49 protein-coding genes (2 of these 49 running past the window's edge) are annotated in these 57,671 nt (G+C 51.7%); 28 read left to right on the top strand and 21 right to left on the bottom strand.

The genetic code is table 11. The features are described from left to right. On the top strand, window positions 1-1,190 hold the 3' portion of the coding sequence (locus tag JL719_RS05410; protein ID WP_033157238.1) for an MFS transporter. It extends 103 nt beyond the left edge of the window; 1,190 of the gene's 1,293 nt are visible here — the last part of the coding sequence; its start codon lies off the left edge, out of view; the stop codon is at window positions 1,188-1,190. A 115-nt stretch (window positions 1,191-1,305) separates the two neighbouring features. On the opposite strand, the gene nhaD is transcribed toward JL719_RS05410, so the two are convergent. Beyond that, window positions 1,306-2,748 (bottom strand): sodium:proton antiporter NhaD, encoded by a 1,443-nt coding sequence (nhaD, locus tag JL719_RS05415; protein ID WP_051670060.1) that lies wholly within the window; start codon window positions 2,746-2,748, stop codon window positions 1,306-1,308. Between the two features lie 127 nt (window positions 2,749-2,875). Further along, the gene (locus tag JL719_RS05420) at window positions 2,876-3,412 is read right to left on the bottom strand and encodes a MarR family winged helix-turn-helix transcriptional regulator (protein WP_051670058.1); all 537 of its coding nucleotides are present in this window, start codon (window positions 3,410-3,412) and stop codon (window positions 2,876-2,878) included. A 665-nt stretch (window positions 3,413-4,077) separates the two neighbouring features. On the opposite strand from JL719_RS05420, the gene JL719_RS05425 reads away from it, so the two are divergent. The 3 genes from JL719_RS05425 (at window position 4,078) to JL719_RS05435 (ending at window position 8,838) form a co-directional block, all read left to right on the top strand. Further along, window positions 4,078-5,568 (top strand): HAD-IB family phosphatase, encoded by a 1,491-nt coding sequence (locus JL719_RS05425; protein WP_051670056.1) that lies wholly within the window; start codon window positions 4,078-4,080, stop codon window positions 5,566-5,568. Window positions 5,569-6,283: 715 nt separating this feature from the next. Continuing rightward, on the top strand, window positions 6,284-7,612 hold the full coding sequence (clcA, locus tag JL719_RS05430; protein ID WP_051670054.1) for a H(+)/Cl(-) exchange transporter ClcA: 1,329 nt from the start codon (window positions 6,284-6,286) through the stop codon (window positions 7,610-7,612). 62 nt (window positions 7,613-7,674) lie between these two features. Beyond that, a complete protein-coding gene (locus tag JL719_RS05435) occupies window positions 7,675-8,838 on the top strand; it encodes a cation:proton antiporter (RefSeq protein WP_033157039.1) in 1,164 nt (387 codons plus the stop codon). 42 nt (window positions 8,839-8,880) lie between these two features. On the opposite strand, the gene JL719_RS05440 is transcribed toward JL719_RS05435, so the two are convergent. From JL719_RS05440 to JL719_RS05485, 10 genes are all read right to left on the bottom strand, one after another. Next, window positions 8,881-10,224 (bottom strand): glycoside hydrolase family 5 protein, encoded by a 1,344-nt coding sequence (locus JL719_RS05440; RefSeq protein WP_165385921.1) that lies wholly within the window; start codon window positions 10,222-10,224, stop codon window positions 8,881-8,883. Window positions 10,225-10,413: 189 nt separating this feature from the next. Continuing rightward, entirely contained in the window at window positions 10,414-12,369 is a 1,956-nt protein-coding gene (locus tag JL719_RS05445; RefSeq protein WP_033157038.1) for an alpha-amylase family glycosyl hydrolase, read from the bottom strand. 166 nt (window positions 12,370-12,535) lie between these two features. Next, window positions 12,536-13,390: an HAD-IIB family hydrolase gene (locus JL719_RS05450; RefSeq protein ID WP_033157037.1), complete on the bottom strand. Its 855-nt coding sequence runs from the start codon at window positions 13,388-13,390 to the stop codon at window positions 12,536-12,538. Between the two features lie 15 nt (window positions 13,391-13,405). Then, a complete protein-coding gene (locus tag JL719_RS05455) occupies window positions 13,406-15,544 on the bottom strand; it encodes an HAD family hydrolase (protein WP_033157036.1) in 2,139 nt (712 codons plus the stop codon). Between the two features lie 193 nt (window positions 15,545-15,737). Beyond that, a complete protein-coding gene (locus JL719_RS05460; RefSeq protein WP_225893023.1) occupies window positions 15,738-16,820 on the bottom strand; it encodes a cation:proton antiporter in 1,083 nt (360 codons plus the stop codon). Window positions 16,821-16,834: 14 nt separating this feature from the next. Beyond that, window positions 16,835-18,250, bottom strand: a complete 1,416-nt coding sequence (locus tag JL719_RS05465; protein WP_225893025.1) for an OpgC family protein — start codon at window positions 18,248-18,250, stop codon at window positions 16,835-16,837. 241 nt (window positions 18,251-18,491) lie between these two features. Beyond that, a complete protein-coding gene (locus tag JL719_RS05470; RefSeq protein ID WP_033157231.1) occupies window positions 18,492-19,490 on the bottom strand; it encodes an HD-GYP domain-containing protein in 999 nt (332 codons plus the stop codon). 8 nt (window positions 19,491-19,498) lie between these two features. After that, complete coding sequence (locus JL719_RS05475; protein WP_051670050.1) at window positions 19,499-23,236, bottom strand: response regulator; 3,738 nt, start codon at window positions 23,234-23,236, stop codon at window positions 19,499-19,501. A gap of 564 nt (window positions 23,237-23,800) precedes the next feature. After that, the gene (locus tag JL719_RS05480) at window positions 23,801-25,018 is read right to left on the bottom strand and encodes an MFS transporter (RefSeq protein WP_033157035.1); all 1,218 of its coding nucleotides are present in this window, start codon (window positions 25,016-25,018) and stop codon (window positions 23,801-23,803) included. Window positions 25,019-25,106: 88 nt separating this feature from the next. Continuing rightward, window positions 25,107-26,219 (bottom strand): NADH:flavin oxidoreductase/NADH oxidase, encoded by a 1,113-nt coding sequence (locus JL719_RS05485; RefSeq protein WP_033157034.1) that lies wholly within the window; start codon window positions 26,217-26,219, stop codon window positions 25,107-25,109. Window positions 26,220-26,434: 215 nt separating this feature from the next. Here JL719_RS05485 and JL719_RS05490 point away from each other — a divergent pair, with 215 nt between their 5' ends. The 5 genes from JL719_RS05490 to JL719_RS05510 all read left to right on the top strand — a co-directional run bounded on the left by JL719_RS05490 (window position 26,435) and on the right by JL719_RS05510 (window position 30,634). Next, on the top strand, window positions 26,435-27,673 hold the full coding sequence (locus JL719_RS05490) for a glutamate-5-semialdehyde dehydrogenase (protein WP_343221783.1): 1,239 nt from the start codon (window positions 26,435-26,437) through the stop codon (window positions 27,671-27,673). After that, the gene (nadD, locus tag JL719_RS05495; protein ID WP_033157032.1) at window positions 27,673-28,314 is read left to right on the top strand and encodes a nicotinate-nucleotide adenylyltransferase; all 642 of its coding nucleotides are present in this window, start codon (window positions 27,673-27,675) and stop codon (window positions 28,312-28,314) included. The genes JL719_RS05490 and nadD overlap by 1 nt, the downstream gene beginning before the upstream one ends. After that, window positions 28,315-28,656, top strand: a complete 342-nt coding sequence (gene rsfS / locus JL719_RS05500; protein ID WP_033157031.1) for a ribosome silencing factor — start codon at window positions 28,315-28,317, stop codon at window positions 28,654-28,656. A 114-nt stretch (window positions 28,657-28,770) separates the two neighbouring features. Further along, window positions 28,771-29,463 carry a hypothetical protein gene (locus JL719_RS05505; protein WP_033157030.1) on the top strand — a complete coding sequence of 231 codons (693 nt, stop codon included), beginning with the start codon at window positions 28,771-28,773 and terminating at the stop codon, window positions 29,461-29,463. Further along, entirely contained in the window at window positions 29,453-30,634 is a 1,182-nt protein-coding gene (locus tag JL719_RS05510) for a flagella assembly protein FlgT middle domain-containing protein (protein WP_033157029.1), read from the top strand. The genes JL719_RS05505 and JL719_RS05510 overlap by 11 nt, the downstream gene beginning before the upstream one ends. On the opposite strand, the gene JL719_RS05515 is transcribed toward JL719_RS05510, so the two are convergent. After that, complete coding sequence (locus JL719_RS05515; protein WP_033157028.1) at window positions 30,624-31,130, bottom strand: glutathione peroxidase; 507 nt, start codon at window positions 31,128-31,130, stop codon at window positions 30,624-30,626. The two genes, JL719_RS05510 and JL719_RS05515, sit on opposite strands and share 11 nt — an antisense overlap. 294 nt (window positions 31,131-31,424) lie before the next feature. Then, window positions 31,425-32,120 carry a hypothetical protein gene (locus JL719_RS05520; RefSeq protein WP_051670047.1) on the bottom strand — a complete coding sequence of 232 codons (696 nt, stop codon included), beginning with the start codon at window positions 32,118-32,120 and terminating at the stop codon, window positions 31,425-31,427. 769 nt (window positions 32,121-32,889) lie between these two features. Between JL719_RS05520 and JL719_RS05525 the strand changes: the two genes are divergently transcribed. The 3 genes from JL719_RS05525 to JL719_RS05535 all read left to right on the top strand — a co-directional run bounded on the left by JL719_RS05525 (window position 32,890) and on the right by JL719_RS05535 (window position 36,814). Next, window positions 32,890-33,594, top strand: a complete 705-nt coding sequence (locus JL719_RS05525; RefSeq protein ID WP_033157027.1) for a PEP-CTERM sorting domain-containing protein — start codon at window positions 32,890-32,892, stop codon at window positions 33,592-33,594. 239 nt (window positions 33,595-33,833) lie between these two features. Beyond that, the gene (locus JL719_RS05530; RefSeq protein ID WP_225893027.1) at window positions 33,834-35,696 is read left to right on the top strand and encodes a S8 family serine peptidase; all 1,863 of its coding nucleotides are present in this window, start codon (window positions 33,834-33,836) and stop codon (window positions 35,694-35,696) included. A 350-nt stretch (window positions 35,697-36,046) separates the two neighbouring features. Next, window positions 36,047-36,814 (top strand): HAD family hydrolase, encoded by a 768-nt coding sequence (locus JL719_RS05535; RefSeq protein ID WP_033157026.1) that lies wholly within the window; start codon window positions 36,047-36,049, stop codon window positions 36,812-36,814. Between the two features lie 10 nt (window positions 36,815-36,824). On the opposite strand, the gene JL719_RS05540 is transcribed toward JL719_RS05535, so the two are convergent. The 4 genes from JL719_RS05540 to JL719_RS05555 are packed head-to-tail and all read right to left on the bottom strand — an operon-like array spanning window position 36,825 to window position 40,840. Beyond that, the gene (locus tag JL719_RS05540) at window positions 36,825-38,006 is read right to left on the bottom strand and encodes a molybdenum ABC transporter ATP-binding protein (RefSeq protein WP_051670044.1); all 1,182 of its coding nucleotides are present in this window, start codon (window positions 38,004-38,006) and stop codon (window positions 36,825-36,827) included. Between the two features lie 55 nt (window positions 38,007-38,061). Next, complete coding sequence (locus JL719_RS05545) at window positions 38,062-38,490, bottom strand: TOBE domain-containing protein (protein WP_033157025.1); 429 nt, start codon at window positions 38,488-38,490, stop codon at window positions 38,062-38,064. 56 nt (window positions 38,491-38,546) lie between these two features. Next, window positions 38,547-39,317, bottom strand: a complete 771-nt coding sequence (gene modA, locus JL719_RS05550; RefSeq protein WP_033157024.1) for a molybdate ABC transporter substrate-binding protein — start codon at window positions 39,315-39,317, stop codon at window positions 38,547-38,549. Between the two features lie 26 nt (window positions 39,318-39,343). Continuing rightward, window positions 39,344-40,840 (bottom strand): alginate export family protein, encoded by a 1,497-nt coding sequence (locus JL719_RS05555; RefSeq protein ID WP_033157023.1) that lies wholly within the window; start codon window positions 40,838-40,840, stop codon window positions 39,344-39,346. A 218-nt stretch (window positions 40,841-41,058) separates the two neighbouring features. Between JL719_RS05555 and modE the strand changes: the two genes are divergently transcribed. The 4 genes from modE to JL719_RS05575 all read left to right on the top strand — a co-directional run bounded on the left by modE (window position 41,059) and on the right by JL719_RS05575 (window position 43,790). Continuing rightward, on the top strand, window positions 41,059-41,898 hold the full coding sequence (gene modE, locus JL719_RS05560) for a molybdenum-dependent transcriptional regulator ModE (protein WP_033157022.1): 840 nt from the start codon (window positions 41,059-41,061) through the stop codon (window positions 41,896-41,898). 254 nt (window positions 41,899-42,152) lie between these two features. Next, entirely contained in the window at window positions 42,153-42,728 is a 576-nt protein-coding gene (locus tag JL719_RS05565; RefSeq protein ID WP_033157226.1) for a hypothetical protein, read from the top strand. A gap of 35 nt (window positions 42,729-42,763) precedes the next feature. After that, window positions 42,764-43,072 carry a rhodanese-like domain-containing protein gene (locus JL719_RS05570; RefSeq protein ID WP_033157021.1) on the top strand — a complete coding sequence of 103 codons (309 nt, stop codon included), beginning with the start codon at window positions 42,764-42,766 and terminating at the stop codon, window positions 43,070-43,072. A gap of 10 nt (window positions 43,073-43,082) precedes the next feature. After that, complete coding sequence (locus tag JL719_RS05575) at window positions 43,083-43,790, top strand: dinitrogenase iron-molybdenum cofactor biosynthesis protein (RefSeq protein ID WP_033157020.1); 708 nt, start codon at window positions 43,083-43,085, stop codon at window positions 43,788-43,790. A gap of 92 nt (window positions 43,791-43,882) precedes the next feature. Here the strand turns inward: JL719_RS05575 and JL719_RS05580 are convergent, their stop codons facing one another. After that, a complete protein-coding gene (locus tag JL719_RS05580) occupies window positions 43,883-44,530 on the bottom strand; it encodes a DUF2959 domain-containing protein (RefSeq protein WP_033157019.1) in 648 nt (215 codons plus the stop codon). Between the two features lie 373 nt (window positions 44,531-44,903). On the opposite strand from JL719_RS05580, the gene JL719_RS05585 reads away from it, so the two are divergent. After that, a complete protein-coding gene (locus tag JL719_RS05585; protein WP_165385922.1) occupies window positions 44,904-45,065 on the top strand; it encodes a hypothetical protein in 162 nt (53 codons plus the stop codon). A gap of 268 nt (window positions 45,066-45,333) precedes the next feature. Here the strand turns inward: JL719_RS05585 and JL719_RS05590 are convergent, their stop codons facing one another. Together JL719_RS05590 and JL719_RS05595 are read right to left on the bottom strand one after the other, a co-directional pair. After that, a complete protein-coding gene (locus JL719_RS05590; RefSeq protein WP_129871353.1) occupies window positions 45,334-46,431 on the bottom strand; it encodes an IS5 family transposase in 1,098 nt (365 codons plus the stop codon). A 222-nt stretch (window positions 46,432-46,653) separates the two neighbouring features. Next, the gene (locus JL719_RS05595) at window positions 46,654-47,964 is read right to left on the bottom strand and encodes a replication-associated recombination protein A (RefSeq protein WP_033158891.1); all 1,311 of its coding nucleotides are present in this window, start codon (window positions 47,962-47,964) and stop codon (window positions 46,654-46,656) included. An 88-nt stretch (window positions 47,965-48,052) separates the two neighbouring features. Here JL719_RS05595 and accA point away from each other — a divergent pair, with 88 nt between their 5' ends. The 11 genes from accA to ispF all read left to right on the top strand — a co-directional run. Beyond that, window positions 48,053-49,027: an acetyl-CoA carboxylase carboxyl transferase subunit alpha gene (gene accA / locus JL719_RS05600; RefSeq protein WP_033158825.1), complete on the top strand. Its 975-nt coding sequence runs from the start codon at window positions 48,053-48,055 to the stop codon at window positions 49,025-49,027. Window positions 49,028-49,093: 66 nt separating this feature from the next. Then, entirely contained in the window at window positions 49,094-50,422 is a 1,329-nt protein-coding gene (gene tilS / locus JL719_RS05605; RefSeq protein WP_033158826.1) for a tRNA lysidine(34) synthetase TilS, read from the top strand. 31 nt (window positions 50,423-50,453) lie between these two features. Continuing rightward, window positions 50,454-50,648, top strand: a complete 195-nt coding sequence (locus JL719_RS05610; RefSeq protein WP_033158827.1) for a hypothetical protein — start codon at window positions 50,454-50,456, stop codon at window positions 50,646-50,648. 2 nt (window positions 50,649-50,650) lie between these two features. Continuing rightward, a complete protein-coding gene (locus JL719_RS05615) occupies window positions 50,651-50,848 on the top strand; it encodes a hypothetical protein (protein WP_033158828.1) in 198 nt (65 codons plus the stop codon). Window positions 50,849-50,861: 13 nt separating this feature from the next. After that, entirely contained in the window at window positions 50,862-52,334 is a 1,473-nt protein-coding gene (locus tag JL719_RS05620) for a diguanylate cyclase domain-containing protein (protein WP_033158829.1), read from the top strand. Window positions 52,335-52,462: 128 nt separating this feature from the next. Next, complete coding sequence (pyrG, locus tag JL719_RS05625) at window positions 52,463-54,100, top strand: CTP synthase (protein ID WP_033158830.1); 1,638 nt, start codon at window positions 52,463-52,465, stop codon at window positions 54,098-54,100. A 12-nt stretch (window positions 54,101-54,112) separates the two neighbouring features. Next, window positions 54,113-54,946, top strand: coding sequence for a 3-deoxy-8-phosphooctulonate synthase (gene kdsA / locus JL719_RS05630; protein WP_033158831.1), 834 nt, complete (start codon window positions 54,113-54,115; stop codon window positions 54,944-54,946). A 9-nt stretch (window positions 54,947-54,955) separates the two neighbouring features. Next, complete coding sequence (gene eno, locus JL719_RS05635) at window positions 54,956-56,239, top strand: phosphopyruvate hydratase (RefSeq protein ID WP_033158832.1); 1,284 nt, start codon at window positions 54,956-54,958, stop codon at window positions 56,237-56,239. A gap of 157 nt (window positions 56,240-56,396) precedes the next feature. Then, complete coding sequence (locus JL719_RS05640) at window positions 56,397-56,633, top strand: septum formation initiator family protein (RefSeq protein WP_306789996.1); 237 nt, start codon at window positions 56,397-56,399, stop codon at window positions 56,631-56,633. Between the two features lie 3 nt (window positions 56,634-56,636). Then, window positions 56,637-57,332 (top strand): 2-C-methyl-D-erythritol 4-phosphate cytidylyltransferase, encoded by a 696-nt coding sequence (ispD, locus tag JL719_RS05645; RefSeq protein ID WP_033158833.1) that lies wholly within the window; start codon window positions 56,637-56,639, stop codon window positions 57,330-57,332. Continuing rightward, window positions 57,329-57,671, top strand: partial view of a 2-C-methyl-D-erythritol 2,4-cyclodiphosphate synthase gene (gene ispF, locus JL719_RS05650; RefSeq protein ID WP_033158834.1) — the 5' portion only. Its footprint extends 131 nt past the window's final position; only the first 343 of its 474 coding nucleotides appear in the window; it begins with the start codon at window positions 57,329-57,331; its stop codon lies beyond the right edge, outside the window. Before ispD ends, ispF begins: the two co-directional genes overlap by 4 nt.

A 57,671-nucleotide genomic window follows, 5' to 3' on the forward strand; every position in this document is an offset into this window, starting at 1 on the left:
CCGCGTTTGCCTTGTACTTTGCCCCGGCTTTTTTCCCGGAAACCGATCAAACTGCTCAGTTGTTGAACAATGCGGCGATATTTGCGGTGGGCTTTATTTTTCGGCCTTTGGGTGGATGGTTGCTCGGCAGTCTGGCGGACCGTAATGGCCGCAAAAGCGCTTTGCTGCTTTCGGTCAGCTTGATGTGTTTAGGATCGTTAATCATCGCTTGCACGCCGGGCTATGCGGTAATTGGTATGTGGGCGCCGGCCTTGTTATTGTTCGCCCGCATGTTGCAGGGGTTTAGTATCGGCGGCGAATACGGCAGCTCCGCGACATATCTGAGCGAGATGGCTGCACCCCAGCGGCGCGGCTATTACTCCAGTTTTCAATACGTCACTATCGTCTTGGGGCAAATTCTGGCGTTGGGTTTATTGATGTTGCTGCAAAAATGCCTGCTGAGCAGCGCAGAGCTGCATGATTGGGGCTGGCGCATCGGTTTTATCGTCGGCGGCTTGTTGGCGGTGGTGGCGATGGGCTTACGCGGCAATATGGCCGAGACCACGGCTTTTGTCGAACAACAGACTTTTACTGGCCAACGCGCCCAGCTACGGGAACTGCTGAACTATCCCAAACCGGTAATGACGGTGGTGGCTTTGACCGCCGGCGGGACCTTGTCGTATTACACCTTCACCGTCTACATGCAAAAGTATCTGGTCAACACCACCGGCTTTAGTAAGGACGATGCCACCACAATCTGCACGCTGGCCTTGATCGTGTTCATGTTGCTGCAGCCGTTGTTCGGATTAATTTCGGATTACCTCGGCCGCCGTACGATGCTGATTGCCTTTGGCGCCGGTGCAACCCTGTTTACGGCGCCATTGCTTGATCTATTGGGCCACGCGCAAACCATGGCTTCGGCGTTGGGCTGGTATGTTTGTGCATTGCTGATTGTCTCGGGCTATTCGTCAGTTAACGCCATCGTCAAAGCCGAGCTGTTTCCGGTGCATATTCGGGCCTTGGGGGTGGGGTTTCCCTATGCCTTGACCGTAGCGATATTCGGCGGCACTGCCGAGTATCTGGCGCTTTGGCTGAAAAGCCTGGGACACGCGGAATGGTTTGCATACTACGTTAGCGCATGCGCGGCCGTGTCGATGCTGGTGGCCTTTACGATGAAAGAGCCTATGCGGCTGTCTCGCTTGGACGGATAGTTGGGCAAGTTCTTGTCCATTATGGCCACGAATCAGCTAATCGACGCCCAAGCACATGCGGAACTTTAGGTGGATAAGCCTCGTGTATCCAGCATACTTGCCGGATACGCTTCACCTAAAAAAGCGCGGAATTTATTAAAAAGTGCGCAGCCACGCTGCCCAAATACCCTAGGGCAATCACCGGCGTCCATTTTAGATGAGTCATGAAGGTGTAAATGCCCTTGGCTTGGCCCATCAGCGCCACGCCCGCTGCCGAGCCGACCGATAACAAGCTGCCACCAACACCCGCCGTCAACGTTACCAGCAGCCATTGGCCTTCCGACATCTCAGGACGCATGGCTAAAATTGCAAACATTACCGGAATGTTGTCGATCAATGCCGAGATCAGGCCAACTAGGACATTGGCTGGTGTTGCGCCGAGTTCGCCATACAGAAACTCGGATAAATGGCGTAAATAGCCGAGAAAATTCATACCACCCACGCATAACACCACGCCGTAAAAAAACAGCAAGGTGTCCCATTCCATGCGCGCTAAATGATGAAAGACGTCGAAGCGCATACTATCCTCGCCGTCGGCAGTGGGGTTTTCCTCGCCGGACATCGGATCCAAGCCCAACTCCGGTTCGTCGCTGTGAGTAATATGCAGAAAATAGCCGAAAAATTGCAGATAGGTCAGGCCAGCCATCATGCCCACTGCTGCCGGCATATGCAGGCTATTCTGAAAGCCGACTGCCGTGAGAACGGTGAGCAGAAACAACGCTACGATACGCTTGGCGCCGCGACGCGTGACAACCTGGGCATGAAGAGGCGCCGGCAGGGTTTTCGGAATGGCAAAATGCATGATGGCAGCGGGAATCAAGAAGTTAAGCACCGAAGGCACAAACAACTTGAAGAACGCCCAGAAATCGATGATACCTTTTTGCCAGACCATCAAAGTGGTGATGTCGCCGAACGGGCAAAACGCACCGCCGGCATTGGCGGCTACCACCGTGTTGACGCAGGCAATACCGACAAATTTGGGATTGTCCTTGCCAACCGCCATGACGACCGCGCACATCAGCATCGCGGTCGTCATGTTGTTGGACACCGAGGAGATGAAAAACGCCAAGACTCCGGTCACCCAAAACAGTTGGCGATAACTCAAACCTTTGTTAACCAGCCAGGCCCGCAAGCTATCAAAAACCCGTCTTTCTTCCATGGCATTGATGTAAGCAATCGAGACGATCAGGAATAGCAACAATTCACCATAATCCAACACATCGTGCCGAATCGCCGTTTCCGCGACCGGAGACATGCCTTGGTCTTTATAAACTAGGGCAATCGCCACCCAAATCAGAGCCGCAGCCAACATCATCGGTTTGGATTTGCGTAATTCCAAGACTTCTTCCAGCACTACCAGCAGATAAGCGATCGCAAACAGGCCGACACATAGATAACCTACCCAATGTCCGCTCAAGTCCAGGGATTGAGATAAGCTCTCCGCCAGCAATTTGGGCGACGATAACAATAGTCCGGCACCCGTTAAACAACCGAGCAAAATCTTGTTTAATTCTTTCATACGGTCTTCTATTTCAGTTACGCAGCGATTGTCTTCTGAGCCACTGGTTATTCTCGGGTATCAATATTCCGTATTGATGTCACAAAAGCAAACCCTGTTGCTATAGCTGCGGGATAGGTCGAAATGCTCATGCCTTCTTTCTAGGGGAAAGCGGTTTTTTAGGCAGCGCGTTAATCGGCAGCATAGCCGCCTCGTCATCCTTGATTTTCATCTCTTGGACAAGGACATCCAGATTCTTGGCCAGAGACTTGAGAACATTTTCCGGTAAGTCAAATAAGGCATGTTGCAGTATGCCCTGAGGCGGCGTTGGCACTTGGTTTAGTAATTCAATACCCTCCTGTGTCAAAGTCACCGTGACGACCCGCTGGTCCTCACTCACGCGTTCTCGCAGGATCAAACCTTTCTTGGCGAGTTTATCGAGCATATTGCTGGCGGTGGAATGATGAATCGACATCGTTTTAGCCAACTCAGTGACTTTCAATCCAGGCGTTTTTGACAATTCCCAAAGTGCCCACAGTTGCGCGCTGGTGACACCGCAATGCGTTTCGACCCATTGGGAATGTTGTTGGACAGCCTTAAAAATCAGGCGAAACTGTTTCAATACCTCATAAGGCCATTGTTTGGAGTCGTCGGTTTTCCGAGTTTGCAGTGCGGTTTTGTCCATTGCGTTACGATTTATCTTCGGCAAAATTGCCATTAAAAGACATCATTATCCACCAAAGCGTTAATGTGGTCAGGTTGATTCCAGGAGTTTGTGCGTAGTTTGTGGTTACCTGCTAAAACACAATTCATGGAGAAAACAAGGATTCCTAAGTTTGTCTTTATATGTTTACACAAACATTGTTTGCATCAACATTATGCGGTTATTATAATGCCCTCGGCAAGTCTAAGAGCCGATCAACCGTTGTGAAAAGGCTTGATGTGGTTTCAAAAATTTAACCTGAGTTGATCTGTGTCACTTAGCTTGCCAACTAACTTTTTGAGTTGACGCGAAACAGAAAGACAAATGCTGTTTCGCGCTTGCTCAAGTCCCCATGGTTTCCGTAGCAATACTTACAAAGCAGCATAGAATCCGAAACTAGAATGTTTTCAAAAAATCACATGAGACGGCTTATCTACTGGATTTGCCTTGCCTCCCTATTGTCGCTGGCATCCTGTTGCGCTCGACATGATGCGGTCCCTATCGATCAATCTTCGTCGACGACTGCCTAGAGCTCGATAAATTATGCCGATGTCCGGAATGTCACTGTGGCCGCAGGGATAAGCTGAGTAGGGATTGCCTAAAATCGTGGTCTCAACTGCGAGGCCGCAAATGACTAGGAATAACGTATGAAATCGAAATATGGTCACCGGGTATCCGTTAAGAGACAGAAATCCAATCGAATCTATCTCCCCCGCGAAGCGAACGCCTGCGCCACCGTCGTGATACCGGCTTTGAACGAAGCCAAACGCATTCGGGAAGTGGTCGCTTACGCCCTGGCCGATCCGGCAACGGCCGAAGTGATTGTCGTCGACGATAGCTCCATAGACAACACAGCGATATTGGCGCAACAGGCAGGCGCCCAGGTTCTGACCAGCAGTATGCTAGGAAAAGGCGCGTCGATGCGTGACGGTGCGGCGGCAGCCGCTCATGATCTGGTCGTTTACCTGGACGGTGATCTGAGGAATTTGCGTCCCGGTATTGTCACCAGCCTTTGTTTGCCGCTGCTCAATGAAAGCGCGGACTTTGTCAAAGCCCGCTTCGGGCGTGGCGGTGGCCGGGTGACGGAACTCACCGCCAAACCGATGCTAAAGGTCTTTTTTCCCGAACTAGCTTATCTATCCCAACCGCTGGGCGGCATCATCGCTGCGCGCAAATGCCTGCTGCAAACGCTAAGCTTCGAAGATGGTTATGGCGTGGATGCCGGTTTATTGCTTGACGCGCATTTGGCCGGTGCCCATCTGGCAGAAGTCGATATCGGTTCGTTAGAACATGATAGCCAGCCGCTGCAAGACTTATCGCTGATGGCCAATGAAGTCAGCCGCGTCATTTTTAACCGCGCCAAACTGGCGGGACGTCTGCACGTTGAACAGGTGATAGCCATGTATGAGAGCCAACGCCAAGTCGCGGCTAGCATTGACTACGTACTGACCTTGCGCAAGGGTCGGCGCTCCCTGGTCTTGCTGGACATGGACGGCACCATAACGCCCTCGCGCTTTGCGCTGGAACTGGCGCGCAATACCGGAAATGAAACGGCACTGATGCAATTGCTGGATACGCCCCACGACGATGCCATAACCCGTAGCGAGCGGATAGCCGAGTTGTTTCGCTTTGTTCACAAGCAGCAATTCGAACAGGTGGCTCGTACAATGGAAATTCGTCCTGGCGTCATCGAATTCGTCAAGCAGGCAAGGCGAGCCGGTTTCATGGTCGGCATAGTCAGCGACAGCTATTTTGTTGCTGCCGATATCATCAGACGCCGCATATTTGCTGATTTTGCCTTGGCTCATACCTTGACCTTCGAGGGAAGCGTCTGCAATGGGCAACTTCAAATCAATCCGGCTTTCTTGCCTGACGAAAGTGATGCAATGACTTCCATTTGTAAAAGCAATGTTTTGCGTTGCTTCTTGACTGATAAAACACTGCCCCCTGTCGAACTGATCTGGGCGGTCGGCGATAACCTTAATGACCTGGAAATGTTGCGGCTAGCGGACAATGCCTTCGTCATCGATCCGAAGTTGCCCAAACTGCTTGAGGAGCCCGGTATCACACTGATCACTGAGTTCAATGATTTAGTGGAATTGTTAGTCTACGAGGCGTCGGAAAGTATGGAATCCTAATGGTAGCCGAGTTTAGTTGTTTTTAATGGTGTACCTAATATCGCGATTACTCAGCTAGTCCGAACGTCACCAAACCCTTGGTGTTTTTATGAGCCACATGCTTTATGTTGATGTGCTATTTCTTGTCAGTTTGCTATGTATCTTCGGTTGCGAACAGCACAATCCGCAGCCAGTAGCTCAATCTAGTCAATCAAAACGCCTTGCTGACAGTAACAAGCAAACGCACGTACATTGCCCTAAGTCGCATCCCTATACAATCAGCTCCGATAATTCAACCCGAAGTATCCGCGGACATGATTTTGAAACGGACCCGCATAGATTGTCTTGCTCAGACATTTATTATCGCAATCAGGGGCGAGTGGCTCGACACCCTAATACTCTAAAATAGGCGACAAAATATCCTCTTGCGATGTTGTTCTGTCCCCTGGCAACACCATTCACATTAAGCTGTAGAAGACGATAGTCTCCTCAATACACATGATTAGGATAGGTGATTTTTTGCGGCAATATGTTCATGCAAACATTGTTTGCTTCAACATTGAGTCATCACTAAAATGCTAACGGCCTGATCGATTTCTGCTGCTCCTCAATGCATTTAAAAAGACCAGGATTATCTAAAACCCGAGCCGCAACCTAATTCACGGCCATTGGAAATTACTTACTGTGTCGTGAGCCCGATAAACGTAAATTCCCCCACCTGAACCGGAGAAGGTTGTTGAAATGTGACTTATCAGAACACCAGCCGGCGTCAGCGGCGGAGCTTAACCGGCAGCGGAACCGTTTGATACCCCAAGCAATCGTTCTCGGCTTACTGACCGGCGGAACTTCGGTAGCATTTCATTTTGCGATGAATAGCGCCGAAGCATTTCGACATAAATTTTTCGACTTTTCCCATCAGAACAGCCACCTTGGCATGGGCATGGTTCTGGGGTTAGCGCTAGTCACCGTGAGTATCTCAGCCGGAATGGTCAGGCAATTTGCACCCGAGTCAAGCGGCAGCGGCATTCCCCATATTAAGGGGGTATTGATTGGGCACCGGCACTTCCGTTGGGTACGGGTGCTGCTTACCAAGTTCTTCAGTATGGTCATTGGCAGCGTTGGCGGCCTAGTGGTTGGCCGGGCCGGTCCCTGTGTGCACATGGGCAGCTCTATAGGGCAAGGGTTAGCCGATATTTGGCCTAAAGATGGTAAGCACTATCATACGATTTTGATCGCTGCCGGCGGCGGTGCCGGCCTCACGGCGGCATTCAATGCTCCGCTTTCCGGCTTGACCTTTGTACTGGAAGAACTTGAAAGGCGCTGCTCGTCGCTTGAATTCATTACCGCCGCCATTGCCTGTCTGACCGCTGATATGGTTTGCCGCGTAGCACTTGGGCAACAATCAGTCTTCCATTTCGCCCATGTCGCTGCTGCGCCGCTTAGTCAGTTCATTGCCTTCGTAGCTTTGGGCTTGTTATCAGCCCTGTTGGCTGGCTTGTTTACCCATACTTTATTGTGGGGACAGCGCTTGATCCCCCTGGGACCTTGGTCAAGATCGATCTGGTGGCTAATCTTGGCTGGCGGGTTGACTGCCACAGCTTGGTATGCACCGCAGTTATTGGGCGGTGGGCATGATTTCGTGAATGATATTCTCGTCGGTCAAGAACTCACATTGCAGACCATCGGACTGTTATTTATCAGCCGATTCGTGTTGACTATTGGCAGTTCCTGCTCAGGCGCGGCCGGGGGAATTTTTATGCCGATCCTGGTGCTGGGTGCGCTGTTGGGGTGGGGTGTCGGTGTGTCCACCCAACTGGCTTTCCCCTCATTAGATGTAGACCCCAGATTATTTGCCGTAGTCGGTATGGCGGCGTATTTTAGTGGCGTGGTGCAAGCGCCCTTGACCGGCATTGTGTTAATCATCGAGATGACCGGTGATTACGCGTTGATTTTGCCGCTATTCACCGCCTGTTTTACCGCATTGCTAATCGCGAATTGGTTGGGGTGCCCGCCCGTTTATGAAGCGTTGTTGGAAAACGATTTGCGAAAAGAACGGATTCAGTGAATGGTTCATTGAAAACGCTTGATACTCCCCACATTGCCAACCCGCCCCATCAGGAGACAGTTATGGAATCTTACCGAATAGCGCTATTTGTCATTGCTTTGGTGGCGGCTTTCGCGCCTTTGCTCGCCAGATTACCCACTCGCCTGCGTATGCCGGTGGTGGTGGTGGAAATGCTTTTGGGAATGCTGATTGGCCCGCATATTTTCAATTGGGTATCCCCTGACGGTTTAGTGGGCATGTTGGGCGAGCTAGGCCTGACGTTTTTGCTGTTTATGGTGGGCATGGAAATTAATCTCGGCGAAATTCACGGCAAACCCTTAGCGCTGGCGATTGGTGGCTGGTTTCTGTCGTTTACGGTAGCCATGGTGTGCATGTTTTTTGTGCATGCCATCGGCCTGATTCAGGCGCCGCCCTTATTGGCTGCCATCGCCTTGTCGACCACTGCGCTGGGAATATTGGCGCCGATCCTGCGCGACGAGGGCATTTTGAATTCGGACTTTGGCAAGCTGCTTCTCTCGGCTGCGGCGATGGGAGAATTCGGCCCGCTCATGGTTGTCTCCTTACTGATCATCCCGACCCATAGTACCTTTTTGCATACTGTGTTCATCGTGGCCTTCGTGGGGATTACCTTTGTGATTGCGGATACGGCTATCAATGCGCGATCCTCTGCTTTAATCAATCTCCTGGCTCAAACCATGCAAAGCAGTGGCCAATTGCCGGTGAGAATCTGCATTGCGCTCCAAGCGTTATTAGTGGTTTTGGCCGGCGAGTTCGGGCTGAATGTGGTGATCGGAGCCTTCGCGGCCGGCATGGTGGTCAGCCTTGCCAGCCAAGGCGACCATGGCGTGATTCTGCATCAGAAATTGGATGCCATCGGTTATGGCTTCTTAATACCCATCTTCTTCATCGTCTCCGGGATGAAATTTGATGTCAGTGCGCTTTGGGCGAATCCGTTGGTTCCCGTGCAGATTATCTGTTTATTGGGCCTGCTGATCCTGATTCGTGGCGCTCCGATACTGCTTTACCATCAAGTTTTATCAAAAAAAGACAGGCTGCCTTTTGCCCTTTATTCCGCCACCGGCCTGCCCATGATTGTCATCATCACTGAAATTGGGGTCTCGTCCGGCTTGATGTCTCCGGATCGCGCCGCGGTTCTGGTCAGTGCTGCGATGATTTCCGTTATGCTGTTTCCTCTCCTCGCGGAAAGGATAAGAGTGCACTCGTAGGGTGGTATGCAAACACCATCGATAACCCGGCCCGTTTCAAGCTCATTCCGTTACCGCTATATTTAAATTAACGCCGGAAATAATCTCTTGTTCAGCCTGATTTTCTGATTTAGCGGTAACGGTTTGAGTGGGGCGTTTCAGGTTTCGGCCTAAGGTTGCTTTTTGCATGGCCTCGATCACTGTAGGATTGGGCGAAAAATAGTCCGGTGTGTTCCATCGACTCCATTTGTACTTGATCGTGTTGAAATCATCCGTAGCAATATTGGCAACATTGCTATTCTGCTCTGCGGTGTTGTACATGCCCCAATTATTGCGGCCCAACACCTTATACGACCAGGTAGTCCAATGGCTGCCGGACTCTGTAAATTGCTGAAGGCCGTAATTCCAGGATTCGGGATTGCCGAACAACGTGAACTCCCCTATAAAATGCGGTACGTTATATTCCGCACCCCATTTTTTCGCGTCCTGAATCCACCCGTCCACGGCATTCTTCATCACCATGAAGTCTTCATTGTTTTGCCATTGGTAATAGTGCAGAGAATAGACGACGTTCTCCCAGTTTTTTTCTTGAGGATTCGGCAGGGTATTCCACCACCAGATGGCTTCCATAATGATGATATGGTCGGGATCAATTGCCCGGATAGCGTGATACAGGCGATCATATAGATTGACCACCTCAGCCCCCATCGCGCCGGGAAAGGTTTCCGAGGGTTCATTTAGCAGGTCATAACCGGCTACACCCGCATTGTCTTTAAAACGCATGGCAAGGGTTTCCCAAAACTCTACCAGTTGATTCTGATAGAGCGGAGTGGAATAAAGCAGCTTGCCGTTTTGCCGGCCTGAGTGATGGGCTCCGTTTTGTGAACCCGGCGCACCATGCAGATCAAGGATGGTGTACAGCCCATATTCCCGAGCTTTGTTGACGGTCCACTCAATCCTGGATAAATCAATGGCACCGGTATCGTCCAGTCGCCAGTTGCCCCCGTCATCCATATGGTTTAGCGCATAGATGGGCAATCGGATACAGTTGAGACCGGCGGCGGCGATGTTCTTAAAATCGGTTTCCGTGATCCATGAATCCCAATAAGCTTGGTAGAGCTCCCAGACGGCATCCTTACCAAAACGCTTGTTAAGAATATTTCGCGCATCCCATTCATTTGACGCGCCGGCTAATGGCGACATCCAGGGTTCATGCCCCCGCCAGCCACCCAGGTTGGTGCCGTAAAGATGAACCTCCTTACCCATACCATGATTGTCTTTGATAGTCGCGCCATCCACTTTCAGAAAATCTGCAGCGGAACGACATACAGGCGACCATAGCAGCAGCGTGCAGAGTAAGACAGAAATTGTCGGTAAGAGTGGGAGAAAAACAGAGTTCAGTTTCATAATCATCACTAAAGCTTGGTGGGCTCCGTCCCTTGGATCTTAGCATCGAACAAGCGACCGTTTATTCTCGAGCTAACGGTAAAAGCGTGGGCAACATAATCCGCATTATTAGCAATGCCGCTACAGATTTTACAGGCTATTCAGCCAATATACGCGATCATGGTCAGTCAATGTCGGGTGATCTAATGATTATATTTCCGTCAACCAATAGAACTGATAACCCTGCAACACCATCCGCCTATCATATTGCGCCGGCTTGCCGCCGCTGTACAAATCGACGAATTGCCCAAAAGGATCGATGCCCCGACTCCTGAGCAGATATAAATCAAGATATTGCGGGTTGGCGTCGAAATTGGCGACGACCAAAACGCGTTCCGATGGCCGGTCGTGATTGAAACGAATGAAGCACAGCAAATGCGGGTTATCGACCTCGACCAGTTCCCGGTTGTTGAAGTCGGCGAACGCCGAGGTTTCCTTGCGGATTGCTATCATCTTTTTCATGGCATTAAACAAGCTATATTCAGTGGTGCCCAGTTTTTTTCGCAATTCCGCTCGGTCCCAGTTGATTTTTGGGCGATGTATCCAACGGTTGTCGTCGCTTTTGCCGGGGTCGTCGCGGTAGCCATAATCGTTAACGACGCCGAGCGCATCGCCGTTGTAAAGTAAGGGAATACCGCCAAAAGACAATATCAGGCTATGCAATAACAGAATCTTTTTGATCGCGGTATCGATCAAGCCCTGGTCATTCATTTCCTGACCCGCCTCCAGTCCCGCCAGGGACGCCAGCGAGCCACTGATACGGGCATCTCCGGTGGTTTCGTTACGCATGAACACCATCCCTCTGGCTGGCGACGCCTCGAACTGGCCGCTGAAATAATTGACTAGAAACTGCCGGTGCGCATAGGGATCGTATCCTGCGGCCCGGATGTCGTTGTCGTCAAAGCCAAAGCCTATATCATCGTGGCAGCGCACATAATTCAGCCAAGTGGCTCGTTCCAGTTTCGCCGGCAGGTTTTTGACGCCTTGATAAAGCAATTTGGTATTTTGCGTGGCGATGGCATCCCACAGCAAGGCCATCAAGGTAGCGTTGTAGGCGATCTCGCATTCCTTGGCGATGATCGCGTCCTCGCCGAAATATTTGATGACTTCGAGCGGCGTGACGATGGCTTCGGCGATGAATAGCACGCCCGGCGCGGTGACCTGACAGCAATCCTTCATCAGTTGCAGAATCAGATGGGCATTGCGTTCGTTCTGGCAGGAAGAACCGATTTTCTTCCACAGGAAGGCGACGGCATCCAGCCGCAGGATGTCCACTCCCTGATTCGCCCAGAACAGGATGATATCCAGCATTTCGATGAAGACTTCTGGATTGCTGTAATTTAAATCCCACTGATAATGCTGGAACACCGTCATCACCCATTTCTGCATCTTCTCATTCCAGGTGAAGTTGCCAGGGGCTGATTCCGGGAAAATTTGCGGCATGGTCTGCTCGAACATATCGGGAATTTCCCGATTGTCGAAAACAAAATAGTAATCCTGATAACGCTTATCGCCCTCGACCGCCTTGGCAGCCCAGTCGTGTTCGTCGGAGGTATGATTCATGACGATGTCCAACACCAGCAGGATATCGCGTTTCCTGAATTCCTCAGCCACCCGTCGCAGATCATTCAAATCGCCCAACCTGTCGTCGATTTGCCGAAAATCGCTGACTGCATAGCCGCCGTCACTCTTACCGGTTGGACACATCAGAATCGGCATGATATGCACCAAATTGATGCCAAGTTCCTGAAAGTACGAGATCTTGGTGGCCAGATCAGCCAGATTGTCCGCGAAACCATTGGTATACAGGGCCATGCCCACCCATTTCTGCGACAGAAACCAGTTGTGATCCTGTTCGCGTTCGATGTCGACCCGTTCCAACTCGGCGGATCGATCGATATAGCCCTTGGCCATGGTTTCCACCAGTCGCAGCATTTGTGCCTTGAAATCCTCGCGGTGACCATATAAGTTGAAAAACAGCGAATAAATCGCATAAAAATTAGCACCCAGCCGGGTGTAGAAGTGCCGAAGATCCTGGCGCCGAATCTCCGGCTTCAGATCATCCAGAATGGCGTTCAAGAGCGAGTGGGAAACTTGTTCGTACATGACCGTAACCTGTTCGAGTTAATGTGGCAACATGGCGTAACGAATGCGAAACTGGGATGGGCATTGGCGCCCATTGCGAGCTTAGTAGCCCCGCAGCAATTGTTGCATCATGCCGTTGTCTGCAAGACGCTTGAACTGTAAGGTGCAGAAAACGGCCATACTGCGATCAATCTTCATGGGTCTCCATCATCCAGTACCGGGTTTTCGGAAGATAATGGGCGATGCCTTCGAGTATACCCGCACTGTAATTGCCATTCATGCCCAAAAAGCCGCCTCGCGCCAGATAAAAAGCCACCTGGTTGCTGTTTTGCTCAACCAAGATTTGCGCCTGTTCGACCACGGCACGGTCAGCATTGGCGACCAGCACCGACGGTATCCGGCTGACAATCACCGGCAGATCGTTGCCGCTGTCGCCGGCAAATACCGTATCGCCAATATCGAAGCCCTGATGCCGCATCAAAAATTCCACGGCGTGCAGCTTGGTGGCGCGGGCCGGCAGCACATCCAGCAAACCGGTCGCCGAGGCTTCGTCCACGCTGTAAATCAGGCTGGCCGCCAGGTTTTGAGCCTCCAGCCGACTAGCCATTTCCTGGCGCAAAGCCTCAGTATCACACTGCATCGACAGATAATAACTAAGTTTGAAACGGTTTTGTTTGGCCTGTTCCTGCACGCGCAAATCCGGCAAATCGTCAAACAAGGGCCGCAAGTCCTTGGCCATCAGACCACGCCAGTCGCTGTTGATATTGTCTTCCCAGGCGGTCCAATGCTGCCATTCTGTGGAGCCCGCTCTGTAGATCGTGGTGCCGACGTCGCCGATGACCCAATCCGGTAACGGCAAATCGTATGCGAGCATGGCTTCCTCGACCAGTTCGCGGTGCCTGCCGCTGACATAGGCCAACGTCACCTCGGGGCGCGCAACCAAGCGCCGGAAAATGTCGCGCGCACCTGGCGATTCCGGCTGGCTGCCGTTGGGCAACAGGGTACGATCCAAGTCGGTGCAAATCAGGATACGCGTCTGCATGACACTGGCGCTTTGTCAGAGATTGAAGAAATCATAATGTTCGATGGCCTCCAGTATGCCCCAGGCATTTGACCGCTCGGCGAAATAGACTTGTTCTATGTCGGACAAATTCGCCAATTCCTCGCGATGGCGGTTGGCGACCACCACGCCCAGCGTATTGCCTGCCACCATGTCGCAATCGCCGCCGGAGCCGCCCGTCGCCAGGATGCGCTCTAGTGGAATATTCCATTGCCGGGCAACATATCGCAATGCCTGTCCTTTCGAGGCTCGCGCCGGTACGATGTCCAGAAACTGCCCAAATGACAGGGTGGGATTCACCGACAATTCCTTTTGACGCAACAAGGTCAGAATCTCGTCCATCGGCGGCGCACGCTCACTATCGTAATAATAGGAAATCTTGAAGCGGCTTTGTTCTCGCTTGGGTTGCGGTGTCAAACCGGGCAGACCACTGAGAACACGGCACAGCACCTGTGGCGTCCACAGATGATCGATATGATAGCTCCAGGCTATATCGGCAATCAGTTGTGACGTGAAATAGATTTCGGTACCCAAGCTGGTGATCAAAATATCCGGCTTGGGAATCCGCTTTTGCTTCAAAATCGCCAAAACTGCATCCAGCCGGCGTCCGGTGGCGATACCGAACAGACACTTTCGTCGCTTCTCCCTGATCAAGTTGACGAATTGTGCCAATCCCTCGTCATCCCCCAACAGCGTGTTGTCCATCGCCGTAAAAATCGCCTGCCGCCGCAGCCGGCCCACTTTTCCCACCGGCGGCGTTTTCGGCAGACGTTCGAAATGTTGCAACAGCGGCTGCAGTTTTTGTAGATAGGCTTGAGTATGCGCCTCCCAGGAATAATAGCGGGCTACATTCCGTAGTCCGTTGGCGGACAGTGTCCGCCAGCGCTCGGGATTGTCTAGTATGCTCAGCAAGGCCTCGGCAATCGCGGTTTTGTCCAGCGGGTCCACTAACAACCCGTTATGGCAGTTGCCGATGATGTCGACCGGGCCACCGTTTTCGGTGGCCACCAGCGGCAGGCCGCTGGCGGCCGCTTCCAGCAGTGTCAGTCCAAACGGTTCGGTCAGGGCTGGATTGATGAAAATCCCCTTGGCTGCCGCCGCCAGACGATAAATCTCCGCGACCTCGTCCGCGCTGTGGTGCTTGGGTAGCGCAACCCGGCCGTACAGATCATAACAATCGATCACCAGCAACAATTCGGTCAACACGCCTTGCGCTCCGTCGTTCATTTCCCGGATGTCGTCACGGTTGCCGGCGACGATCACCAGGTTAGCCATCGCCTGTAAACGCGGCGATTCGCCGTAGGCTTCCAATAAGGTGACAATATTTTTGCGTTCGTCGGGTCTGGACAAGGCCAAAATCATCGGCTTATCCGTTTCGTACAAGAATTTATTGAGTGATACGGCAAACGCCGAATCCGCGGTTTTGGCGCTGGGCGGGTGAAATTGCTGGAGGTCCGTGCCGGGCGGAATGACCGCCATCTTCTCCGGGGTGTAGTAATCGTAAAGTTCGTATTGGTCTTCGATTTCGTTGCGGGTACTGGTGATGATCAACTCGGCATTGCTCAGCGTATCTTCTTCCGCATTAATGCGCCGGGAAATGTGATAACGCTGCTCGATTTCCTCCATTGCCAGGCCCAGTGCCAACAACCTACGGCACTTGTCCCGCCCCAAGGAATGGCCGGTATGAATCAACGGCAAACCTGTCAAATGCGCCAGTCGCACGCCAACATAGCCGGCGTCGGCATAATGGCTGTGCAACACATCCGGCCAGCGCGACTGACTATGCAGCCAACTCAAAAGATTATCCGCGAAGCTGTCCAGATGATCCCAAAGCTCTTCCTTGCGGATATAGCCTTCCGGACCGGCATCGATACGCACGATCTGCGCGTTTTCCGCCAATGCTTCGACGGCTTCGGCGTAATTGTCGCTGACGTCGCTGTCGACGATGCGCCGGGTAATCAAGTCCACCCGCTCGACCTGTGGCTGTTTTGCCAAGGCTTTGGCTAATTCCACGACATATTTGGTCTGCCCACCGGTATCGGCGTCGCGGCCCAATTCCAAATCATGCCCACGTATCAGGCCGTGGATGCTGATCAAGACGATATGCAGGCGTCCGGTATCTCCGTGTTCTAGCATGGTTCGCTCCGTGGACGACGTTGGTTTGCTCCGTCGACCTGGGTTAATACCGCTAAGAAATAGAGCAATCGACTTATTTCACGTAGCGGTAAAAACCTTTTAATAACATGGGCGCAAACAGGGCGGTCATGGCTATGACAATAATCAGCGCCGCGTAAACTTCGTTGACCATAATACCTGATGTGCGGCCGAGCTAGGCAAAAATCAGGCCGACTTCGCCGCGTGGAACCATGGCAATACCGATAGCCAGGCGCTCAGTCCAAGGTCCGCGCAGCACTAAGGCACCCAGCATTTTACCGAGTATAGCCACAGCCAACAGGCTGGCGGAAAACCACCAAATGAACGGCGAGGCCCAATCGATTTCACGCAGATTCAACGAAAGCCCGACCATCACGAAAAATATCGGCACGAATAATTGGATGATAGGCCGCATCTGAGCTTCGATACGCCCGGTAAAATCCGGATCTTCATGCAACGCCATAGCAAACGGCAGAAAAAAGCGCCGTGAAAGCGCTAGTCCCGCGGCAAACCCGCCCAACAATTCCGGGGCGCCCATTTCGTGGGCTAACCAGGCGAAAAACAGCACAAGAGAGACAATCAGCGTGGGGATGAGTCCGTCGGTCTGGCTGATTTTGGCAAATTGCCGGATCAGCAAGGAAATAGCTTTAGCAAACAACGGCGCCAAAACAAAGAACATGGCGATAAAGCCGATGACTTGCAGGGCATTGGCTGTGTTGATTTGTCCGACCTGCGAAAAATCGTACAGTACGGCCAGCAGCACGACGCCGAGTATGTCGTCAATCACTGCCGCGCCCAATACCACCTGTGCTTCCCGGCTGTGCTGACGTTTTAAATCGGTAAGCACGCGGACAGTAATACCGATACTGGTGGCGGTCAGGGTGCCGCCGATAAATAGCGATTCCAGCAAGTTACGATCAAACAGCCAATGGCTGAGACTGAAACCGAACACGAATGGCCACAGAAAGCCGCTGACCGCGACGAACAAAGCCTGCCAACCGCTTTTTGCTAGTTGGCGTATGTCGGTATCCAGCCCGACTTCAAACAACAGCAAAATGATGCCGATTTCCGCCAATAATTTGATGACCTGACTAGGTTCCATCCAACCCAGAAAACTGGGGCCAAGAAGAACACCGGCCAACAGTTCGCCTACGACTGGTGGGCTTTTAAGCCGCGCGAACGATTCGCCAAACAGCCGAGCGGTCAGCAGAATAACCATTAACTGCAAGAAAAACTGATGAACGGCTTGGGCTTCCATGAGCTTAAAATCGTTTAAAGCTGTTGCCGGCTGTCGATCACTTTATCGGCTTCGGTTTCTGGTGACAGCGTTTCCACTGGTTGTAAAGCCTCCTTATCAGGCTCCCGTAACTGCACGGCAAGGTCTGGTGTGGCCACAATGCCGGACGGTTGTGAGTGGGTCAACATCGCTGGCAGCGCCGCTATACCGATCAAGCAGGGCAGTGCTAAAGCTTGGTTAACCCAGCGATACCGGGGCATAAATGGCTCGAAATAGTAGCTGTTATCGCTTTGGGCCAATCTTTCCGGCTGAGAAACTTTCCAGGGCTTGGTATCCAGCCAGGACATCGTTTGGCCGGCCAGCAACATCAGTCCTAAGCCGCTGAGATTGACCAAGGCCGCAGCGGACCATTCGTCGCGCCCAAGGTGGTCCAGCCAGATGCCCCCCGCATACGAGAGCACCATGGAACACAGGTAAATCGGTAAAGATTGTTGACCCATAATGACAACGGCGCGCGGCACCGGACTGTGTAGCCACTGTGATCGCCAATGGCACAAGCGATACATCAGATAAGCCAGCGCGAGTAAATGCAACCAACGCAACACCCCCAAATGACTTTTGTCCAGCCAGGGCGTCAAGTTAGCGCGAAGCTCGCCCCAGAATTTAATCCGGGTATACGTGGCCTCATGCTCCAAAGGAATTGAAACCAGGACTAGCCCGAGGCAAACCGCTAACAGCCAGCCGTGTTTTACACTGACCTTGGCCCAGCCGGCGCCGAAGGCGTAACCGGTAAAAAACATCAGTTGCCAGTTATAGGGATTGAAATACCATTTTCGTCCACTCACTGGGTCGGCACTCAGTTCCCATCCGTAGTAATAACTGGCCCAATAGAGGGTGACCGAACACGCGAAAGCCATACCGACATGCAAACGGGATACTAGCCAGAATATAGGCAGCCAAACGATCACTAGTAGATACAGCGGTAGGATGTCGAAATAATTGGGTACATATGCCAAGGTGAACAAGTCATACAGCGCTTGTTGGGTGGCGTCGAAAAAATAGGCAATGTTCAGGCGTTGAATATCATCCATTTCCGGCACCCAGCGATTACCAACTACGCAAACCAAAGCCAGCAGCACAAAAGAAGCCAGATGTGCGCTGTAAATTTGCACGCATCGGTGCAGGACGCGAACCAGTCCCAGCCAGAGTCCGGCGCGTTCAAAGCAGCGGCCGTAGGCCCGCGCGGAGGCAAAGCCGGATGAAAACACGAACACTTCTGCTGCGTCGCTGAGGCCAAATCGAGAAGGGGTATACCAAAACCAGGGGTTATCGGGCATGTGATTGATAAAAATCACTATTAGCGCCAAACCTCTAAAAAAATCCAACGGCAAATTTCTATTTTGCGGTGACGGGTCCGGCAATGCCATATAGGTCCTTTTATCCAATAACATCGGTTGTGTGAATGACGCATTTCAGCTAAATCTTCCTGATTATAAGAATATTTCAAGTATGCCGTCATTCCAGAGAATGCTGGATTCCCAAACCGGGAAGTCAATCCAGACTATTGGGATGTGCCTGTCACTGGATTTTTTGAGGCTTTCGGATCTGGACAACCCTTGGCGAGGTGATAATTTTGTCATTTCAATGACAATACCCGCTTGGTCAGTTCGCAGATCGATAAATGCGCAGTTATCACACCCTGGACGTGGCTTCGCATTCGGCCCATTTGGTTTGAATCGCTAAGATCTCGGGTAGAACGGCAATAAAGACCTCGATCATCGCTGGTTGAAAATGGCTGTCGCTTTCCGCTTGAATGGTGGCTATTGCTTGCTCGTTAGGCCAAGCTTCTTTGTATGGACGTTTCATCGTCAGCGCGTCGAACACATCGACTAAGGCTGCGATACGCGCCGATTCGGGAATTAACTCGCCAGCCAGTCCATCTGGATAACCACTGCCATCCCAATGCTCATGATGGTGTAAGGCAATCTCCGCTGCCATCTTAAAGACCGGTGCATCGCTTTTGCTAAGGATGTCGTAGCCGATTCTGGGGTGGGTTTTCATGATGATCCATTCACTAGCATCCAATGCGCCGGATTTCTTCAGAATCGCATCCGGGATGCCTATTTTGCCGGTGTCGTGCATCGGGGCCGCCAATTCGATGAGCCGGCATTGTTCTTCTCCCCAGCCTAGGGCACGTGCCAAGGCGCCCGCATAATCCGCCATGCGCCAGATATGCACCCCGGTATCGTTGTCATTGTAATGGCCGGCTTCACCGAGCATGTAGATGGCGTCGCGATGACTTTTTTCCAGATGGATCGCGCGTACCAAGGACAGGTGGGTTTGTACGCGCGCCCTTACTGTCGGTGATGAAACCGGTTTAACGATGTAGTCCACCGCGCCGGCCTCAAAACCAGTGACTTCATCATCGGCATCCGCCAAACTCGTGATAAAGATCACCGGAATGCTTTCGGTAAGCGGATCAGCTTTTAACTTCCGACACACCGTATAACCGTCCATATCCGGCAGTTGAATATCCAATAAAATCAGAGACGGTCGAAATTTACGTGTAGCCGCCAGCGCCTCATGGCCATTGCGAGCAAACACCAACTTATATTTGCCTGCTAAGATTTGCTCCAGCACTCGCAGATTCTGCGGCTCGTCGTCAATAATTAAGATAGGACCGTTAGGCATGGCAATGCTCACAGAGTAATAGAATGTTCAGCTGCAAGTGTCCTGACTTCAGCTTCCGCAGTTCGAAAATCGTAGTTCTCGATGGCTCGGTTTAACGGTTCAAGGCTAGTAGGTCCGACCGTCTTATCAAGTTCAAGCAACAGCGGCCTAAATTCCACCATGTCATCGTTTGCCAATATAGCTAGCATCTGCGCCAGGAGTGCTGTCAGTTGTTGCCGGTCTATCGTTTTTGCTTGGGTGTTGTCTACAACGTGTTTGTCGGGGGCATATTCAGCAATCGAATCCAGTGCTTTGTCTAAAGCAGACTTTAAAATTCGCAAGGGTCCAGTCATTTCCGCGCCCCTAACTAGCTGCTGTTCGACTTCTGCCGCTTGTTTGCCAAGTTCTAGTAGGGCCAGGGTGGTCGCAACACCCTTCAGCTTATGAAGAAACGCCCGTGCTTCAGCGGTGTCCGCGAATTTGATAGTGTGTATGCTGTCGGCGTAATCCCGGGCAAACTTACGTAAATATTGTTGGTAAGTACTTACATCCGGGAAAAGTTTTAGGCCGCGTTCGACGTCCAAACTCGGTAGCTCGAGATCTGAAGTATTGGGCTGTATGGCAAGATGGGGTTTATACATCGGCGCAATTTGACGAGTTCCGCCGGTCAACTTGATAATCAAGGCAATGGCGGCGTCCACATCAAACGGTTTGGCGATAAAGCTGGTCATGCCGGCGGCTTGCGCCAACTCTTGTTGTTCCATAAACGCGCCGGCGGTCAGCGCCACTATGGGGAGATCGGCTAAGGCCGGCATACGGCGGATGTGCTGGGTAGCTTCGTAGCCGTTCATAATCGGCATCTGCACATCCATCAGCACAATATCTATGGTGTTGTAATGCGTCTCCAGCCATTCAAGGGCCTGGCGACCGTGATGGGCCAATTCGACATGCGCGCCTTCACCTTCCAGAATACGTTGAGCCACCTCGCGATTGATGTCGCTGTCATCCACCACCAAGATGCGTAAGCCGGCAAGGCGCTGCTGGGCATGTTTAGGTCTAAGCGGCTCGCCGCCTTGGCGCACCCGTAATGCGCGTGCCACCGTGTTATACAGTGCCGAAGCGGTGACCGGCTTGGTCAGTAAGGCGTCTACGTGGCGCATGTCGCTGTGAGTCTGCAGGGCGTTACTAGCGTGAGCGGTGACCATAATGATAATTGGGTCGTGATGGTCCTTGAGTTCGTTGCGGATTTTATTGGCGACGGTGAAGCCGTCCATGCCCGGGGTTTTGTAGTCCAATAGCAGAACTTGATTGGGCTCTCGCCCCAGCAAGCGGCTTTGGATATGTTGAAGGGCGGCCGAGCCCGAACCGACCGCTGTTGAGTTCCAGCCCAGTCCGGCCACAATTTCCGCCAACACTTCGCGGGCAATCGGGTTGCCATGTGCGACCAATACCGGGAGATTCGCCATGTCCGGTGCGGCCAGCCAAGCGTCTCGGCCGCGTTCAAATTGCAAGTTAAACCAAAACTCGCTGCCGCTGCCCGGGATGCTGGTGACCTGCAATTCGCCGCCCATTGCCGCGATCAAACGACGGCAGATACTCAAGCCCAAGCCGGTGCCGCCAAATCGACGGCTCGTCGAACTGTCGGCTTGGGAAAAAGGCGAAAAAATGTCCTGCTGTATATCCGCCGGAATGCCGATACCGGTGTCGCGCACCGCAAATCTCAAGGTTATCTGCTGGTCGTCTTCGGCAACTACTGCGATAGCTAGTTCTACGTGGCCTTGCTCGGTGAATTTAATCGCATTGCTGGTCAGGTTAATCAACACCTGTTCCAACCGCAGTGCGTCACCGTAAAGTTGCTTGATTTTGCTGGGGGGCTGGGCGATGATCAGCTCCAGTTCTTTTTCGCCGGCGTTGGTGGACATAATGGTCGACAAATTATCCAGAACATCCCCCAGGCGAAACGGTGCGTGTTCGATTTCCAGCTTGTCCGATTCAATTTTGGAAAAGTCCAGAATATCGTTGATGATGCCCAACAGCGAACGTCCGGCCATGCGAATCTTGCTGACCAAATGGTTAGCATCGCCCGGCAATTCGCTTTTTTCCAGCAGATATGCCAAGCCCAGTATGGCGTTCATCGGGGTGCGAATCTCGTGGCTCATGTTGGCCAGGAATGCACTTTTGGCGCGGGTGGCGGCCTCGGCTGCGCCGCGAGCGGTTTCCAGCGATTGTTCGGCTAAGCGGTGCGGGGTGATGTCCGTGTAAGTCAGTAAGGTCCAGCCATTACTGATGGGTTGGCCGCAAATCTCCAGATAAATGCCATTGGCTTGCTGGCGTTCAAAACACACGGTTTCGCGCGCTGCCATCATATCGATGAAGCCGTTTAGGACGTCATCAAAAGTTCGATTCGGATAGTCGCCCCGGTCAAAATTGAAGCGAATGGCATCGGCAAAATACAGAGGTTCTTTTTTGCACAGATCGGAGGGATAACTTAAAAGTTTGCCAAACAAGCTGTTACGGAAAACGGCTTTATACGACTCGTCGTAGACCACCACACCGAAGGGCAGTACTTCTAATACTTCGTTGAGAAACTTGTTCAGGTCCTGGAGCTTTTGTTCGCGGGCTTTACGTTCGCGGTCATCCACCAAGGTGCTGGTCGAGTACTGGGCCTCGCCTTGAGCATTCCGGATCAAATCGCCGTTAACCAGAAATGGCCTGATACTGCCGTCCTTGCAAAAAAAATCGAACTCCAGATCACGCACGTGACCGGTACGCATAAACTCCGGAAAGTGACTTGCGAATAGTTTGCGGCTGTCGGGTGTCATGAACTCGGTAATTGGGTGGCCCAAATACTCATCGCTGGTATAGCCCAAAAGATCCAGCTCGGTTTGATTGACCCGTAAAATCGTTCCCTCGGGCGACAACGAGTGGTAACCGCAGGGCGCTTGGTTGTATAGATCGAAAAATTCTTTGGTCCTTGCTTCGACTTTATCTTCGAGTTCTTGCGTGAGTTGCTGTAGTACGTGTTCCGATTGTTTGCGGTCAGTGATGTCGATCACCACGCCGCGATAAAGCAGGAGTTCTCCGTGCTCGTCCAACAGCGGCTGGCCGCGCGACAGCAAATAGTGGGTGTGGCCGTCCAGCTTGGAATGCACTCGCCACTCTGACAGGACGTCGGCTTTTTGTTTGAGTGCTTGGTCCATTGCTTCGTGTGTTGTCGCTCTGTCTTCTTCGGCGATGGTGCTTAGCCAGTTGTCGTAGGAGGCCTGGCAACTATTTTTTTTAAGACCGTAGAGCCGCCATAAGCTCTCGCTCCAAAACACTTCGCCGCTGGGGACGTGCCATTCCCAGATGCCAGCGTCGGCGACACTGAGCGCTTGGTCCAGCCGCTGTGAATAGCTATTGACTTCAAAACTTGACAAACGTTTGACTGCTAGCAGAGAGCGATGCAGTTGCTCGAAGACAATGCTGAACAGTATGCCCATCGAGAAAAATATACACATCGAATAGATGCTGCGAGTTTCTGCAATGTAAAAGGTAAAGCTTGGCGGGATAAACAGAAAATCGGCTAATGCCACCGCTATCAGCGTAGCCAGCAAGCCGCCGACCAGACCACCCACTGCAGCGCTTAAAAATACAGAAGGGTACAGAAAAATCCAGATGGTCGGTTTTAGGATGTCCCACAGATGATATTGGAAGACTGCACCGCAAATCGGAATGACCATCGACAGCAGAATTCTGAGTGTGCGATGTTGGACGAACGGCGGCATGGGATAGCTCCTGATGCTAATGCAAAAGGGGCATCAGCGGTTTGGCTACGTTTATTGTTATTCCCATTTTAACCAGGCGATTCTAATAATTTCTACACGCAGGATATGGAAAGGGCGGGTGTCCTTTTGGTCGGTCGCAGCTTATGCAGCCGGACTAAATTTTAGTGCATCACTGGAATTTTTGCGCCGGCGCTTAAATACCATTTGTCCTGAGCCCGCCGAGCAAGGTTGCCTTAATTTACGGGGCAGGCCAATAGTGTCAACGGGAGGCTTGGTAGCCAGTCGTGCTAATAAAATTAGACAAGGTTGAATTGCAAGGTAAATTCCTTAGCTTGAGTCAGCTTGTCCGCCTGAGAGCTGATAATTAAGCAAAAAATAGGGGGAGGAATTATGGGTCCGTATTACAGAGGCACGTCGCAAAGCACCGGTGCATTTTTTGACATGTTTTATCAGCATCCTATCTTGATGTTGGTTTTAGTGGTAGCCACGATTGGCGCAGGTTTTTTACTGATGCGCGGAAAAAAGTCTGAATAAAACCGCTGCTTTTGGCAATTTACACGAAGATTACTGGAGCTGATCAAGCTCCAGCCTGCGTAGTTTAGGCGCGTATTTTGCCGTAACCGCCACCACCAACAGCGTCATAGCACCGCCAAACACTACTGACGGCACCAAGCCCAGCAGTCGCGCGGCAACCCCGGATTCAAACGCGCCAAGCTCGTTAGACGAGCCGATGAATATGCCGTTAATCGCCGCTACTCTGCCGCGCATCGCGTCTGGTGTGGCCAATTGCATGATGGTAGTGCGCATCACCACCGATACCCCGTCGCAAATTCCAGACAACAGTAAAGCCAGGCCTGCGACCCAAAAATTCGTCGATAGTGCGAAGCCGATCATGCACAAGCCAAAGCCGGCCACGGCTATCAATAACCAGCGCCCGGCGTGCTTGTTGAGGGGATGCCGGGCCAGAAACAAGCCGGTCATCACGGCGCCAACGGCCGGTGCGGCGCGTAAAATCCCCAGGCCTTCCGGGCCGTAATGAAATATGTCGTGGATAAACGCCGGCAGCATGGCGACCGCGCCGCCAAACAACACTGCAAACATGTCTAGCGACTGCGCGCCGAGGATGATCTGGTTATTGAATACAAAGCGCAGGCCTTCGGCGATGCTGGTAAAAATCGGCGCGCTTTCCGCTGCCGGCGGTTCCTTGATGCGTAAGGACAGCAAAGCCAGTGCGGCCAGTACGCATAAACCACCGGAAATGCCATAAGCCACGGTTTTGCCGGCCCAGCCGACCAGAATCCCACCCAGTGCCGGGCCGGCGACTAAAGCAAACTGAAACACCGAGCTTCCTAGGCCGGCAGCGCGCGCATACTGTTCGCGTTGCAAAACCAGGGCGAACAGTGCGCTGTAAGATGGGCCGATAAAAGCCCGCGCCACGCCGGTGACGGCTATGGAGCCGTACATCAATACCAGCGGATTGTCGGGAATCCATTGCGCCGCGATGGCGGTCAAGGTCAGGGCGTTGAGGCATAACAGCAAACACGCTGAAATCGCGAACCAGCGCCTTGAATAATGATCGACGGCATAACCGGCGAACAGCGCGCTGCAAAAATACGGGATCACTTCGGCCAGGCCTATCAGGCCCAAGGCCAGCGGGTCGTGCGTCAGTTCGTAGATATGCCAACCCACCACAATCGCCACGATTTGATAGGCCAGCACGATCAGTACGCGAAACGTCAACAGTTTTAGAAAAGCGGGGTTTGAAGTGCCTAAAAAATGCATGAATATCCAATGTTTAAATACAGCCGGCTACAGCTGCATGGGCGAATTTATTATGTGACTGATTGACTTGGTTAAGCCAGTCAAAGTCTTAGCGTTGCCGAAAGCGAATGTCGCCAAATAAAGCCTTTTGTTCGCGGGGCTGACAGCGCCAGTATTGCGGCGGCGCTGCGACTTGGGCACCCAGTTTGGCGGCGGCATGCCAGGGCCAGCGTGGATCGTAAAGTATGCCGCGCGCCAAGCCCACCATATCGGCCTGGCCGTCGGCGACGATGGCTTCGGCGTCTTCCGCTTCGGTGATCAGGCCGACGGTGATGGTGGGCAGGCCGGTCTCAGCGCGGATGCTAGCCGCCAGCGGCACTTGGTAATGAGGACCGACCGGGATTTTTTGCAACGGCGACAGGCCGCCGCTGGAGACATGGATAAACGCGCAGCCGCGTGCTTGCAAGGCTTTGGCAAAGATCACGCTTTGCGCCAAGTCCCAGCCGCCGTCCACCCAATCGGTCGCGGAAATTCGCACGCCGATGGGCATGTGCATAGGCACGGCAGCCCGCATCGCGTCGAATACCGCCAACGGGAAACGCATCCGGTTTTCCAGCGAGCCGCCGTATTCGTCGTCACGCTGATTGGATAAGGGCGAGAGGAATTCGTGCAGCAAATAGCCGTGGGCGGCGTGTATCTCGATGGCGTCGAGCCCTAGCTTATGCGCGCGCTTTGCCGCAGATACAAACGCCTGCACCATGCGTTGCAATCCGTTGGCATCGAGCGCAGTCGGCGCGGGGTCGTCCGGCATAAAAGGCAGTGCCGACGGTGCCACGGTTTGCCAACCGCCCTGTTCGATATTGACCAGGCCGCCGCCGTCCCAGGGCGCGGCGGTGGAAGCCTTGCGGCCGGCGTGCGCCAACTGAATCGCTATCGGTATCTGCGAATATTTTCGCACCGCAGTTAAAACCCGGGCCAAAGCGGCTTCGGTGTCGTCCGACCAGAGGCCGAGATCGGCCGGCGAGATGCGGCCTTCCGGTTCTACGGCTGTGGCTTCGATAATCAACAAGCCGGCGCCGGACATCGCCAAATTGCCCAGGTGCATTAAATGCCAATCGCCGGCTTCGCCGTTAACCGCCGAGTACTGGCACATCGGCGCGATGACGATACGGTTGCGCAGCGTAACTGAGCCGAGGGAATACGGCGAAAAAAGCTGACTCATATCAGGGTACCTTTGAATAAAGTGGGTGTTAATCCAATGTTGCAGTCTACGAGCTCGGTTCCGGCTTGGCAATGGGAAGGGCTCTGTCGTGCAGTGCCGAATTTACGGCAGGAAAGGGCGTTGAATTTGTCGCATTCGTTGTAACTTGGCCCGGCTTGCTATAATGCCGGCTTTTCCAATTCATCGGGTCGATAATTGTGGACGTTAAACAGTACATGCAGCAATTGGGGCAACAGGCCAGAGTGGCCGGCCGCGAGATCAGCAAGGCCGAGAGCGGGCGGAAAAATAGCGCGTTATTGAAAATTGCCGAGGCTATCGCCGCCGGTAGCGCCGAAATAGCCAGCGAAAACCGCAAAGACTTGGAAGCCGGCAAACAGAACGGTATGGATCCGGCGTCGCTGGATCGTCTGGAACTGACACCAGCCCGTATCCAAGCGATGATAGACGGCCTGAAGCAGGTTGCCGCGCTGCCCGATCCGGTCGGAGAAATTACCAATCTTAACTATCAGCCCAGCGGGATTCAGGTTGGACAGATGCGCGTGCCCTTGGGTGTGATCGGCATTATTTACGAATCGCGGCCTAACGTTACTGTCGATGCGGCGGCCTTGTGCTTGAAGTCGGGCAACGCCTGTATTTTACGTGGCGGTTCCGAGTCGATTCATTCCAATCGCGCGATTGCGGTGTGCATCGCCAGCGGTTTGGCGGCTGCCGGTTTGCCGCAGCAAGCGGTGCAAGTGGTGGAAACCACCGATAGGGCCGCAGTCGGCGAGCTGATTACGATGAAGGATTATGTTGACGTGATCGTGCCGCGTGGCGGCAAAAGCCTGATCGAACGGATCAGTGGCGAAGCCACCATCCCGGTCATCAAACACCTGGACGGCATTTGCCATGTCTACATCGACGGTAAGGCCGATCTTGATAAGGCCGTGGCGATAGCGATTAACGCGAAAACCCATCGCTACGGCGTTTGTAATGCGATGGAGACTTTGTTGGTGGCGGAAAGCATCGCCGCAACGGTGTTGCCGATTCTAGCCGAACAATATGCGGCAAAAAACGTGGAACTGCGCGGTTGCTTGAAAACCTGTTCTCTGATCAAAAACGCCGTACGGGCGACAGAAGAAGATTGGCATACTGAATATCTGGCGCCGATTTTGTCCATCAAGATTGTCGCCGACATTGACGAAGCGATAGCTCATATCAATACTTACAGCTCGGCTCATACCGAGGCCATCGTCACCGAGGATTACACCTTGGCGCGGCGCTTTTTGCGGGAAGTGGATTCCAGCTCGGTGATGGTCAATGCTTCTACCCGTTTTGCCGACGGCTTTGAATACGGTTTGGGTGCGGAGATTGGCATCAGTACCGATAAATTGCACGCGCGCGGTCCGGTTGGCTTGCATGGTCTGACCTCGTTGAAATTCATCGTGCTGGGCGACGGGCATATCCGCCAATAATGATCGGGGTTTACGGCGGCACGTTCAATCCGGTCCATTACGGCCATTTGCGCACCGCGCTGGAAGTGAAAGAGCTGTTTGAATTGGAGCAGCTGCGCTTGATTCCTTGCCGGGTGCCGGCACACCGAGACGAACCCGACGTGCCGGCGCACCTGCGTTTGCAAATGCTGGAAGCCTCCGTCGCCGATACTCGCGGCTTTAGCGTTGATCGGCGCGAGTTGGATAGGGCGGGGCCATCGTATATGGTGGATACGTTGCATTCCTTACGCAACGAAATGGGCGATACGCCTTTGCTGTTGTTTATCGGCGCCGATGCCTTTGCCGGTTTGGAACGTTGGCATCAATGGCAACGTTTATTCGATTATGCGCACATCGTGGTGATGACTCGCCCCGGCTATGCCGGATCGGCGCTATCGGCGTTTTTACAACAACGAATTGCCGAAGACCGAGCCCAATTAAGCCGGCAGAATGCAGGACTGTTAACCTTCCAGGAAGTCACCGCGCTGGCGATTTCCGCTACCGCAATCCGCGAACTGGTGGCGGCCGGACGCGATCCACAATTTTTACTGCCCGACCGGGTCATCGAATTGATTCGCAGGCATTATTTATATCAACCCCTCATTCATCACACAGGAAATTGAATGCAAACAGAAGCATTACTTAAGCTGGTCGAAACCGAGCTCGACGACCGCAAAGGCCTTAACATCAAGACTATCGATGTGCGTGGCAAAACCAGTATTACCGATTATATGGTCATCGCCACCGGTACCTCGTCTCGGCACGCCAAATCGCTGTGTGATTATGTAGTGGAAAAGGTCAAGGAGCAGGGGCAGCAGCCGCTGGGATTGGAAGGCGATCAAAGTTCTGACTGGATTTTGTTGGATTTGGGTGATGTGATCGTGCATGTGATGACCGGTCAGGCCCGCGAACTGTATCAGCTGGAAAAACTCTGGTCAGTGGCCGGCGACAAGACGCACGGTTAGTTTTTGCCGCGATTTGCCGAAAGAAATTTCAACCGGCTCAAGGGCATAATTTGTCATCCGCCCTCAAGAAAAAGCCCAAGTAGTCGATGACTTAGGCGAGTAGGAGGAGGGGTTATGAAAGCGTTTAAGACAATCTGTTTGCTGTTGATCATGGCAGTCGCGACGGGGTGCGCGTCCGTGGGCGGCAAAAGTGCCGAGGCGCCGTCGCAGTCAGCCGGCAAAACCCTGCGCGCTAGTGGTTATAGCCGTTTCGACGATAGCGGCAAGCTGGCGTTCAATCAACGCTGGTTACAAGCGCAACAAGCTGCCAAACTGGATGCCTATCGCGGCTTGGCGGATTTGCTGTATCAAGAAAAATTGGGCAATCAAACCACGGTCGGCGCTCAAGTGATGCGTGACGAGGTCTACCGGGTTTATCTGGATAGTTATTTACGCGAAGCGCGTGCCGCCGATTACCGGACTGTCAGAGACAATTTAAAAACAACGCTGGAATTGCGTCTTAGCCCGCGTTTTTACCAATGCATGTCCGGCGATACCTATGTCGTCGGCCAGTGTCTGCAGGAAGATAACAAGCTGGCGTTTACCCGGCTGGGCTATAAAACAGCAACGGTGACTTCGGCCAACCTGGCCTGCGGCGCACGCGATTGTAGCGATCAATATTATGTGTCTGGCTTTTCCAAAAAGCCCAATGTCGTGGACGATACTTTGCTGGAAGCCGGTCTTTACGATTTGGAATGGATAGCCAACACCGGCTTGCGGACGATATTTCAGTATTTGTTGATCAACGGATTTTATAGTGCCTTATAAAAACTTGCTAACAGTGTTACTGATCGCTTTGCTGGCTGCATGCAGCAGCGGTAATAGTAAGCGGGGCGGCGATGAGAATGGCGTTGCCGTGTCCGGCCAGCAGGTCAGCGTGCAAGGCAGTGCGCCAATCGTTGGCGGGGGTATCGAAGCAGCCCGCCGCGCGGCTATCGACGATGCGGTGCATCAGGCATCTATGCAGCTTAAACGCAACAATCACTCGGCGATGCTGGTTAGTGATATTAAGGTGGTCGACGAATGGCAGGATGCCGATCTTTATCATGTGCAGGTGCTGGCAGTATTGTCCGATAAGCAGCGTTGCGGTTCGCCTTATCGGAAAAAAATCGTCGCCACCGGCTTTCCGGTCATGAATGCCGATCAAATCAGCGGCAGCGAAAGCCAGGATTTATACAGCGGCATTCCCCGAGAGATTAATAACCAGTTGATGGAAACCGGCGATTTTATCGGCCGTAATCTGACCAATACCTCTTTATATAGCCGGCCCGATATGGCACCGGAGATTCGCTTTGCCGAGGGTACGCCTGAATCGGTTATTGTGAATATCGCCAAACAGCAGAACGCGCAATTTGTGTTGTCCGGCGTGATTCGCGATTTTCGGGTGGAATCCACAGAATACGTGCGCGGCAGCGGCGCTCTGGCGGACTTAAAATCCATGGTCAGGGATTTTGTCGCTCGCCGTAGTGTTGGGATTGACGTATTTGTTTACGACGGTTTTAGCGGTGCCTTGCTGTTTCAACATCGTTACACCGATTCTATCCTGGGCGACGTCTCGCTGCCGAGCGGCTATACGGTGGGTAGCGAGCGTTTCAACTCCACGTCGGCCGGTCACGCCATCAGCGAGATCATTCAGCAGGCTAGTGAAGATATTCACAAATTATTCGGCTGCTATCCCTTTACCACCCGGGTGATACAAGCCGGCAACAACCGGATCGTGATTGCCGCCGGCGCCCAGGATAAAATCAGAGTCGGTGATAAGCTGATGATTTATTCGGCGTCCGCCGGCGGTACGTCGGGAGCGGGTTTGGGTGAGTCGCAAGGTATCTTGACGATAACCGACGTTAGTGCTGCTACGGCGGCGGGTACTCTTGATTCTTCGGCGGTTGCCGGTGCAGTAAGGCCGGGCGACTGGGTGAAAAGTTTTGCTACGCCTTAACGGGGGCGTCGCTCAAACTCAGTAAGCGTTCTATGTCTTTACTGATACCTGCCGGCGTGTCTATCGGCGCATAGCGTTTAAAAACCTTGCCATCTCGGCCGACCAGAAATTTGCTGAAATTCCATTTAATGGCATTTAAACCCAGGATGCCCGGGGCTGAGGTTTTCAAATACTCGAACAGCGGATGTGCGTGGTTACCGTTAACGTCGATTTTTTCGAACATTGGGAAGCTAACGCCATAGTTCAGTTCGCAAAAGCTGGCAATTTCTTGGCTATCGCCTGGTTCCTGCTGGCCGAATTGATTACACGGAAACCCTAGGATCACTAAGCCGCGGCTTTTATAGGTCTGGTATAGCGCTTCCAAGCCACGGAACTGCGGGGTAAAGCCGCATCGACTGGCAGTGTTGACGATTAGCAGCACTTTTCCGCGGTAATCTGCCAAAGCGACAGTTTCACCGTTAATGTTAGTGGCCGAGAATTGGTATATGTCATTCATGCTAATGCTGGTTCGTTATGGAATTACTTGTGCTTGTTGTAAACGTTGGGATGGCGCTTCTTAAAGCCTATGTATCCCCATCAAGATGCATAGACAAACATTTGCAGAGCATACCGTTATTCATCGGATTGTCAAAAATCTGTAGTGCCAACATACCCATATTCGCATGGGGGCTTAACAGGAATTTTAATGGGCTTTGAAGGTATACCGCCTAGGCAACTCTTTCGCGGGACGACCGCCCATAGCGTCCTGGCGTACGGGCGGCTGTTGAAACCTGCGGAGATTTCTCAGTGCCTATTGTGAGGCTAGCCGTTGTTGCAGTTTGGTTTGCAGTAAGCTGTCATAGTGGCGTTTCAACACCGAGTCGGTAGGCGGTGTTGGCAATTCGGCTGCAATTTCGCGGCGTAATTGCTCAAGGTCCTGCGTCTGCACTGACGAATCTTCAGGCAGAACCGCTTCTACAGGGCTGGCTGGCTGGGCCGCAGCTTCCGGCTGGGAGGGCGCCGATTCGTCCACCGCTTGTGAATGCTGAGGCGATGCGATTTTGTGCAGCGTTTCGTAGTGACGGCGCAGCACGGAGTCGGTGGGATAGGGATTGCTGAGGGTCTCTTTCTCCGCTTGCAAGGCTGCCAGATAATGGCGTTTTAATACTGAATCTTCCGGTATTGTGATTACCGGCTCTTCTTTCGTCGGTGTTCTCGGCTCTTCGATAACGGCTGTGACGATTGGCGCCTGTGGCGCGGGTTCGACAATTGGTTCAGGCGCTTGGATGGGAGGCTCTACCGGGGGCTCGATTTCTTGCGCTATTGGAGTGGTTGGCGACGCGGTATTCGGTTGCGAAGGGGAATTGGCTGCACGGGAAGCTGCAGGTTGAGGTGGTGTCGCCTGTTTATTCTCCGGCGTCTTGCCGATGGGCTTGAGTTTTAGTTTGCCTTTCCAGACCAGCCAACCGACTACTGCCAGCCCTAAGATTACCAGAAGTTCTATCATGATTTGTCCCCCTCAATATTGTTATTAATCCAAAACTAACTAACACCTACAGCGTTACCGATTGGCTTTCTAGGCATAGCTTCCGCGGCTTGTATTCCAAAGCATGATGGAAGCGCTACGATTAAATCGCAGCGCTTTATACCATAGATCGTTGAAATAGTTGATTTGTCGAGTCGCAAGGCCCGCGCTTGGTCAGCAATAGCCAAGGCGCATTGCCCGTGTTAGCTTTTCTATATTGAAAAAACGAAGTTTCAATTTATTCGATTGGGTCAATCGATCATGACTTGCAAAACATTCAACAGTGCACGTGTTGTGTCAGTTTTTTTTACAGGCAAAAATGCTGAATTTCCAAATGAAAATTGCGGTTCGGGGTATTGTTAAATTTTTATGACAATGCGTCGGGATTTTTTCCTGAAATTGCTTTGCAAAAGCGCTCTGGCATTGGATTTGCAAAAACTTAATGAAAATCCCTGGGGAAAAACCGATTAAGTTGATGCCACGACGCAGTTTTTCTTAGTTGATGCTCAGGTAGGTTTGAATTGTAATGCACGGTAATGTAAGCAAATGCTGACGTAAAAATTTACAGTTCGTGGTGGTTGAAATTGTTTTGATAGGATGATTTTTATTTAAGCAATTGTTTTATAAATTTAAATTATTCTTGGCTTCCTATTTGCTTAATAATCGTACGATTTCGTGGAATGCCTAACGGAAACTTAACCAAAGAAAGTATTCAAAAGGACTGTACAGATTTTTATATTAGGGGGGAATTATGGAAACCAAAACGATTAAACACATACTGTTGGCGGGATTTTTATCGTCAGCCGCAATTTTCGGAGGAGGCGCTCAAGCGGCCTCATTTAGCGTAGCGGGTAGCCTAACAGGCGATCCAAGAACCGATAATCCGGATAACCTGTTCATCAACGTCGGCATAAATGTCCTTGACACTGTAGCTACTTGGACAGTAGATATCGCTTCGCCTCTGCATCCAAATGCAAAGCTCGATGAGTTTTATTTCAATCTGGGATCTTCGGTTAATGCTGCCAATGTTCTTTTTGGTGGGTTTTCGCCAGCGGGTTGGGTTATCAACAGTCCAGCATCGACAGTAGGTGGAGGGAACTTCAATCCCACGTTTCTTTTTGAAGCTGTTGATCCGCCAGGTAACGGAAACAACGTCACTAATGCCGTGAATTTGTCGTTTACCGCAACCTTAAACCGTAATTGGACTTTGGATGATTTTTATTCCGCAGCAGCACTACAGAGCTCGGAAGCTACGTTACCTGCCGGTCAATTGGGTGCTCATTTGCAATCACTAAGTACGGCAGGTTGTGCAGGTTGTTCCGATAGCGGTTTCCTTATAGGCAATTACACACGCGGCGGCGGCGGTAGCCAAGGCAGCGTGCCCGAGCCAAGTGTTGTGGCTTTGCTGGGTATGGGCTTGTTGGGCATGGGTTTGTCACGTAAAAGCAAAGTCTGATTGTCCGATTTGTTTACACACCTAAAAAACGCCGGTTAAACCGGCGTTTTTTTTTCCAGAAATTGTCTGGTAGCTTCAGCAACAGGTGTTACCCCATTGTTGTTATGGTGATTCTGAAAGCAAAGTCACAGTAATGGCAGCCCAGTTTTTTTAGACTTTCTTCCAAGCAGAAAGCTGATTCCGAACATTCAAATTAGCTTACGTTCAGAAAGCCTCAAGGCAAAGAAGCCAAGGATGAGGTGTTTAAGATTTGGACATTCAAAATAAAAACGAGGGGAACAGTCATGAACAAAAAAAATTTATACATCACTTTAGGCGTAGCGTTATTGGCAGTGCCCGCAATCATTTATCTTGATAAATACCTGCTGGATCAGGAAATTTTGCAAATAAATCAGGATATGCATCAGTTGCCGGCGTCAGCTGGTAACGTCGCCAAAACCTGGAAACCAGGGCAAATTTTAGTTAAACCCAATGCGGGTTTGTCGGATGCGGAGTTTGAAAAAATTCTGCGGGGCAATCAAGGTAAAAGCAGCGAAAAGATCGGCAATTTGCCGGTTCATATCGTTAGCGTTCCTGAACAAGCGGAAGAAGCGGTGGTACGGGCATTATCAAAAAATCCCCATATCGAGTTCGCTGAGCTGGATATGGTTCAGCCCATGAGTACGACTACCCCGAATGATCCGAATTTTGCCGGTGCGTGGCATTTAGCAAAAATACAAATGCCTGGGGCTTGGGATGTTTCCAAAGCTGATGGCATTACAATAGCTGTATTGGATAGTGGCGTTGATGGTTCGCATCCGGATTTGGCTAATCATATGATTCCGGGCTGGAATGCCGTGGACGGCGGCTCTGATACCTCTGACATCAATGGTCATGGTACGGCTGTTGCCGGTACAGCGGCGGCTGTCACCGATAACGCTATTGGGGTTGCCGGCGTGGCCTGGAATGCTAAAGTGATGCCGGTGAGGATTACTAACGATTCTACGGGATACGCTTATTGGAGCGATATAGCTAGGGGTTTGAGTTGGGCGGCAGATAATGGTGCCGATGTCGCGAATATTAGCTACGGTGTGAGTGCTAGTTCGGCCGTGTCATCGGCAGCGCAGTATATGAATGCCAAAGGCGGATTAGTGGTTGTTGCAGGCGCCAACGACGGAGTCGATCCCGGATATACCGATAATCCCTACATGATTTCTGTTTCAGCAAGCGATTGGAATGATGCGAAAGCCAGTTGGTCCAATTTTGGCGCCTTTATTGATGTCGCCGCTCCCGGCACTTCTATTGCCACGCTTTTGAGAGGTGGCGGATATGCCAATTGGAACGGGACTTCATTTTCTAGCCCGGTCACTGCGGGCGTAGTCGCGTTGATTCAAGCCGCAAATCCGAATTTGGTGCCTGCGGATGTCGAAAAAGTGCTGAAAGATTCTGCCGATAAAGTATCCGGCGTTAATTTTGATCCAAACTATGGCTATGGGCGTATTAATGCTAACGCCGCGGTGCAATTAGCGCTAAATACCGTGGCTAGAGATACTCTCGCGCCGACCGCTGCCATTTCATCTCCAACCGCTGGCGCTGTGGTCAGTGGTTTGACCTCTGTGGCTGTTAACGCTAACGATAATGTCGCCGTAAGCCAGGTTTCATTTTACGCAGGGGGTAAATTGGTCGGAACAGATGGCACTGCGCCTTACACCTTCAGTTGGGATTCCACGACTGTGGCAAACGGCAATATCAATTTAACGGCGGTGGCGACGGACTCTTCCGGAAACCAAGGTTCATCAAGCGCCGTGACTGTGAACGTACAAAATCAAACCACGGTAAGCACCACGGATCAAGCGGCGCCAACCGTGACTATTTCTAACCCGATTAACGGTGCGAAACTGAGTGGTAGCGTGGTGGGTATCTCTGCTGCTGCTAATGACGACGTTGCCGTCGCTAAAGTGCAGCTTTATATCGATAACAAGCTGGTGTCGTCTACGACTAACAAAACCTTGAGCTATAGCTGGAATGTCAAGAAAGCGGCTGCCGGCAGCCATTCGATAAAAGCGGTTGCCACCGATACCGCCAATAAAACCGGTACCGTCAGTATTCTCGTCAGTAAGTAGCCTTCGTATTCGGAAAACTGCCAACTGTTTTGTTGGCGGTACTGTAAAGGCGATTAAAAACAGGGGTGTATTCCGCCCCTGTTTTTTTTTGCGGGATTCGTAGCGCTTACCCCGGCCCTATTGATCACGGGTATTCTTTACGGGCTGAGCGCGTCGAAGCCCAGGTCGGATCACCTTTCGATTAACTCAGTACTCTCAAGGATAAAAGGCAAACAGTATTTAAGAGTCGGGTTAATAATGATTGCGGGTGGCACAATGACCGGAAAGTTTTGCGATGCAATCCAGATTATCCGCCGCTTCATCCGTTACAATACCGCTCACTTACCGTGACTCCGGATACCCATATTTCAATGAACGATTCGATTATTTATGCACTGGATTTTGATGGCGTTGTCTGCGACAGTGCGGTAGAAACCGCGATCACCGGCTGGAAAGCCGGCACTACTATTTGGAAAGACATGCCTGACGCGGTACCTCAGACTATCGTTGAGCAGTTTCGCGAAGTGCGACCGATTATCGAGACGGGTTACGAAGCTATTCTGATCATCCGCCTCATGTATTTGGGCAAAAGCACTGCCGCTATTTACGCCAACTACGCCGCTAAAGTGCAACGGATGCTGGATGAAATCCATTTAAGCATCGACGATTTGAAAAAGCTGTTCGGTGATACTCGCGACAATTGGATTGCTAGTGATCGTGCCGATTGGATAGCCAAGAATCCTTTGTATCCGGGGGTTGCGGAAAAATTGCGGCGCTTGGGCCAGAGGCATTTGTGGTGTGTGATTACGACCAAGCAAGAACGCTTCGTCAAGGAAATCCTCAGAGCCAACAACATTGAATTGGCCGACGAGAGGATTTTCGGGATGGACCGCAAGCTCAGCAAACCTGAGGTTCTGAAAGGATTGAAAGCTCAGCATCCAGGCCAGCCGATTTATTTCACTGAGGATCGCCTACCGGCACTCGATGGGGTGCAAAAACATCCGGAGTTGGCGGATGTGAAATTATTCCTCGCCCTCTGGGGTTATAACCTTGCTGCAGACCATGCCGTTGCAGCGGGGCAAGCAATCGCGCTACAACACTTAGATACTTTTCTCAGCGACAGTTTGGGTGCCGTTTAAACCGCCGAATTCAGTAGCGGTATTCCAAAACACTGTGGGTGTCGACGCCGGCATTGTTCAAATAATAGTAGCCGTCGCCGTGGCTGACAATGCGTTGGTAGGGTAGGGTGTCCATCTCGGCCAGATAAACGATGGCGTGAGTTTTAATCAGGCAATACACCACGTCGCCTTCCCGCAACGCCATGCTCTGACAGGCGCCCGGCGTAATTTCCACCAATAAAGTCCCCCCGCAATCGACTTGCACGATCAGGCTTTCGCCGCTGGGAATGATCGCGCAGATCCGGCCTTTTAGTTGATTCTGAATGGAGATGCCATCAATGTAGGCCCGAGACAGAGCGATGTCGTTGGCGCGTATTGATACCTGGCTGTGGCTGCCGATTGCAAACTGGGGGCGTAGCGGCAATGCCAGCGGCAGACCGAAACTGTCCGCCATACTGCAACCCGCCTGGACATCGTGACTGCGAATACTGATCGGCAAGATGTTGTCGATCTGGCGAATACCAAGGTAACGCAAGATACCTTGTTGTTTGGCCACTTCGCGCAAGGAGCCGCTGCGCAGCACCTGACCATGTTCCAGCACGATCAACTGGTCGGTCAATTCCAGAATCTCGCCCAGCGACTGGCTGGCATACAGTACCGGCAAGCCGAATTCGTCTTGCAGGCGTTTTAAAATCGGCAGCAGTTGCGAGCGGTAACCATCGCCGATGGCGGCGAAGGTTTCGTCCAACAGTAATAGTTTTGGCGATTTCAGCAGGGAACGGGCTAGCGCCACGCGCTGGCGCTCACCAACCGAGAGCCGTTCGATAGGCTGGTCCAGGTTGGCGCCCAGTTCCAGTAAGTTGATTAGATAGTCCGGTTTGAATAGCCGGCGCTGTTTTAGGGTTCGGTAATAGGCGGCGCTTAAATTGTCGCGCACGGTTTCACTGGCGTCGGCGCAATCGATTTGCAATACAGCGCCTATCGGCCGTTGTTCGCGCGGCATTACGATGCCTTTGCGGCTGTCGAACAAAATCTTGCCGTCCAATGTGATATGCCCGCTTTGCGGCTGGATAGTGCCGGCGATCAAGCCCAGCAAGGTGCTTTTTCCGGCGCCGGATTGCCCGAACAGGCCTACGCTGATGTCGCCCACCGAACATTGCGTGCTGAGGTCGAAATGACCGCGACGCAGTTTGACATTCATTTCCAGCAGCATGACCACCTCCGGTGGTTAAAGCCAACCCGGCTTGGTGGCCGGGTCGCACATTTTATTAGCCTTGCACGCCAAGAATCACCGCGCCGGCCTTGAATATTGCCGTGGCCGTTTGGCCTTTACGCAGCCCCAGGGTTTCCACGCTATCGTTGGTGACGGTAGCCGCGATTTTGTCGCCGCCGGGCAGGGCAATATCCACTTCGGTGTTGACCGCGCCGGGCTTGACGTCAGTTATCGTGCCTTCCAGCTGGTTGCGCGCCGAAATCCGGTAACCGCCGAAATCGGTGACGACGATCACTTGCGGCGCTTTAACCAACGCGATGACTTTCTTGCCGGTTTCGATGGCCAAGTTTTCAACGGATTCTTTGGTGATCGAGGCGACGATGGTTTCACCACCTTTTAAGCCAACATGTACCTCGGCGTTGACGGCACCGATGATGACTTGATTAACGGTGCCGGAAAATTGGTTACGTGCGCTGGTTTTCATAGTAATTCCTCGTGAAGTGTGGGGGAGTCCGTTTCATAACGGTATTGCGTGGAAAATTAATTGACCGCCGGTAAGGCATAGCCGTATTTCTCGATGATCGCTAATGCCGGCGGTGATTTTAGAAAAGCCAGCAAAGCCTGCGCTGCTGGATTTTCCGCGCCGGTTTTCAGCAGCACCGCATCTTGCAGAATGGGAGTATGCAGATGTTTCGGGACGGTCCAGCCGGAGCCCGAACCGATTTTGCCGTTCTCTATCACTTGCGATAAAGCCACAAAGCCCAGCTCGGCGTTGCCGGTACTGATAAATTGATGAGTTTGGGCGATGTTTTCGCCTTGCACGAATAAGGGTTGCAGTTTTTTCAATAAACCTTGGCTTTTCAGGACTTCCACTGCCGCTGCGCCGTAAGGTGCCAGTTTCGGATCAGCCAGAGCCAGATGTTTGAAGTCACCTTTGCTGAGAATTTGGCCTTGCTCGTCCACATAACTAGGGTTGCTGGACCACAGTACCAGCTTGCCGATGGCATACGTAAAGCGGGTGCCGGCCACCGCCAAACCGGATTGCTCCAGTTTCAGCGGGCTTTTGTCATCAGCCGATAGAAACACCTCAAACGGCGCGCCGTTCTCAAATTGGGCGACGAATTTGCCGGACGATCCGAAGGAAAGCTTGGCACTGTGGCCGCTGGCTTTTTCAAATGCCTCGGCGATTTCCGTCATTGGCTTGGTAAAGTTAGCCGCCACCGCGACTAAAGTCGTTTCGGCTTGCGCTATCGCGCTTAGCGCGGCCAGCGATAGGGCCAGAATAATTCGGTTTAAAGCGATAAACGACATGCTATTTCTCCTTAATGATGAAGCGGCTAAAACCGTAATTGGCTCTGCACGTAAACGTAATCGACGTCGTCTTTAACAGTCGGTGCCGACGGTGCTTTTTTGGCAAATTCGCCCTTGAACAGATGTGCCCAGCCGGTTTCGAAATTTAGGCTGCTGTTGAAATCCCAACGGGCGGTCAATTCCAATTGTTGACCGATAAAATCACCGCTGCGGCCGCTGCTATCTTGCAAACCGGCTGCCGTCCAACTGTCTCTGGCCGATGCCAGCCAATAGAAACGGTGACTCAGTCCAAGCTGCACATCGCTGCGCGGCGCGGCGGCGATTCTGTAACCAGGCGTGCTGATATTGCTGCGGGCGAATGCGCCATACATACCCGTCGCGCCGAACTCGAAGCGCCGTGCGCCGTACAAGGTGTCGAAGCGTTGGTCTTGATTGTCGTTTGGGTTCTCGTCACCGCTGGCATAGTCGTATTCCAACGCAAAACGCGGTGACCAAGAGGCATCGAAGGTATAGCCGACATCGGCATGTTGGTACCAGGCAGCGTGCTCCAAATCGCGGCCATTGCTGGCGGCAGTACTGGAACGGACGGTGCCTAGCTGACCGATAGTTTCAGTTTGAAAGTCGAAATTGGCTTTTTTGGGTTTCAGGAAAAATCGTACACCGGGGGTGAAATAGCGGCGATTGCGGGTGGGGTTGCGGATGCTGTCGCCTTCGTCGAGATGATATAGATAAACTTCGCTGTTGACGCCCCAGGCCAAGTTGTACAGTTCCAAAAAGCCGCCGGAAAACCAGGTGTGGGTGTCTTCTTCGTCGAACTCGTGGACCTCGTTGAGAATATCAGCTGAAGCGGTCGGGTAGCGGTTGACCGGCATCGTTACAAAGCCGGTAAATTGCCATTGATCGTAATTCAGCAGCCGGAGTTTTACGCCGGTAAAACTGTTGATGTCGTTGCGCATCGCATTGCGGGCAATTAAGCGGCGACTGCCCAAGTTCAGCGTTTGCCGCCCCGCCACAATTTCAGCGCCGATGCCGCTGTAAAACAGGTTTTGATCTGCCCAGGCCAGATAACCTTGAATAAAGTCCGCTGCATCCGCGTGGGTGTTATTCACGCCGGAACCACTATCGGCGCCCAAGGCGCGTGCATCGAGAAATTCCGCACCTATCCTGAATTTAGCGATGTGCGCTTGTAGCCATAGCGCAGTTTGCAAGGCGATTTGCTGATCACCACCCCGGCCGTTGGCCTTGAAGTTGCCGTCCATCGTTTCGTAACGGGTGCGTTGCTCTACAGACGCATCCAGCCATTTTGGCAGATTCAGCGAGTCGTGCAGATTCCAGACCGGCTTTTCGAATTTGTCGTTGCCCAGCAGGGCGTCCTGTATCTGACTGGAAAATGCGGCCATGGGCGGCTTGCTGTAGGTTTTATTTTCCGCCGCTTCACTTACGTCAATATAGAGGCTGTTCGTTGTGATCGCACTCATTGCCGTGAGAAAACAGACTTTGCGATAACGGTTTTTGGGGGCCATGGTTTACCTATTAAGCGGGTTAAATGCCTTGGGTTTATGATAATGTCCTGGCTTTTGTATGACTTTGCTATGGTGTTCATCACGGCCAAGGAATGTTGGCAGTCTACTTTTCGTTATGTACAAAAGTAAATAACGAAAAACAAAAATAACTTATTTCAATGTGGGAAATAGTGTTTGTTGCCAATCCGTTTTGTTCAAATCAGATAAATAATTGAATAATGTCTACACCAGAGAAAAATCCAAAGGCGCTAGAACTCCCTTGGCTTGAAGGTGAATTGCGTCTAGCCGGCATTTTGGATCGGCGCATGATCAGCTTGCTACGGGCAATAGAGCAAAGCGGATCTATCAATCAAGCCGCCAAGCAGGCTGGATTAAGCTACAAAGGTGCGTGGCAGATGATAGAGCGTGCAAATAATCTGGCTCCGAAGGTTTTAGTAGCCACCGCGACGGGCGGCAGCAAGGGAGGCGGTACCAAGCTAACGGCGGCGGGTTTGTCCTTGCTCAAGCTATTTGCCCGCCTAGAGGATCAGCATCGCGCCCTTTTGCAGCAGCTCAATCAAAGCTTGATCGACGATCCGGATGTAATGCTTTTGTTGAAACGTCAGGTGATTAAAACCAGTGCCGGAAACCAGCTGTTCGGAACGATTGCCAAGATCAATTCTGGCGCAGTAAACGTCGAAGTATTTGTGTCATTGAAGGGGGGAGAGCAAGTTGTTGCCAGTGTGCCGTTGGCAACATGTGTAAATTTGCAATTGAAGGTAGGCGGCGACGCCGTGTTATTGGTCAATGCGCCGGATATTTTGGTGTTGGGTGATGATGATCTTGGGTTTCATGGATTGTCGGCGCGGAATCGTCTGGCTGGTCGTGTGATTCGCATCCATTTTGATGGTGTGGATTCTGAAGTGATTATCCAATTACCCAGTGGCGAAACCATTGCCGCTACTATCACCCAGATTAGCGCTGAGGCTCTTACACTCAAACCTGGCGCCAATGCGACAGCCGTGTTTAAGAGTAATGCCGTGATCTTGGCTGCATTGGTGCCTACCGGCGACTGTTAGCTAGGCCGATAAAGATATTCGTTATAAATCCTACAAATCTTAAATAATCATCATTCGATAATTGTCGCGTTTGCGACATTGTCGGGTCGCTTCGCCGCCAAACTGCCGGTTTCCGCGAATGATTCCCATCAGAAAACCAAGCAAAAACCGTCTCAACCATGGGTTTGGTGTGGTTTTAATCGTCCTGGCAAGTGTTTTGCTTGCATGCTGTTAACGACTTTTTATTCATTACCTTTCATTGGGGATTTAAGCAGATGCTACTTGAAAAATACGACAGCCAAGGGCTTTTATGGATCACAACCTTAGTTGGCAAAACCAGCAAAGCCGGCATTTCGGCGTTTCGCGGCGACTTGGTGTTGGTCGAAGGCGAGTTGCGTGAAGGGTCGACGAATATTCGGGACCGGAAAACCCCGGAGCTGGTGATCAATCAATCAGCGATATTAGCCGACAGCGACAAAATTCTGTTTGTCAACGGCCTGTTTTTCCAGTTGGAGGATCTGCCGGTATTCGTTGAAAAATATAAGGATGCCTTGACTCCTGAAACCGTCACGCTGTTTTACGTGCAAAACATCGCCAAACCAACGCAAATCGTTTTAGACGGCGTTGTCTTCAATTTATTGCCGCATCAGGAAGGCATGGTTTGGAATTTGATGCTGGAAGAGCTTTATATCGAAAAAGCCGATCTGAAAGGCCAGTCCGGCGAAGACAAGGTCATCACTGCATATGAGGCAGCCAAGGGCTATAAAATCAAAGCCGAGCCGATCAGTTTGGAGACAGCTTTATCGCAAACTATTGAGGTTAAGAAAGATTTAGCCGTTGGGCCGGTTTAAGTTGGGTTCCGCGGACCTTTTTTGGGGAATGCGCCATGAAAAATTTTAAAACTATTTCCGCTGTCGATTCCGAAAAGCTGATCGCTGAACAGCAACCGATGATATTGGATTGCCGCGATCTCAAGGATTATCGGGCCGGGCATATCGACAATGCCATGCATGTCCACGAGCAATTGCGCGATTCGCTGTTAAAAAAAGCCGACAAGGCCAAACCTTTGCTGATTTATTGCTATTACGGCCATGCCAGCGAGCATTTGGCGGAAATGTTCGGCGATTTTGGTTTTCAACAGGTCTACAGCATGGCCGGCGGCTATGCCGACTGGAAAGAACAGCACAAACTTTAAGGGTGACGCTATGGAACAATTATCACGAGATCTGGCTTTGCGTATTGCACTGGCTTCGCGGATTTTGCCGGGAGTAGATGTACCGAAGTTGATCGGTGTGTTGCACGAAAAAGTCGGCTCGCCGTTGGATGACGAAAAACTGAAATCGATTACCGTTACCAATCTGAAGACCGGCATCGGAAGTCTGGATGGCGAGGAAGACGGCGAAGATATTGGCATCGGTCTGGAAAACATCAAGCTAGCGGTTCGGTATTTGTGGGGCGAGGAAGACGAAGACGAGGGGCTGCCGGAAATCATGCCTTATAAAGAGGGTGATATTCCGGAATCGATTCGGGTGGCGATTGCCTCCAATAGCGGGCAGCTATTGAACGGTCATTTTGGTTCCTGTATTCGGTTTTTGGTCTACCAATTGTCCCGATCTGATATGCGCTTGATCGATATTCGCTCGACAGTGGAAGCCGACAGCGCCGACGACAGAAATCTGTTCCGGGCCAATATGATCAAGGATTGCCACGTATTGTTTGTGCAATCCATTGGTGGGCCGGCGGCGGCCAAGGTGATCCGTGCCGATATTTATCCGATCAAGGAACCCGATGTGATCGATGCGGTGGAGAAACTCACCGAGTTTCAGAAAGTGTTTGACGCTGCGCCGCCTTGGATGGCGAAGGCTCTCGGTAAAAGTGCCGAGGAGCGGAAGCGTTTCGCGCATCAGGAATAAGAGGCTCTGAAATTGTGCGTCTTACCCTCTCCGTCGAGAGGGTAGGTTTTTGTTCCGCTTAGCTTTGGCCGTAATAATTCAATCGCGGATCGTTATTGCTTTTCCATCGTTTTGATAAACGCATCTGCCTCGTTAATCGACTTTTCCATTTCCACTACCAAAGCCGATACATCCGATTTAACCGAGTCCAGCTGACCTTTTAGCGAAGCAATGGCCTGGGCATTCAGATTGTGTTTCAGATACAGCACCTGATCGCGAAATACGCTGAGTACCGGCTCGATTTTGGTTTCGGCTTTGCGCATTGCCGCTAGCAGTTGTTGATAGTGCGCTTTGGTGGCCGTCAACTTTTGCTGGCTGTTCCGTCTTAGTGAAGCATTGCTGTATTGGGTTAGTTCGGTTTCCCATTCGCTGAATAGTGCGTTGGAGACGTCCTCTATATCTGCGATGCGCTTGTTCACTTCCGCCGCTTTCTTGACGCTGGCCTCATATTCACCGTTCAGCTTGTTGTAGGTGGCTTCCAAATCGCCGCCTTTGAAATTGGTCATCACGGTGAATTGTTCGAGCGCCGACTTAAATTGTTGCTTGGTTTCCTCTTGAGTATCCCGGGCTTTTTCCACGCGATGTACCATCACTTCGCGTTTGGGTATGCCGATTTTCTCCAGGCCGCTGTAATAGGCGCTGGAACAGGCGGCTAAGCCAAACATCAACAAAAACAAACTAAATCGTGAACTGAATTTCATAAAAGCTCCGTGGGTTGGTGGATGCATTATAAGCCCGTGTTTGTGTACTTCAACTTCGGGTGCTTACCGGGTTCTGATGCAGCTAGACTGAGTGTGGACGTTCGATTGTGAATATATTCACATATTTGACTTGGTGTTTTAAAACGCAATAAACATCAATAAGCAAACTCCAGATTTAATCAGGGTTACAGTAGATCTGGATATTGTTGAAAGTAAAATAATGCGATAGCTATTCAAAATTTATCGATTGCCGGTGGCGGATGATTCGATTTTAGGTTTTACTTAAGCCACGTTTTCGAACAGGGTATTAAAGATTTGGGATGATTTAAAAAACTATTAAATTGTTAATTATTTTTTATATTAGGTGGCGCAAATGAACGAATTAAAAAAAGATGTATTTATCGGTTCTGTATCATTTTTAGGTATAGTCGCTTTTGTTTCCGGGCAATTTATATTGTCAACAATGATGTTTGGGGTGGCGGCATTATGGAGTACGATTCTATTAAATAATCGTGTGCAAGCAGTTAAGAATTGAAAGTTTTTCACTATAGTCAGAGACTTGCAAGCGATATTTTTCATTATTCGCTTGTGTTCATACTCCCGTAGTCTCATGGGTCTACGGGAGTTTTTTTTGCCTAGCAGGCTGGTGAAAAACCCGCTGATATTTCCCCTTACCCACGGTTTCGGTGATTTTTTCGAGTTGAAATCGGCCCTGACATCGAGTTTCAACCGTTTTGCCCCTGTTTGAAGGGCTTTTGATTCGCCTGAAGCCGTCTTTGGACGGTTTTCAGGCGCACTTCACCCTAGGCGGGCGAACTCCACGCCGGTTTCGGCGTGAACACCAATAGGTTGAGCATGCGCGTCAGGTTGTAGGCGGCAAAGCAAAACAAGGCCTGACCCGCGACTTTGGCTAAGCCGATGTGACGGGTTTTGCGCAGGCCGCCAACCGTTTTGATCCAGCCAAAGGCTTCTTCGACGATTTTGCGGCGCTTGAGGCTTTGGGCATAGCCTTTGCCGCAAGCGGTGCGGCCATCAACGGCACTGCCGGTCTTTTTGCGGGCCACATGGGCTTTGATGTCGCGGGCCTTGAGTTCGTTGACGAACGCCGCTTGGTCGTAGCCTTTGTCGGCACCGACGCTGCCGCCTTTGGGCACGCGGCGTTTGATCATGTTTTGCGCGGCTTCGATTTCGGCGGTGCCGGTGGCTTGAGTGGTTTCGACATCGACGATCAAACCGTTGCGATTCTCGGACAGGGCATGGGTGATGTAACGCAGTTTGGCCTCGGTGTATTCGCCGTTCTTGTAAAGCCGAGCTTCCGGATCGGTCGTACTTTGGTGGGTGGCGTTGCTGCGCTTTTCGCCGCTGAAGTCGACCTCGGGATTGCGGCCGGCGGGTTTGTCCGGGCCGCTGCCGTCTTTCTTGACGAAGCTTTTGTGCGAGGCCCAGGCTTCGATCAGGCTGCCATCGACACTGAAGTGTTCGTCGGACACCAGGTTTTGCCATTCGGCTATGGCCAGTACCCGCTCAAAAAATTCGCGACTCAGGGCTTCGGACAGCAGGCGTTCGCGGTTGGCGCTGAACACCGTGCGTTCCCATACGGCATCGTCGACGCCCAAACCGACAAACCAGCGAAACAGCAGGTTGTAGTCCAGTTGTTCCATCAACTGACGCTCACTGCGAACGGTGTACAGCACTTGTAACAGCAAGGCGCGCAGCAGTTTTTCAGGGGCAATCGACGGGCGACCGGTATGCGAGTAACGCTCGGCAAAGACAGCATCCATCGAGGCCAAGACGCCATCGACCAAAAGCCGTAAACGACGCAGAGGATGCTGCTTGGGAATGCGGTCTTCCAGGCTAACATAGCTGAACCAGCTGTTTTGAATGGCATCGTGTCCGCGCATTGAAAGGCTCCAAATTTAGGTAGCCTATTTTAACAGTTGGCCGCTCATCTATGCCTTAGCTTACTTGGCTTTTCGAGTTTTTCACCAGCCTGCTAGATGATATTAGTGGTAAGAGTTAGAAAGTGCCGCTATCGATAATATCAAAGTTGTCATCGTTTTTATGATCTATTCCGCATTGGCCAATTTTAGCTACGCCGGTAGATTACGTGCGGGTTTGAATTTTTATAACTTCCTTAAAAAGCCCAGTTTCTCTTTTATTTTTATTTCCAAACCACGTTCCACCGGAAAATAATATTGCCGGGTTTTTAACGCTTCCGGAAAATAGTTTTCGCCGGCGGCATAAGCATTTTTCTCGTCATGGGCGTAGCGATACTCGGCGCCATGTCCCAGTTCCTTCATTAATTTGGTCGGCGCGTTGCGCAAATGGATGGGGACTTCCAGCGAGCCGCTATTGCGGGCATCCGCCATTGCCGCTTTATAGGCCACGTATACCGCATTGCTTTTCGGAGCGCAGGCCAGATAAACGATGGCTTGTGCCAGCGATAGTTCGCCTTCCGGACTGCCTAGTCGTTCGTATGCATTTGCGGCGTTCAACGCTAATTCCAGGCCGCGCGGGTCGGCATTACCTATGTCTTCGGATGCCATGCGAATCACTCGGCGGGCGATATATAAAGGATCGCAGCCGCCATCCAGCATTCTGGCAAACCAGTACAGCGCGGCGTCCGGATCGGTGCCGCGTACCGATTTGTGTAAAGCCGAAATCTGGTCATAAAAAATATCGCCGCCCTTATCGAAGCGGTTCGCATGGCCCAAAAGCACTTCGTCCAGCACTTCCCGATTCACTGTTTCCCGGCCGTCGAGGTTTTCCGCCAGATCGGCAGCGATTTGCAGGATGTTCAGACAGCGGCGGGCGTCGCCATCGGCGGCTTTAGCGATCATGGTCAATATATCGTCTTCGATCCGCAAATTGCGGTCACCCAGTCCGCGTACTTTGTCGGTCAATGCGTTGTGCAACAAGGCTTGCAGATCTTCGGTTTCGATACTGCGCATCACGTAAACCCGCAAGCGCGACAACAAAGCGTTATTCAATTCGAACGAAGGATTTTCGGTGGTGGCACCGAATAAAATAATCGCGCCGCTTTCGATGGGGGCCAGCAAAGAATCCTGCTGGCTTTTGGAGAAACGATGAATCTCGTCGATAAACACCACGGTATTCAGATTGCGGCTTTGTTTGACCTCTTCCGCCTCGGCCACTGCGGCCCGGATTTCTTTCACGCCGGCCATGACTGCCGACAATTCGATGAAATGGCAATGTGCGCCGGCGGCAATGATTTTGGCCAAAGTGGTTTTGCCGACGCCGGGCGGCCCCCAAAATACCAACGAGTGCGGCGCACCTTGTTCGATTGCCACACGTAGCGATTTGCCCTTGCCCAGCAGGTGCTGCTGGCCGATGAAATCGTCCAGCGTAGTCGGTCGCATTCTGGCCGCAAGCGGCGCATAGGCGGTATTGTCAAAGGCGGTAGCATTCTTCATTTGCGGGGACTCGGTAAAACAAATAGGCAATGGCGGCATTTTTCTTTAGAATTGCCGACCATTTTATTGATTCTAATGCCGGATTGACATGGATTTAAAATTCTTAGATTTCGAACAGCCGATTGCCGAACTACAGGCCAAAATAGAAGAGCTGCGCAAGGTCGAACTCGACAACAATTTTGACATTTCCGAAACCTTGAAGCAGCTTGAGCAGAAATGCGAGAGTTTGACGGAAAGCATTTTCGCGGATTTGTCGGACTGGCAAATTTCGCAATTGTCCAGACATCCGGGGCGGCCCTATACGCTGGATTATATCGATCTGATTTTCACCGAATTTCACGAACTGCACGGTGATCGCTCCTACGCTGACGATCCGGCCATCGTCTGCGGCATGGCTCGCCTGGAAGGTCAGCCGGTGGTGGTGATCGGTCATCAAAAAGGCCGCGATACCAAAGAAAAAATTTATCGCAACTTCGGTATGCCGCGTCCGGAAGGTTATCGCAAAGCCTTGCGGGTGATGAAGTTGGCCGAGCGATTCAAGCTGCCCATCATTTGCTTGATAGATACCCCGGGGGCTTATCCGGGTATAGGTGCCGAGGAGCGCGGTCAAAGCGAGGCGATCGCCCGCAATCTGTTCGAAATGTCAAAATTGCGCACCCCGATTATTTGTACAGTAATCGGAGAAGGTGGTTCAGGTGGCGCGTTGGCCATCGGCGTGGGTGATAGATTATTGATGCTGGAATACAGCACCTATGCGGTTATATCGCCGGAAGGTTGTGCTTCTATTCTATGGAAAAGTGCCGATAAGGCCCAGTTGGCGGCGGAAGCGATGGGCATCACTTCAGACCGCGTACGTGAACAAGGTTTTCTCGATGAAGTGATTCGCGAACCCGTTGGCGGCGGTCATCGCAATTTCGAAAAAATTGCCGCCAATCTGCAAGAGGCTTTGTGCAGACATCTGAACGAACTGCAGCAACAGGCGGATAATATGGACCTGCTGCTGGAAAGACGCTATCAACGCATTATGCGTTTTGGTTCGTACATCGAAGAGCCGGTCAAATAAAGCCGTCAGTTAATTTAGTTGTTCATTAAAAGGCCGAGTGAAATCGGCCTTTTTTGTGAGTAAACCATGCCCGATCTCAATTCTCAGGTCATCGCCGCTTTATTACCTGTTACGTGCCGGAAAGTTTTCGTTGCTTATAGCGGCGGCTTGGACTCGACGGTGCTGCTGGATTTATGCGTTGGCTTGCCGTCGCTCACCGGCAAAATTATTGCCGTTTATGTCGATCACGGCTTGCAAGCCGAGTCGGCGGGATGGGGTGAGCATTGTCGCCGGCAAGCAGAGCGCTTAGGTGTAGATTTTCAATTGTTAACGGTTGATGCGAGGGCCAACAACGGCGAAAGTCCGGAGGCGGCGGCACGAGAGGTCCGTTATCGGGCGCTACGGGAATTATTGGCTGTCGACGATATTATCCTGCTGGCCCAGCACCGCGAGGATCAGATGGAAACCATGCTGTTGCAATTGTTCCGAGGCGCCGGCGTGTCAGGCTTGGCCGGCATGCCGATTACCAGTGCGTTTGGGAAAGGACAACTGCTGCGGCCGCTATTGAATGTGGCCAAGGCCGAGATACAGCGCTATGCACAAATTCAAGGTTTGCAGTGGGTGGAAGATCCCAGTAATCAAAGCAGCGATTTCGACCGCAATTTCCTACGTAACGACATTCTTCCCTTATTAAAGCGGCGCTGGCCGGCACTGGATAAAACGATTGCACGTTCGGCCGGGCATTGCGGCGACGCGGCACGGATGATAGAGGCTTGGGCGGCGCAGACCTTGCAGGCGGTTGTCGATCCGACCGATGGCAGTTTCAATGTCGCGGATTTATCAGCCTTCACGGCAATGCAACTGAATTGTCTTTTACGGCACTGGCTTGGCCGCAAGGGTTTAAAGCCGCCTAGTCAGGCGGTGTTGCAAACGCTGGTTGAGCAGTTGATTGGTGGGCGTGCCGATGCGTTGCCGCAAATTAATATTCAAGACCATTCCATCCGAAAATATCGGCAAAAATTGTATTGCATCCCTGAGCTGAGCTTGCAAAAGGACACTCAGATAAAGTGTTGGGCCAAAGAACAAGGGCAAATGCTGTTAAGCAATGGCTATGTGTTGCGGAGAAGTTCCGCATCGGCCGGGTTGTCCAAATATTTATGGCAGAATGCAATAGTGACGGTGGTGCCTCGGCGCGGTGGCGAAAAACTGAAATTGCCAGGTCGGGCGGGCCATCATTGTCTTAAAAAACTCTACCAGGAAGCAGGGGTTCCGCCTTGGGAAAGAGAAATTCGGCCTTTGATTTATTTAAATGGTTGCTTGGCTGCGGTAGCAGGTTTATGGGTAGCGGAATGGGCTTGGCTCAGCGCGGCGGACGCTTGTTACCAATTGGATTGGCGCGCATCCGAAAGCGTGTAATGATAGGCAACGAAAACTGTTAGGAGGTGTCATGTTGATGTTTCCCGAGATACTTCAGGCCATGATTGTGGGCATGATGGTCGCGATTCCGGCGATCCTGATCTATAAAAAAGCCGGGCTAAACCCAGCGTGGGCGGCGCTAGTGTTTTTGCCGGTCTTTGGATTATTGATCGTGTTTTTGCAATTGGCCTTCCAAGAGTGGCCGAACACAAAACAGGAGCGCTAGCCATGGAACTATTTTTTGTGTTGTTACCGGTATTCATGCTGTTTTGCCTGTGGTTGGGCTATCGGATTTTGGAAAAAGCCGGATTCGATGGGCGCTGGGTCCTGGTTTTGTTGGTGCCGATACTCAACGTCATCATGATTTGGGTGTTTGCATTCAGTACGTGGCCCAAGTTACAAAGTGGCGTAGATCAGGGCTTATAAGCGGCCGCCTGACATGACCGAAAAGACCCGCGGCAAGCTTCCGGCGATTTTCATTCCGGTGGTGTTATTCATCGTATTTGATGCGGTGGCGCTGGGGCTTAATTTTTGGATTTCTGCAAAGCTGGAAAAGAGTGCGTTGGCTATTAATTTGTCCGGCCGCCAGCGCATGTTGTCGCAGCGCATGACCAAATCTTTGCTGATGTTGCATGTTGCGCAAACCGACGCGGAGAAGCACAACGCTTTTAGCGAATTTTCCGATGCCGTCGATTTGTTCGATAAAACCTTAAACGGATTTTTGCAGGGCAGCATGACCAGTAGCGGTGATGGCAAACCGGTTTATCTGGCTGCCACCGAAGCCCCCAATACGCAAATGATTACGGTCTCGGCGTCCCAGCTTTGGACTTTGATTCATAAACGCTTATTGCCGGTTGAACAAGGTGGTGCAGGGGGTGATGTCGAGGTTTTGCGGCCGGCATTAAATACATTGTTGATGCATAACTCGCAATTGCTGGGTTTGATGAATGAACTTACTACAGCATTGCAGCAGAACGCTACCAAGGAAGTGTTCTACTTGCGTACCTTGCAAGCTAGTCTGTTATTACTGGCGCTGTTGAATTTTGCTCTGGTCTGCAAACGTTTGCTGGCGCAAATCAAGCAATCGCAGGGCAATGTGCAGGCCTTGCGCAATATTATCGATTCCATCGAGACCGGTATCGTTTTGTATGGCCGAGACGAAAGTGTGCTTTCCGTCAATAAGGCCGCCAATCAGTTGTTCGGATATGGCGATCAGGTCTTGATCGGCAAGCCTTTAAAAGAATTGATTATTGCGGACAATGCCCGAATGCTGGGGCTGCGGCGCGACAATTCCACCTTTGTCGCCAAAATCAACACCCAAACGCTGTTTGAATTTAACGATCAGATTAGTTTGTGCACGATTACCGATGTCAGCGAGCAGGAGCGCAAGGAAAAACAATTAATGCATTTGGCGTTTCATGATCAACTCACCGGTTTGCCGAATCGTGGTTTGTTGATCGAGCGCTTGCGGCAAGACTTGCTGCGGGCCAAGCGCGATTCGACATTTTTGGCAGTACTGTTTTTGGATTTGGACGGTTTCAAGGATGTCAACGATGAAATGGGGCACGATGCCGGCGATGAGTTATTGCAAGCCGTGGCTCGGCGTTTTGAACAATGTTGCCGTGAAGTCGATACCGTCGCGCGTTTGGGCGGCGATGAGTTCGTATTCGTGCTAACGTCGCTGCACTCGGTGTTGGCGGCCAAGCAAGTGGCGCTAAATGTGTTGAAAGCGATCAATCAAGCATTTTTAATTCATGGAAAGACTGTCAAAATTGGTGCCAGTATCGGTATTGCCATGTATCCCACCGATCATTTCGAAGCCGAATTGTTGATTAAATGTGCTGACGATGCAATGTATCTGGCAAAGCAACGTGGCAAAAATCAGTTGGTGTTTACTGCCGAATGTCGTTGATGTTTTTCAATAATCGAGATCCCTGCCCAGCTTGCTTTGGCAATTAAAAAGGCAATTGCACCATAAAACTGTTAGAATTTGCCGCTTTTCGACCCCCTTGCTATTGCTTAACAGGGCGCCAAACGTTCATGACAAAATTCATATTCATCACCGGCGGAGTGGTTTCATCCTTGGGAAAAGGGATAGCCGCTTCATCGTTGGCAGCCATCTTGGAAGATCGCGGCCTGAAAGTTACTCTCACCAAACTCGATCCTTATATCAACGTCGATCCCGGCACCATGAGCCCGTTTCAACACGGCGAGGTGTTTGTTACCGAGGATGGCGCGGAAACCGATCTGGATTTAGGCCATTACGAGCGGTTTTTAAAAACCACGATGGCCAAGAAAAACAATTTCACCACTGGTCAGGTTTACGAGCAAGTGTTGCGTAACGAGCGCAAGGGCGAGTATCTTGGCGCGACCGTACAGGTTATTCCGCATATCACCGACGAAATCAAACGCCGCGTTTATGCCAGTGCAGAAGGTACCGATGTGGCACTGATCGAGGTCGGCGGCACGGTTGGTGACATCGAATCTCTGCCGTTTTTGGAATCCATCCGGCAAATGGGCGTGGAATTGGGCCGAGACCGGGCTGTGTTCATTCACCTGACTTTGGTACCTTACATCAAGTCGGCCGGCGAGATTAAAACCAAACCGACTCAGCATTCCGTAAAAGAGCTGCGCACCATCGGTATTCAGCCGGACATTTTGATTTGCCGTTCCGAGCAGCCGATTCCGGCCAGTGAGCGTAAAAAAATCGCCTTGTTCACCAATGTTAACGAGAAAGCGGTTATTTCCGCGATTGACGCCGATACCATCTACCGCATTCCACTGTTACTACGCGAACAAGGATTGGACGACATCGTCGTGGCTCAGTTACGCCTCGACGTGCCGCCGGCTGATTTGTCGGCTTGGGAGAAAGTGGTCGATGGCCTGACTCACCCCACCGATGAAGTCAATATTGCCATTGTCGGTAAATATGTCGATCACACCGATGCCTACAAATCCTTGAATGAGGCTTTGATTCACGCTGGGATCCACACCCGTCACAAGGTGCAAATCACTTATATCGATTCCGAAACCATCGAAGCCGAAGGCACGGCAAAGCTGAAAGATGTCGATGCGATTCTGGTGCCAGGCGGCTTTGGTGAGCGCGGCGTAGAAGGTAAGATTTCTACGGTACGCTTCGCCCGCGAGAACAAGATTCCTTACTTGGGCATTTGTTTGGGCATGCAGTCCGCGGTTATCGAGTTTGCTCGCGATGTGGTCGGTTTGGAAGGCGCGCATAGCACCGAGTTTTTGCCGAATAGCCCGCACCCCATCATCGGCTTGATTACCGAATGGATGGATGAAGCCGGACAGTTGAATGTGCGCGATGAAGATTCCGACATCGGCGGCACCATGCGCTTGGGCGCGCAAAAATGCCGTTTAAAATCCGATTCGTTGGCGTTCGAGTTGTACCAAAAAGACGTGATCACCGAGCGCCATCGCCATCGTTACGAATTTAACAATCAGTATTTGAAGCAATTGGAGGCGGCGGGTATGCGTTTCTCCGGTAAATCACTGGATGGCCGTTTGGTGGAGATTATCGAATTGCCGGATCATCCCTGGTTTTTGGCCTGCCAATTCCATCCTGAATTCACCTCGACACCGCGTAACGGTCATCCGTTGTTCTCCGGCTTCGTCGAAGCGGCCGCCAAACACAAGAAACACCCTTTAGGGGCATAAACAAGGTTAAACATGCAATTATGTAATTTCGAAGTCGGCCTGGATCAGCCGTTTTTCCTGATCGCCGGCACCTGTGTGATCGAAAGCGAACAAATGACGATTGACACTGCCGGCAAATTGAAAGAAATAGCCGACGAGTTGAATATCCCTTTCATTTATAAATCGTCATTTGACAAGGCCAACCGTTCATCCTTGGGCAGTTTTCGCGGGCCAGGTCTGGAAAAAGGTTTGCAGATTCTGGAAAAGGTTAAGCAACAATTGCATGTGCCGGTTTTGACCGATGTGCATGAAGATACGCCGCTAGAAGAGGTTGCGGCGGTGGTGGATGTGTTGCAAACTCCGGCATTTCTATGCCGCCAGACCAATTTCATTCAAAGCGTTGCTGCTTTGGGTAAACCCGTAAATATCAAAAAAGGCCAGTTTTTAGCACCTTGGGATATGGCCAATGTCGCTGCCAAAGCCAAGGCCACCGGCAATCAGCAAATCATGGTCTGTGAGCGCGGCGTATCGTTTGGCTATAATAATCTGGTTTCGGACATGCGTTCGCTGGCAGTGATGCGCGACACCGGTTGCCCGGTGGTTTTCGACGCCACCCATTCCGTGCAGTTGCCGGGCGGGCAGGGAAATGTCTCCGGCGGCCAGCGTGAGCATGTGCCTGTGTTGGCGCGCGCGGCAGTCGCAGTGGGCATTGCCGGGCTTTTCATGGAATCGCATCCCAAACCGGAAGAAGCGTTGAGCGACGGTCCCAATTCCTGGCCCTTGCACCGCATGAAAGAATTATTGGAAATGTTAGTAACGATAGACCGGGCTGTTAAATCCACCAGCCTGATTGAAACCACACTATAGGGCAAAATAATGGCAAGAATAGTAGACGTAAAGGCAAGAGAAGTTCTGGATTCACGCGGAAACCCAACCGTGGAGGCGGAAGTATATTTGGCATCCGGCATCGTTGGCAGCGCGATGGTGCCATCCGGCGCCTCCACTGGCGAACGCGAAGCAATTGAATTGCGCGATGGCGATAAAGCCCGTTATCTGGGCAAAGGTGTGTTGAAAGCGGTTAATTTCGTCAACACCGAAATCCGTGAAGCCGTTGTAGGTATGGATGCCAACAACCAAGCTGCACTGGACGAAAAAATGATTGCCTTAGACGGCACCCCAAGCAAAAGCCGTATTGGCGCCAATGCTATCCTGGGTGTTTCCATGGCGGCTGCCCGTGCTGCCGCGCAAGAAGCCGGCGTACCGTTGTACAAATTCCTCAACAAATCCGGCGAATTCATCCTGCCTGTACCAATGATGAACATCATCAACGGCGGTTCTCACGCTGACAACAGCGTGGATTTGCAAGAATTCATGATTCTGCCTGTCGGCGCGCCAACCTTCCGTGAAGCGATTCGTTACGGCGCTGAAGTATTCCATAACCTAGCTAAAGTATTAAAAAGCCGCGGTTTGGCGACTACGGTGGGTGACGAAGGTGGCTTTGCGCCTAACTTGTCTTCTAACGAAGAAGCCATCGAAGTCATCCTGGAAGCCATTGAAAAAGCTGGTTACAAAGCGGGTGAAGACATCTATTTGGGTATGGACGCGGCCGCTTCTGAATACTTCGATGACGGCAAATATGTGTTGTCCGCAGAAAACCGTAGTTTCAACTCCACAGAAATGGTCGATTTCCTGGCAGCCTGGGTGGATAAATATCCCATTATCTCCATCGAAGACGGTTTGGACGAAAACGACTGGGACGGCTGGAAATATCAAACCGAAAAATTGGGCGGCAAAATTCAATTGGTCGGCGACGATTTGTTCGTGACCAACCCTGCCATCCTGAAAGAAGGTATCGAGAAGGGCATCGCCAACTCCATTCTGATCAAAGTCAACCAAATCGGTACCTTGACCGAAACGCTGGCCGCTATCGATATGGCTGCTGCTGCGGGTTACAGCGCCGTGGTTTCTCACCGTTCCGGCGAAACCGAAGACACCACCATCGCCGACTTGGTGGTCGCCACCGGCACCGGCCAAATCAAAACCGGTTCACTGAGCCGTTCCGACCGGGTTGCCAAATACAACCGCTTGATGAAAATCGAAGACGAGTTGGGCGACAAAGCCAAATACGCCGGCCGTAGCGCGTTTAAAATGCTGAAATAAAAAAGCGTAGGTTGGGTTACCCTTCGGGTATAAAAGCTCGATAGAGCGTAACCCAACACGTCGACTTCTAAGTTGGGTTAAGCCCTCGCGTAGGGCTAACCCAATCTACAGATCGAGAGCAGCCATTAAAACCCTGATCGCCATCATCATTCTGTTAATCGTTCACTTCCAGTATCGGTTGTGGCTAGGTGATGCCAGCGTCTCGCAGATTAGCGATTATCGGGAACGCCTGGATACGCTGACTAAGGAAGCCCAGGAAAAAAAGGAACGCAACGATTCCTTGTATGCCGAGGTGCTGGATTTGCGCCGTGGCTTGGAAACCATCGAAGAACGCGCCCGCTACGAGTTGGGCATGATCAAGGAAAACGAAACTTTCTTTCAAGTGCTTGAGTAGAGCATGAATCAAATTCAAAAGTGCTGGGCAGTAGTCCCGGCAGCCGGCGTCGGCAAACGCATGCAAGCCGATCGCCCCAAACAATATCTGCCGCTGGCCGGCAAAACCGTCATTGAACATACCTTAGACCGATTATTGCAGTCCGGCGCTTTTCAAGCCGTGGCTGTAGCAATATCCATTGAAGATCCGTATTGGCCGGAGTTGGATGTGTCTAAACATCCGCAGGTGATTACCGCACCTGGCGGGAAAGAGCGGGCCGACTCGGTACTCTCGGCTCTGAAATCTTTGCAAGGCCAGGCCGCCGAAGACGACTGGGTGTTGGTGCATGACGCCGCCCGGCCTTGTCTGACTGCCTCCGATATTCATCTGCAAATCGACACGCTAAAAGACGATGCGGTCGGCGGCATACTGGCGCTGTCTTCACACGACACGCTGAAGCACGTCGACGGCGACACGATTACTGCAACGATAGATCGCAAACATGTCTGGCGGGCCTTGACCCCACAAATGTTCAAATACGGCATGTTGCGCGACGCCTTGCAGCAAACCGAAGGCAATCCGGCCATTACCGACGAAGCCAGTGCGCTGGAATTGTTGGGTTTCCAGCCGAAAATCGTCGAAGGCCGTCCCGATAACATCAAAATCACCCGGCCGGAAGATCTGGCGCTGGCGCAATTTTATATGGAGCAACAAGCATGATCCGAGTCGGCCAAGGCTACGACGTCCACCGTTTCAAAGACGGCGACTACATCATTTTGGGTGGCGTGAGAATTCCTTACGAAAAAGGCCTGGAAGCCCATTCCGACGGCGACGTGGTATTGCATGCGCTGGCTGACGCCATCCTCGGCGCGGCGGCTTTAGGTGACATCGGCAAACATTTCCCCGATACCGATCCCGAATTCAAGGGCGCCGACAGCCGCGTGTTACTGCGCCACGTTTATAAAATCGTCCAAGAAAAAGGCTACAAATTAGTCAACGCCGATGTGACCATCATCGCCCAGGCACCGAAAATGCTCCCCCATGTGCCGGCCATGTGTG

The sequence above is a fragment of the Methylomonas sp. LW13 genome (genome assembly GCF_016865255.1).
Classification (GTDB): Bacteria; Pseudomonadota; Gammaproteobacteria; order Methylococcales; family Methylomonadaceae; genus Methylomonas.

What these genes read in the sequence shown, in the direction of transcription:
- JL719_RS05540 (WP_051670044.1), bottom strand. Translation starts at nt 38,006, where the DNA reads ATGCTGCTGGAAATGAATGTCAAACTGCGTCGCGGTCATTTCGACCTC.
- JL719_RS05465 (WP_225893025.1), bottom strand. Translation starts at nt 18,250, where the DNA reads ATGTTATTGGATAAAAGGACCTATATGGCATTGCCGGACCCGTCACCG.
- JL719_RS05595 (WP_033158891.1), bottom strand. Translation starts at nt 47,964, where the DNA reads ATGAAGAATGCTACCGCCTTTGACAATACCGCCTATGCGCCGCTTGCG.
- modE (WP_033157022.1), top strand. Translation starts at nt 41,059, where the DNA reads ATGTCTACACCAGAGAAAAATCCAAAGGCGCTAGAACTCCCTTGGCTT.
- JL719_RS05570 (WP_033157021.1), top strand. Translation starts at nt 42,764, where the DNA reads ATGAAAAATTTTAAAACTATTTCCGCTGTCGATTCCGAAAAGCTGATC.
- tilS (WP_033158826.1), top strand. Translation starts at nt 49,094, where the DNA reads ATGCCCGATCTCAATTCTCAGGTCATCGCCGCTTTATTACCTGTTACG.
- JL719_RS05515 (WP_033157028.1), bottom strand. Translation starts at nt 31,130, where the DNA reads ATGAATGACATATACCAATTCTCGGCCACTAACATTAACGGTGAAACT.
- JL719_RS05520 (WP_051670047.1), bottom strand. Translation starts at nt 32,120, where the DNA reads ATGATAGAACTTCTGGTAATCTTAGGGCTGGCAGTAGTCGGTTGGCTG.
- JL719_RS05435 (WP_033157039.1), top strand. Translation starts at nt 7,675, where the DNA reads ATGGAATCTTACCGAATAGCGCTATTTGTCATTGCTTTGGTGGCGGCT.
- JL719_RS05455 (WP_033157036.1), bottom strand. Translation starts at nt 15,544, where the DNA reads ATGCTAGAACACGGAGATACCGGACGCCTGCATATCGTCTTGATCAGC.
- pyrG (WP_033158830.1), top strand. Translation starts at nt 52,463, where the DNA reads ATGACAAAATTCATATTCATCACCGGCGGAGTGGTTTCATCCTTGGGA.
- JL719_RS05445 (WP_033157038.1), bottom strand. Translation starts at nt 12,369, where the DNA reads ATGTACGAACAAGTTTCCCACTCGCTCTTGAACGCCATTCTGGATGAT.
- JL719_RS05425 (WP_051670056.1), top strand. Translation starts at nt 4,078, where the DNA reads ATGAAATCGAAATATGGTCACCGGGTATCCGTTAAGAGACAGAAATCC.
- JL719_RS05505 (WP_033157030.1), top strand. Translation starts at nt 28,771, where the DNA reads ATGAAAGCGTTTAAGACAATCTGTTTGCTGTTGATCATGGCAGTCGCG.
- JL719_RS05475 (WP_051670050.1), bottom strand. Translation starts at nt 23,236, where the DNA reads ATGCCGCCGTTCGTCCAACATCGCACACTCAGAATTCTGCTGTCGATG.
- JL719_RS05480 (WP_033157035.1), bottom strand. Translation starts at nt 25,018, where the DNA reads ATGCATTTTTTAGGCACTTCAAACCCCGCTTTTCTAAAACTGTTGACG.
- JL719_RS05490 (WP_343221783.1), top strand. Translation starts at nt 26,435, where the DNA reads ATGCAGCAATTGGGGCAACAGGCCAGAGTGGCCGGCCGCGAGATCAGC.
- JL719_RS05575 (WP_033157020.1), top strand. Translation starts at nt 43,083, where the DNA reads ATGGAACAATTATCACGAGATCTGGCTTTGCGTATTGCACTGGCTTCG.
- rsfS (WP_033157031.1), top strand. Translation starts at nt 28,315, where the DNA reads ATGCAAACAGAAGCATTACTTAAGCTGGTCGAAACCGAGCTCGACGAC.
- JL719_RS05620 (WP_033158829.1), top strand. Translation starts at nt 50,862, where the DNA reads ATGACCGAAAAGACCCGCGGCAAGCTTCCGGCGATTTTCATTCCGGTG.
- JL719_RS05610 (WP_033158827.1), top strand. Translation starts at nt 50,454, where the DNA reads ATGTTGATGTTTCCCGAGATACTTCAGGCCATGATTGTGGGCATGATG.
- JL719_RS05545 (WP_033157025.1), bottom strand. Translation starts at nt 38,490, where the DNA reads ATGAAAACCAGCGCACGTAACCAATTTTCCGGCACCGTTAATCAAGTC.
- eno (WP_033158832.1), top strand. Translation starts at nt 54,956, where the DNA reads ATGGCAAGAATAGTAGACGTAAAGGCAAGAGAAGTTCTGGATTCACGC.
- JL719_RS05535 (WP_033157026.1), top strand. Translation starts at nt 36,047, where the DNA reads ATGAACGATTCGATTATTTATGCACTGGATTTTGATGGCGTTGTCTGC.
- JL719_RS05590 (WP_129871353.1), bottom strand. Translation starts at nt 46,431, where the DNA reads ATGCGCGGACACGATGCCATTCAAAACAGCTGGTTCAGCTATGTTAGC.
- JL719_RS05450 (WP_033157037.1), bottom strand. Translation starts at nt 13,390, where the DNA reads ATGCAGACGCGTATCCTGATTTGCACCGACTTGGATCGTACCCTGTTG.
- JL719_RS05580 (WP_033157019.1), bottom strand. Translation starts at nt 44,530, where the DNA reads ATGAAATTCAGTTCACGATTTAGTTTGTTTTTGTTGATGTTTGGCTTA.
- kdsA (WP_033158831.1), top strand. Translation starts at nt 54,113, where the DNA reads ATGCAATTATGTAATTTCGAAGTCGGCCTGGATCAGCCGTTTTTCCTG.
- JL719_RS05525 (WP_033157027.1), top strand. Translation starts at nt 32,890, where the DNA reads ATGGAAACCAAAACGATTAAACACATACTGTTGGCGGGATTTTTATCG.
- modA (WP_033157024.1), bottom strand. Translation starts at nt 39,317, where the DNA reads ATGTCGTTTATCGCTTTAAACCGAATTATTCTGGCCCTATCGCTGGCC.
- JL719_RS05470 (WP_033157231.1), bottom strand. Translation starts at nt 19,490, where the DNA reads ATGCCTAACGGTCCTATCTTAATTATTGACGACGAGCCGCAGAATCTG.
- JL719_RS05420 (WP_051670058.1), bottom strand. Translation starts at nt 3,412, where the DNA reads ATGGACAAAACCGCACTGCAAACTCGGAAAACCGACGACTCCAAACAA.
- accA (WP_033158825.1), top strand. Translation starts at nt 48,053, where the DNA reads ATGGATTTAAAATTCTTAGATTTCGAACAGCCGATTGCCGAACTACAG.
- JL719_RS05615 (WP_033158828.1), top strand. Translation starts at nt 50,651, where the DNA reads ATGGAACTATTTTTTGTGTTGTTACCGGTATTCATGCTGTTTTGCCTG.
- JL719_RS05460 (WP_225893023.1), bottom strand. Translation starts at nt 16,820, where the DNA reads ATGGAAGCCCAAGCCGTTCATCAGTTTTTCTTGCAGTTAATGGTTATT.
- nadD (WP_033157032.1), top strand. Translation starts at nt 27,673, where the DNA reads ATGATCGGGGTTTACGGCGGCACGTTCAATCCGGTCCATTACGGCCAT.
- JL719_RS05555 (WP_033157023.1), bottom strand. Translation starts at nt 40,840, where the DNA reads ATGGCCCCCAAAAACCGTTATCGCAAAGTCTGTTTTCTCACGGCAATG.
- JL719_RS05485 (WP_033157034.1), bottom strand. Translation starts at nt 26,219, where the DNA reads ATGAGTCAGCTTTTTTCGCCGTATTCCCTCGGCTCAGTTACGCTGCGC.
- JL719_RS05565 (WP_033157226.1), top strand. Translation starts at nt 42,153, where the DNA reads ATGCTACTTGAAAAATACGACAGCCAAGGGCTTTTATGGATCACAACC.
- JL719_RS05585 (WP_165385922.1), top strand. Translation starts at nt 44,904, where the DNA reads ATGAACGAATTAAAAAAAGATGTATTTATCGGTTCTGTATCATTTTTA.
- JL719_RS05440 (WP_165385921.1), bottom strand. Translation starts at nt 10,224, where the DNA reads ATGAAACTGAACTCTGTTTTTCTCCCACTCTTACCGACAATTTCTGTC.
- ispD (WP_033158833.1), top strand. Translation starts at nt 56,637, where the DNA reads ATGAATCAAATTCAAAAGTGCTGGGCAGTAGTCCCGGCAGCCGGCGTC.
- nhaD (WP_051670060.1), bottom strand. Translation starts at nt 2,748, where the DNA reads ATGAAAGAATTAAACAAGATTTTGCTCGGTTGTTTAACGGGTGCCGGA.